This is a genomic window from Mesorhizobium sp. YM1C-6-2 (genome assembly GCF_003666685.1).
GTDB lineage: Bacteria > Pseudomonadota > Alphaproteobacteria > Rhizobiales > Rhizobiaceae > Mesorhizobium_K.
Genome location: NZ_RCIZ01000007.1, coordinates 109,239 through 165,599, shown reverse-complemented (window position 1 = coordinate 165,599; position 56,361 = coordinate 109,239). Strand labels below are relative to the sequence as shown.

The following is a 56,361-nucleotide window of genomic DNA, read 5'->3' as shown; positions in this document are numbered from 1 at the left end:
ATGGGGATGACCGACTGTTGAGAAGAATGGAGCCACTGCTGCGTTCCGGGTCCGTCACTAGCACAGCCTCGAATTCGCGAAGCGGCCTTTCCCTGATCTCATCGATGCCGAGGCGAAGAGCGATCTGATCGACAGGGACCGGCGCCGCAATGTTACCGAGCTGCCGGTGCATTTCCGATGCAATTCGGTCAACCGAAAGGGCTACGTCATCGACCGCCATGCGGTCGAGATCAGGAAGCGGCACGACCCTTCTTCCGGTTTATGAAGGACTGGATCATGTCCTCAATGTGCCCGAGGTCGTCTGCATCAATCTCTTTCGCCAACCTGAACATGCTGGCGATACGCTGGTCGGCATCCAGCGCATCGATATCCTCTTCGACAAGCGAAGTGACCGAAACCGCGAAGTGATCCGCCAAGCCCTTGATGACAAGAAGCGATGGGTTGGCAGTGCGGCCTTTCTCAAGTTCCCAAATATGGGTCTTCGTCACGCCGACTGCATCGGCGACATGCTGTAGCGACTGCTTGGCGTCGCGCCTGAGTGCTGCGATGCGAGCTCCAAAGCCCATTGCCTTCCTCCTGGGTGGTAGCGCGAACAACATAGAAGGGCTCATCGATTTCGTCAACGTGATCTGACGATCGTGTACGCAGGTATTGCCGCCCGGTCGTTATTATGATCTTACTAAGACGACAGGTGCCCTGATTCTGCCGAAAGGGATTCGCATGGCCGACCTTCACATCGAAATGCTCTCCGGCGCGCAACTGCGCCCTTGGGCGAAGAATGCTCGCACCCACTCCAAAAAGCAGGTGAAGCAGATTGCGGACTCGATCCGCAGCTTTGGGTTTACCAACCCAATTCTCATCGACAACGCCAATACGATCCTCGCCGGGCACGGCCGGGTGGAAGCTGCAAAGCTTCTGGGCATGACCGAGGTGCCCTGCGTCCGGCTCGAGCACATGACGCCGGAACAGAAGCGAGCTTATGTGATTGCCGACAACAAGCTGGCGCTGAACGCCGGCTGGGACGACGAGATCCTGGCCGAGGAGTTGAGAGGCCTGCTGGAGATCGACTTCAACGTCGAACTGACCGGCTTTTCGATCTCCGAGATCGACAGCCTGGTCGAGGGATTGATTCCGGAAGAACCCAGCGATCCCGATGACGACATCGTTCCCGACATCGAGGACGGAACTCGACGCTGCCGACCGGGCGACATCTGGCAGCTTGGACCGCACAAGCTGGTGTGTGGCTCAGCACTCGACAGGGAGGTTGTCGCCTCCCTGATGAACGGCGAGCTGGCGCAAATGGTCTTTGCGGACCCGCCCTACAACGTCCGGATCGACGGCCATGTCGGCAACTCCGGTGCAGTAAAGCACCGCGAGTTCGCAATGGCGTCGGGCGAGATGTCGGTGGTCGAGTTCACCGCCTTTCTGCGCACCAGCTTCGAAAACCTCGTCCGATTTAGCGTCGACGGCTCCATCCACTTCATCTGCATGGACTGGCGGCACATGTCCGAGATGCTCGCTGCGGCCGATGGCGTCTATGCCGAGCTGAAGAATCTCATTGTCTGGGCGAAGGACAATGGCGGTATGGGAAGCTTCTACCGTTCCCGCCATGAACTGATCTTCGCTTTCAAGAACGGCACCGCCCCGCACATAAACACATTCGAGCTCGGCCAGCACGGACGCTATCGCACCAATGTCTGGCAGTACCGCGGCGTGAATACGCTGAAGGCCGGCAGGATGGATGAACTGTCTCTGCATCCGACAGTGAAGCCAGTGCAGATGATCGCCGACGCCATCAAGGACGTGTCGGCCCGCGGCGGAATTGTGCTCGATCTCTTCGGCGGTTCCGGCTCCACATTGATTGCCGCGCACAAGACCGGCCGCCGCGGATATCTCTGCGAACTCGATCCGATCTACTGCGATAGGATTATCAGGCGCTGGGAAGCCTATGCCAAGGATGAGGCAGAACTTGTGGCCTGCGGCATCGATGCCAATCGGCCGCCCGAAATCAGGGTGGCAGCCTGATGGCCTCCGACGACGAGAAGCGGCGCAAGGCGCTCACAGTTGGCCCGGCCGGCCCGAGTTACGAAGTCGGATATCGCAAGCCGCCGGCAACGACCCGCTTTAAACCTGGTCAGTCGGGCAATCCTCGGGGACGGCCAAAAGGCCGCACCAACAAGCCCAAGCCGCCGGCGCTCAACGAAGAGCGCATGAAGTCTATCCTGCTGCAAGAGGCCTATCGCACCATCAAAGTCAACGAGGGTGCCGGGCAGATCAGCGTGCCGATGGCGCAAGCGGTTATTCGCTCACTCGCCGTCAATGCAGTCAAGGGCAATCAGCGAGCTCAACGCCTGTTCACCGAGCTTCTCTTCACCACGGAGCGCGAGAACAAGCGTCTGCATGACGAGTTCCTTGATGTCGCCATCAACTACAAGATCGAATGGGAACGCGAGCTTGCGCGGCGGGAACGGCTTGGCATTACAGGCGGCGAAGAGCCTTTGCCCCATCCCGACCATGTCGTCATCAATGTCCGGACAGGTGAGATATCGATCAAAGGCCCGGCAACCAAGGAAGAGAAGGCACGCTACGATCTTTTTGCCAAAGGCAAGGTCGAATTCACGGCTGAACTGGAGGAACTCGAACAGCTCCTCATCGACGAGCCCCAATACCGAGAGCAGATTCTCGCCGACATCGAGCACACGAAAAAGATGCTTGATCTGGTGAAGCGGGTGATACCCGATTGAAGTTCATTGGGCTTGGCGCAAGGAGAATGTTTGACCGGAAGGGGGCCGACAGCTGACTGTCCGGTTGTGGCCGATAAAGCGAGAGAGCCGACCTTTGGCCAATGTCCTCGTACCGTCGCTTGAGGCGCTGGCGTCGCCACCCGAACCCGCCCAGTTGCCTAACGCGGCGGCAACCGGGCCGCGTGCCGGCCTCCAGGCTCACGTGATCCATCGGAACATGGCGAAGTGTAGAGAGGCACCAGTCGCTTCCGGGCTGGAGACTCTGGTTGACGTGGGCGAGCAACGTTGTGGCTTCCTCGCAAGTTGCAATCAGGCCTTGCCCAGACCAACCTCCGATATTTCGTCCGTGCTCAGGGTGGCTCACTGATAGTCCGGCGGCCCTTCGGCCGGTAGCTCTGCATCGTCAGGCCTGCGGGGCTCGTCCGGGAGCCGAGCAGGTCCAGCGCGAGGTCCGCTCCGTCCTGCGGGAATAGGCGCTGTCCCTGTCCGACGATAACCGGATAGATCACCAGGTCGATCTGTCGACCAGATCCAGCGACAGAAGCGCGCGAACCAGCTTGCCGCTGCCGGGAACCCCCAGCGTTCCGTCAAGGGTTGTGACCACCGAGGAGGCAAGGAGAAGATCGGTCAGGGGAGTGTCATTCTGTGGTCCTGTCAGTTTCATTCCAGGGCCGCTTCACCTGCCAGCGCAGGTGGGTCGCATTGGGGTTGAACGTCGCTGCCGATGGCGTCAGGGCCAGAACTTGCAATATCCGTCGAAGAACCGTTCGCCTCGGCCGAGGACGATCGGGATCAGATGCACCCGCAGTTCATCGACGAGGTGGCTGCCAAATACTGCAGGGCAAGGGTTGCACCGCCCATGATGCAGACGTCCTGTTCGCCGGCCAGCTTGCGAGCTCTCGCTATGGCAGGGAGAATCCCGCCGGTCACGAACTCGAAGCTGGTCTTCGTCCGGTGAACCGGCGCGGCCTCCCGATGAGTCACGACCACGCAAGGGAGCCCGAAGGCGCCATCTTCGCCCCAGACGTCGATTGCCACATCAAACGTGCGAGGGCCGATCAGGACCGCACCGGTCCCTTCGAACATGGCGGCGGCTTGGCGCCTGATCGGCCTTACGCCAGCATGCCATTCGTAAGCTTGTGGCCATGGTCGCCCATCGGAACCTGAGCAGAGACGTTCGGACCCGCAATGATCCCGTCCAGTGAGAGGCTGACCTCAATGAAGACCTTGCTCATATTGCATTCCCCGCTTTGGCGTCGGCAACGATCCGGGCGACTGCCTTGACAAGTGGGGTCGTTCCTCGACGGTCTTCCCGGCCGCCCTCGCGCGCTATGCGGCCCGTGGCCAGACCATCGTACATGCCGAGAAGCGCGTCCGCGACCTCTGGAGGCACACCAGCCTGCGCATAGACCGACGGGCGATCGGCCTCGGGCACGAAGACGGGCTGGATCGGGCGGCCGAGGACGGTCGCAAAGGCATCCGCCACGTCGCGCGCGCTCCAGTCCGCCGGTCCGCCAAGCTCCACGATGCGCTGTCCGCTCCATGTCTCGGACAGAAGGGAGGCAGCGGTTCGACCGACGTCGATCGTGCTGACCATCGGCATCTTGAGGTCGGGTTCGGTGAAGGTCGGCAGAACGGCGTCGGCCAGGACAGCCCCCACAACCTCGCTCCAAGTCTCTACATAATAGCCGGGGCGCAGGAAGGCGGTGGCCTGAGACACATCGGACAGTAGGGCTTCCATCCGGTGAAGGGTCGCGATCACCCCGGTCCCGGTGGCATGCTGCGCCCCGACCGAGGACAGGACGACCGCTGGCTTAAGCCGGAAGGAAATTTGGTTGCTTATCGAAAACTTTGGTAGGGATCGCGAGAAAGTTATGCGCATTGTGAAGGCCATATCAGAAAGCCGCAAGGGGTGAGGCCAGCGCGTGAATCGATGCATCGAGCAGTCTGCACCCATTCCGAAATCAATGTAACATAACTTGGCGGCGTGCTTGCTTCCCCACAGGATCACCGGACGTTATCGTCGATGGCCGGCACTGTCGTCCAAATACTGCGATGCTGAGGCCGCCAGCAAGCATGGCGGTCCTCTACGGATCCTTCTTACTCAGCCATTTGTTAAATAACCGAGTTATCTGTCCAACGTGCGCCGTCCCCGTTCCCGCACCTCTAACCAATGCCGACACAATCTTGGAGGGTTTTTTAATGCGACGGAGTTGGCGCCGCTGCGCTAAATGCAGCCAAGTGATTACGGCCGCCAGAATTAGTACCGCGCTTGCATGCATCACGATTGCATTTGTAAAGCGCGAGCTAATGCTGGTCCCTTGGCCGCTGTGCTTCGATCGATCTTAGGATTTCGCATTCTTGTCGGGCATGGCCCAAGCTTTTGGGCAGCGATAAGTAACGCCGCCACTCGGCCATTTTTGGAACACCGCGGCGTAGCGCTTAGGCAGCCACGGTCACCGTTTGCCCGTCCCTCGAAGCCAAGATAACGCGGAACAAGATGATTTGCTGGAGGTTCGGTCGCCAAAGGAGAGTTTGGTATGCAATCCAGAATTATGCCGGTCTGCCTGCTTCTCCTGGCGTTGATAGCAATCGTAACCATTACGCTGTTCGCTTAACGCGACTAGCTCTCGGAAAGTAGTTCAGTGGTTAAACTGGAAAATGCGATCACCATCGCTGCAACAATTTTCGTTATCGCGATTTTCGTTGTCGCCCTGCTTCCCGCAATTGTCACGGGCTAATAAGCAAACTGGTTCGAGATGACATGAACGCGCTTGCCACTGGGTGCTGCCCAAGTTAGCGGAATGGAGGTGGAATTGTGCGCAAGTCTGGCCGGCCAATTGCGTTTTGATGGTGGCAAGATCCGTCTCCGTGAGACGGAGATGTGCGCGGATCATCTGCTCTGACAGACCCGCCCGCACCATACGCCAGACTGCTAACGTAAGGGTCTTGCTGTCGAGGTTGTTGTTAGCTGCGAGCATCTAGGCAATCCGTGAAGGCGGATCCCCAACCTGCATCAAGAGCGTTTGTTCCTTCGGATCGGCTCTGGCCGCGTCAGTTTTTCCTGCATCTCGCCGAGGCTGCATTTGGCTATGCCAAATCGCCAGCGATGGTTCGTGGTGCGAACACGGCTTTGATATACGAGCATCAATTCCTGGTTATCTATCAGAACCGTGGAGTGACCATTCTCACCTGGCTCGCCAGGGGTCAGCACCGGCCCCAGTGTTTTATATGGCCCTTCGACTTTGTCAGCGATCGCAAAGAAGACGCGCTGACGATTTCCACGTTCGCCCTCGGGGAGGAAACAGGTCGCGTTGAGCAGAACCCGACCGTCAGGAAGCTCAACCAACTGCGCGCCCTCGATGCCGCATTCGTAGTCTGGATGTTCCCGAGAATTGTGGTGGGGAAGGTCCTGGTGGTCCATAATTTTACCGACTCGGACCCAAGGCCCAAACCAAGTGTTGGTGCTGCTTTGGGCGAGATAGATATCTGGTTGCGGGACGCGGGAGAATGTCGGCATGCCCGAATACACGATATAGCGTGCGCCGTTGACCACCGCAGGATGTGGATCGTACAGCCCGTCTTCGTCCGTATCCGGAATCGACAAGATCGCTGGGTTAAGCACCACCCAAGTGAAACCGTCGTTCGAGACTGCGTGCTCACAGCGCCCGCCGGAGAACCTGAACTCCGTCTGGATAAACATATGAAACACGCCGGCATCGTATGTCACGCCCGGCGCCGCCACCCCCGACCCGCTGATGCCAAGCGAAATGATATCGTGTTCGGTCCAAGGCCCGTTCAAGCTGGGTGCCGTGGCATGGAAAATGCCCCACGTTTCCGTGGTTACCGTGCCCCCTGACCCGAATATGTGCCAAAGTTTCCCGTCGAAAACCGGGCACGGGTCCTTCAGATCGTCCAGCGCAGCCGGCTGGAACAGAGGAAGACGTTGCTCTCGAACGAAATTTTCATCGCAATTTGACCTGCGGTCACCCGGGCATTCGATCACATTGCATGTGATTCAAAAAGCAGGCAATCTAACGGTGGCGCCGATCAACACTAAATTCTAAGACGCCGCAGCATCGCCCCTTCATGCGGCGGTTGACACGTCGAACGGACGCTCCAGTCGCGTGTAGAGTTCCACTTCGGCATCGACGGGCGGTGAGGTAGCAACACGTTCAAACGCCAGTTGTTGGCTCTGTCCTGCCCTCGCAACCCTGAACCAGCCGCAGGTTCCGTCGATAACCAGATCCAGGAAGGCGTGGATAGCTTCAGCGGCGGCGATGCTGTGGTCGAATTGGACCACGAGCGAATCCTGTGCAAGCGCCTTATAGTGGCATGTCAGCGTCAACTGCCGCGGCTCGCCTTCGTATTCCCTATGGAGCGCGGAGCCACCGTGAGCTTGGATCGTCGCGTATGGCTCCCCTGCGGGTGATGTAGCTTCCGCCATGTCGAGCCGCCGAAGGGCGCAGCACTCCTTGAGAACATCTTCCAGCCCTCCTGAGCTGGACACTTCGATCGGCTGGGGACGACCGTACCTGTTATCAGGCCTCCACCAGCCGCTGCGGGCAAGCGCCGGGTGATCAAAACTGCCCGACCGCGCCAACGCTAGAGCCGCGGATGCGATAACCGTCGGTCTCGGCGGATCGAATCGTATGTCAAATGCTCCAGGTTCATAAAAGCCGTCGCGGCGAGTCAAAAGCGAATTCCAATCCGTCGACCCAAATAACGACCAGACCGCTACGGCGCGCACGTCAACGCTCAGGTTTCGTGCTGCATTAGCCGCATTCCAGCCGTCCATCAGCCACCGCAGCTGCTCTTCCCGGGTACATCCGTTGTGCACCTCGGTAAGGGCAAGCGGTAATCCGTATCTCTCCCAGGCTTCGCAAATTCGAGGCAAGAAGCCACTCTCACATTCTGGCACGCCGGCGCGTGCGGCAGCTATGTCCACGTAACTATCTCGGCCATTCCCGCCCGGTACATCGCCCGGATGGCGCTCTATGCGTTCGTCCAGGAAACGGTCGCTCGTCAGGTAGTGATCGATGCCGATGATGTCTGGAATACAGGGATGATCGGCAAGTTCTTCCAGATGACCTTCGTCGACCCCGTGGTCCAGCAATCGGCGATGAAATGGGTGGCCGTTGCTCACACGCCCGGCGAGCAGATCGAGGGCAAGCCAACGGCGTTCATTCTCGTAATCAGCCTGATACTGAAGCGATTCCGTCGCAAACACTCGGCCGATGTCCTCGGTTTGGATGAGCTTCGCTGTCGGGGAAACTCGCCGCAACTCCTTCATGCACGCCGAAATCGCGCGACACTCCGACACCACTATTCGGAAGCAGGTGGCTTCGTCGCGGCCATGCGGGTACCAGTGCCCGTAGAGTCCGCACAGTCTCGCGGTGGTCATTGGCTCATTAATGGGCGTAAAGCGTTCCAACCAAGGATATCGCAGGGCTACGTCCCGGGCGTGTCTTGCGAGCGATGCCGGGAAGGCCGGATCGAGTATATCGCAATGACCCGGCCCCGAACCATGATGCACCAGCCCGACAATTGGAGAAATCCCCGCTGCGCGCAAACGCCCGAGTTGGTAATCGTGCCAACTAAAGTCTTGCCCGCCCGGTGCACTGGACACTGTCTCCCACAGAACCGGGTAGCGGAGCGTCTTAATCCCCAGCGAAGCTATCAGCTGAAGGTCTTGGGGGCGGTTTCTGTGTCCGGTGTCGACAATCTGATCACGAATGTCATCGCCGATCCGGACTCTGGAACACTCGAGACCGCCCCAGATTTCAAGGCGGTTGATTTTGCTCACTGCGCCGCCTCGACAAAGGCGGCGGCCGGTTGGGTGTCTCGCGTCTGGATTCGTGCGAATGTAGCCAAAGCCTGACCTACCACCTGGTCCATGTTGTAATAGCGATATGTCGCCAGGCGACCGACGAACCAGGTGTCTGACTGGGCGTCCGCCAACGCCAGATATCTCTTGTACAGCGCTTCATTCTCCGGTCGAGGAACGGGGTAGTAAGGATCGCCCGTATCAGTCGGGTATTCGTAGGTCAGGCTTGTCTGGCTGTGACGCTGACCGGTCAAATGCTTATATTCGGTGATACGCGTGTACTGTTCGGTCTGCGGGTAGTTGACGACGGCGACCGGTTGGAACTGCTCTCTATCGAGCGTGACGTGCTTGAAGTCGAGCGATCGGTAGGGCAACCGCCCGAGTTTCCAGTCGAAGAATTCGTCTATTGGCCCTGTGAAGATCAGTTGCCGATGCGGGATGAGATGACGAATTTCACGGTAGTCCGTCTGAAGGAGTACCTTTATCCTCGGATGGGTTAGCATGCGCTCGAACATTCTGGTGTAGCCGTGCGCAGGCATGCACTGAAAGCTATCACTGAAATAACGGTCGTCCCGGTTGGTGCGGGTTGGTACTCTCGCGGTTACGGACTTACTGAGTTCGGACGGCTCGACGCCCCACTGCTTCCTCGTATAGCCGCGGAAAAATTTTTCGTAGAGTTCTCGGCCGATTGTACTGACGACGACGTCCTCGGATGTGCGCACCTCATCCACGATTTCTCGTTTAGACGCGAAGAACTCTTCCAGTTGCTCTGAAGTCAGGTCGAGATCGTAAAGCTTGTTGATCGTATCGAGGTTGATCGGGATCGGCAGAAGTTTGTCGTCCACTGCTGAGAGGACTCTGTGCTCGTAGGGGCGCCAAGCTGTAAACTGCGACAGGTAGTCGACGATCGATTGCGCGTTGGTGTGGAATATGTGCGGACCATATCGGTGGACCAAAATACCGGCGTCGTCATAGCAGTCGTAAGCGTTCCCTCCGATGTGGCTACGCCGGTCGATGATCAGAACGGATTCTCCCCGCTGCGTTGCAATTCGCTCGGCCAGAACACTGCCAGCGAAGCCAGCGCCTACGATCAGCCAATCAAACATGACTTAGGCTCCTTTTGCATGAGGACGATGTCATTGCCGGCCTTGATCGACGAGATGTGCGCCAACATCGAGCTCCATGTTTTGTCCCAGGATTTTCCGGCCAAAAACGCATCCACTTTGCCGAGCCAGGTTGCATCGCCTTTCCTGGCGAGCGCCTTCCGCAGCTCCTGGACGATGTTGTCCGAACTCGCGATCCCAACGAGCCCCATGACGCCATAGGGTCGGACCACATCGGCGATTGCCGTCGAAACTACCGGCAGCCCGGCGGCGAGAAATTCTGGCGTTTTGGTGGGACTTATGAATCGGGTCGATTCGTTCAGTGCAAACGGCATCCATCCAGCCGACCAGTGCCTCAGGTAGGAGGGAAGTTCGTCATAGGACTTGCTGCCCAGCCAGTGCAGGTTGGCCGCACGCGGAAGAGTAGCAGGATCGATCTTCACCACCGGGCCAAGCATCACAAACTGGCAGTCCGGCATGCTCGTCGCCGTACTTGCGACCAACCCCAGGTCCATCCGTTCATCGATGACGCCGAAAAAGCCAATGCGCGGGTGTGGAATCAGGTGTTGACCGGCAGGGTCTTCGAGGTGCCGGCGCGCCTTGCCGAAATGTTCGGCATCGATGCTGCTCGGGAAGGCATAAACGTACGGATGCTGGGTTCGCTTCGCCTGATAGAGGCTGTCGCCTCCGGTAAACACAAGATCGGCGGTCGCGAAGAGTTGCTTTTCGTACTCTATGAGACGGGCCGGCGGATCCTTAAAGCCCGACAATTCATCCATGCAGTCATAGATGCAAATGTCTGGGCGCAGGTGGGCGCTGAAGGGCAGCGCCATCGGCGTGTAGTACCACGTGACTAGCTTCGAATGCTGATCATGTAGCAGCAACTGGTCGAGAAGGCTGCGTTGCATCGCGACGTTGGTCGTGTCGTCGATTCCGGGCGGCAAGACAGGTGTAACCACGCTCAGACCCGGTGCCGGCACATTTATCCGTACGTGCGGATCATCAACCGCTTCGAAGGCGGGTTCTTCTAAGTAGATCACTCTATACTCCGCAGATGCTTTTGTGAGTAAGTGTTGAGGGCGCTGAAAGACGAAATTCCACCGCAAGTGGGAGAAACAAATCAGTAGATTTCTATTCCCAGCAGAGAGAAATTCAATAGACGAGGGACGCTGGTTCATCATTGTACTCGCGAGTTAGATCTCCCCATCATGGAACGTGAATGGGCTGGATGGGCCTCAATGGCCGGGCTGCTAACAAGCGGAATCCAACATTGTTCCCGGCTAGCAGCGACGGCGCCTGAACGTAAATGTGCAGAAGGAATTCAGGCAGAAAGGCATGGTCGAAGCGCTTTCTCAACCGCATTTAGAACGGCGCTCACGGAAATAAATTGCGCCGCTAACATATGTCATTGCAGGCCTAGTTTGCGGAGCTAAAGTGAAAAACTCAGGCGGCCCGGAAAAATCTGCGGCATAGACCGATCAGAAGAAATTCTTCGCGCTGAAATTCAGGGAGAACAACTATGGGGAGACACCTCGCCCAAGCTCCATCAACTGTGTCTATTTTTAGCGTAGCAGATGAATGGCAGGTCTCGGTTGGTGAGAGCGGCCGGGAAGCCGTTTTTTACTTCATGCAGGAGAATTGCGCCAAATCGTTTGCAACGAGCCAACGCTCTAGGTTGGAGCTGTCGAACTCAGTCCCACCTGTCCCAGCCAATACCAACGCCATGATTGTGGACTTGATCCCGGCGCTGCGCGCTTTTGCACGAACCTTCTACAGGGATTCGTACGACGCCGACGATCTCGTCCAAGAGACTTTGACCAAGGCGATCGACAACATATCACTGTTTGCGCCCGGTACCCGACTTAAGTCCTGGCTCTTCACTATTATGCGCAACACCTTCCTCACCAAGGTAAAAAAATATAATCGAGAGCGCCCTGGGGACGCCGACTGCGTCTCACTTGAAGGAAAGAGCAATCCTGCCCAGGAGTGGAGCCAAGCCGTGTACGAGGTGGAGGCTGCAATGCTCCGCCTGCCTCAAGATCAGCGCGAGGTTCTCGTCCTCGTCGCAATTCTTGGAACAGGTTACGAGGAGGCAGCTACAATATGCGAATGCGCAGTGGGAACAATTAAAAGCCGTCTTAATCGTGCCCGGGCCGCCCTGCTCTTCGAATTAGGGGGGGGTACTGTCGCAGAACTGCTCGCCTAGTCGTCGTGCGCACTCGAACTTGAGTTCGAGAAAATTTGTCGCCGCGCTGCGAGTTAGAATTGTTTGTCGCGCTGGCGGCTCCTGGTCATTCAGTAGCAGGCGATGAAATCCTCAAGAACAGCCTGGCAAACTTCGCATTCGAAAATTACGAAATTGCCGCCTACAACTCCCTCATCGTCCTCGCCGAGGCGGGTGGGTTCTCACAGGCCGTCGACATCCTGAAGCAGAATCTCGCTGAGGAAGAAGCAATGGCTAAGTGGCTACAGGACAACCTGCCGGACGTAACGCTGCAGTTTGCCCAACTGCGTGACGCCCGGGTGTCGGCAAAAATCTAGATGCCGACACGATCCCGGCGGAGGCTCACGGCTTTTGCTTACATCCCATATTGACCTAGAAGCGCGGCCCGACATTTTGGCCAGCCATGTCGGGTGGCTGTTGCGAGGCAATGAGCGGTCCGACGGAACCGAGTAACGGTCATACTTGTTATCGTGCGGGCCCAGCGATAGCGCATCGAGGATCTGGACACTGGGAGGCCTGTACCTCTTTCCACCTCACGCGAGGAGTGGAGAATGATCGCCTCAGAGCGCATGCTTTCCAAGCTCGATCTGCTAGTTGAGTTGACTGATAAGGAGCGGACTGCTGTGCAGGCACTGCCCTTTCGCATCAGCCGCCAGCCAGCCAAGGCCGACATCGTTCGGGAAGGCGACTGGCCTTCAAGCAGTTTCATCATCCTGGAGGGCTTTGTCGCGACCTCCAAAAACACTGGGGAAGGCGCCCGGGCGATCACCGCTCTACATGTCCCTGGCGACATGCCCGACCTGATGAGCCTGCACCTTCCGGAAATGGATTGCGACGTGCGTGCCATAACCAATTGTGTACTTGCCTTTGTCGAACACGATCAACTCCGAACGCTGTGCCGGGAATATCCCCGGCTCCTGCACGGCCTGTGGAAAGGCACACTGATAGAGGCAGCCGTATACCGCGAAAGCGTGGTGAACATCGGGCATAGGTCGGCACTGGCTCGGCTGGCCCATTTCTTCTGTGAGATGATGATCCGAACCAACGCCAACCAGCGGAAGGCAAGGGCCCATTTTCCGCTTCCGCTTACCCAAACAGATCTGGCCGACATTACCGGCATGTCCACCGTTCACGTTAATCGAAGCTTGCAGTCCTTACGGGCTACCAACGCAATCTCCTATGATCAGGGACAGGTCATTATTCACCGTTGGGAAGAGCTGTTGTCGATGGCCGACTTTAACCCGGCCTATTTGCACTTGCCAGAAGAGGCCTTGACGATAGGAACAGATGGACACCTAAAAAGTTTGGCGCCCAAAGGTGGTGCCTGACACATGCCCCGATTTTTCTTTGACTTTCACGATTCCCACTTACCGCCTTCTCGGGACGACATTGGGCTTAGCCTGGAGTCCCTTGCACATGCAAAACATGAAGCTGCCCTCGCATTGGTCGGTTACGGCGCAGAGGTGGTGGGTGAATTTGAAGACCGGCAGTTGCGGATCACCATCAGAACGCATAGCTGGCCGGTAGCGGAGATCACTTGCGATATTATGGTGAATGAGCTTGCCATACCACCGTGACAGCTCTCGAGGCGTCCGTCTGCACGGTTGGGCTTAGATCGGTTTCCGGCCTTGCGAGTACCCGCCCGTAGAGATGTCTGTGCTCGGAAGACCCTTCAGCCAACCCGATTTGAGCTCCAGCGAAGCTTGAAATATGTATGACCCTGTGTCATCCCGAACCTTAACACAAAACACATGTTGAGGTCCGTCCGCAGCTCTTCTTGCGCGATCGATGGAAGGGCTCGAATGGCTTCATCTCGAACCGCTTGTTCGGTAAGCAATTCCAGTCCCACCTCATCAACGGTCAATTTGCCATTATCTTCGATATCGAAAAAGTAGCGAGGCATCCACGAAATTCTCTGCGAGGCATCTGCAACTTCGGCCTCGCTATTGGTTCCAAACTGATCGCTCGAGGGACAACGCCCCTATCCGCGCGGCCACCGTTTGCCGCTGCCGCCCGGCTACGGTCGCAGGTCAGTTCTTGCCAGTCTTTGGACGCTCATCAGACATCCCTGCGCCTTTCCTCAGCTCTCGGGCTTCGCGGAGGAGCGAATTCAATTCAAACGCGAGATCACGGATCAGCGCATGCGCTTGCTGCTCGGTGACGCCGGTTTCTCTGCAGATATTGGGATGAAAAGCTGCATAGCTGATCTGATCTGGACGCGATCACTGGCGGTATACAATCATCGGCCGCAACAGAGTGACCAGGGTGCTTGGAGAAGAGAACGCGCGCGGTACCATGCCGGGGTGATACCGTCGATTGTTGCCCCGCCCCACGAATTCCGGCTGCCTCTCAGCCATCTGTTTCGACCACAAAGCTCGGAATCACCCGGTTAAGCGGCCGGGATCTTGAGTTGTCCGCTGCTGGGCAGCGCGCGGGATTTTTGTTTAGCTCGGAACAACGCCTCCTTCTGCCGGTTGGGAGCTCCCAACCAAGGAGCAAAATCATGAAGGTTTTTTTTGCAGCTTCAATTGCTGCCGCCGCGTTTTCCGCCTCCGCACTTGCCCAGGACGCCAATGCGGTCACTACGCCGCAGGAATTCGTGAACATGGCGACGGTTACGAACATGTTTGAAATCGCTTCCAGCAAGGTCGCTTTGGACAAGGCGAGCGGGCAGCCGACGAAGGATTTCGCTCAGCACATGATCAATGACCACTCGAAGGCCGCGGACGAATTGAAAGTGGCGGCCGACGCCGAAGGCGTGAAGGTACCGACTGCTTTGGATGACAAGCACAAGGCAGATCTCGACAACCTGGCCGGTTCCACAGGCAGCGCTTTCGATCAGTCCTATCTTGCCGAACAGTATGCCGCGCACGAGGAGGCGGTAGCTCTGTTTACTACCTATTCGACGAATGGCGCCCCAGGAGCGCTGAAGGAATTCGCGGCGAAGACGCTCCCTACGTTACAGTCTCATCTGAAAGACGTTCAGCAGCTCGCTACGGCTAAGTAACGCAGGTAGCAGGGGCGGTGATGACGCTCTACTCGAGCCGCTTCAGCGAACAAATGGAAGCCGTCACTCTCGCTGAAGTGCTCGACGGCTGGCGGCGCTGAGCAGACTTCTGAGAGATAACGGTTTCACGGTCGTTCTCACGCTGATCTTTCTCATCAGCATCGGCGGCATGGTCATTTCGGGACACGCGTCCCACAACAACGAGCTATGGGGAGGCCACAATTCTCTCAACGGCCGTACTTGTCGTTCTTTCTATCTTTCTCTGGCCCAAGGGCTCGCCCGAATCTAAGCCAGTTGCGGCACCTAATGAGAAGACAGGGAGCGAATAGAGGTAAGCATGGCCCGTGGGACGTTGTAGATGCGAGGACTCGAAGCTTGATCCCGCCGCACGAGCAGCTGCCGGTAAGTTTTTTCATGCATCCCTCGCGGAGAGCGCGTGTTCGATGGGGGCTCAGCGCTTCGCCGAGCCAGGTTGCCATTTTGCGGTGTTGTTCGGCGAGCATGCCGGCGGGAGTGATGTTTGCCACGGCCGACTGAATCTTGTTTTCAGGCCGCTGACAATGTCGCCATCCCCCCCCCCGCATCATGGCGTCCCATCCGGACTTCGCCACATCCGATGGATCATCTTTCTCTTGCTGGCCGACCTTGGTGTCCAACATCTCGGCGCGCTCGAAAAAGCGGGTTTCGGTGGCGGCCGGCATCAAACAGGTCACCGTGACTTCTGTGTCTTTGAGTTCATTGCGGAGCGCAAATTCGAAGCTGTTCACGAAGGCTTTGGTGCCATTGTAGACCGCTTGAAACGTCCCCGGCATGAAACCAGCGATTGAGCCCGTCAGTAGTATTTTCCTCTTCTCGGCAGCACGCATGTCACGCCCGACCTTTTGCACAAGGTAGACGGTACCAACGATGTTTGTATCGATGACATGCCTGGCCTTATCGAAGTCTTCATCGAGAAACCCGTGCCGTAGGCCACGCCCGGCATTCGCTATCAAAAGTTCGATCGCTCGACCGGGTGTTGCGTCGTACAGCTTGTCGACGCTTCAAGCGTCGCGAGATCGGCTTCCACCGCCACCACGCTCGCCCCCATGGCTTCGAGCGTGTGGGCCGACGCCTGTATTTCGGGCTCGTCAGCCGCGATGACAAGGTCGTAGCCGTTCCGTGCGGCAAGCTTAGCGAGCCGAGCCCGATACCACTGGAGGCACCGGTCACGATCGCAAGAGGGCGTGGCGTGTCTGACATTGGAATCTCCACCGCTAGGGCTTGAGGACGACCTTGATGCAGCCATCCTTCTTATCGTTAAACGTCTTGTAGAGATCCGGCCCTTCTTCGAGCGAGGCCTGGTGAGTAATGACAAACGACGGATCGATGTCGCCGTCTTCGACCAGCTCTAGCAGCTTGGGCAAATAACGTTGTACGGGCGTCTGACCCATTCGGAAGGTTAGGCCGCGATTGATCGCGGACCCGAAAGGGATCTTGTCTAAAAAGCCTCCGTAGACGCCCACGACTGAGACCGTGCCGAAGTTGCGTGTGCAGTGAATCGCCTGCCGCAGCACATGGGGACGATCGGTGCCCATGAATGTCGCGACCTTTACGCGGTCCACCATCGCATAGAAACTGGAGTTGGCCAGCGGTTCCGTGCCGACTGCGTCTATGCAGGCGTCGGCGCCGCGGCCCTTGGTAAGTTCCTGGATTCGGTCGTAGACATCCTCGTCGAGAAAATCGATCGTGATCGCGCCGGCATTACGTGCGAGTGCAAGCCGCTCAGGAACTGTATCGATCGCAATGACCCGCTCCGCCCCTAGCAGGAATGCACTGCGGATGGCCATCTGGCCGACAGGCCCGCATCCCCATATCGCAATGGTGTCGCCTTGCTGGATGTTGCAGAATTCAGCGGCCATGTAACCCGTCGGGAAAATGTCGGAGAGGAAAAGGACCTGCTCGTCGGTCAAACCCGAGTCAACTTTGATAGGCCCGACATCCGCGAAAGGGACCCGGAGATATTCGGCCTGACCGCCTGGAAAGCCGCCGAGCAGATGCGAATAGCCAAACAGACCGGCGGGCGAATGCCCCCACATCGTCTCGGCTTTCTTCTTGCTCTTTGCGGGATTGGATCGCTCGCAGCCTGAGTAGAAGCCGCGCTTGCAGAAGAAGCATTCGCCACAGGCAATGGTGAACGGCACGACCACGCGGTCGCCGATCTTCAAATTTGTGACTTCGGAGCCGACCTCGACGACCTCGCCCATATTCTCATGGCCAAGGACGTCTCCGCTCTCCATATCCGGAATGACCCCGTTATAGATATGCAGATCCGACCCACAAATCGCACAGGATGTTATCTTGATGATTGCGTCGGTGGGGGCTTCCAGCTTTGGATCGGGAACGCTTTCGCAGCGGATGTCGTGTTTGCCATGCCATGTAAGTGCGCGCATCTGAGCCTCGGTGATTTGAGGCGCCAACCACCCTGCGAGGCGTTTGTTCCAGAGTTTGTTTGTCGGCGTCGTTGCAACCAATGACCGGCAGCTACCGGCAAGGCGCGAAATTACATTGTTAGAAATGTTCGATCGCGCTCGGGAACAATCAAATCTCCCTGGTGTTCGGCGCACGTCTTGTGGAGGAATCAGCTATGTTTTTACGCGTCGACAAGTTGCAAATTGAACTACCACCGCCTGCAACGCAGGACCCAAACGCAGCCGCTGCCGTGCAGGAGCTACTGGGTGGCAAATATGGCGAAATGTCCACCTTGGGTAACTACCTTTTCCAGAGCTTCAACTTCCGCTCGAAGAGCAAGCTCCGGCCCTTCTACAGCCTAGTCGCCGCAATTACCGCGGAAGAACTCGGCCATGTCGAACTGGTTAGCAATGCGGTCGCTATGTTGAATAACGGTCCAGATATTCCAGGCCGGGATCAGGAAGATCCAGCCGACATCAGTGGGGCACCATACGAAACTATGAAAGACGCTCGGCTTGCGTCAGCATTTTTGTCGCATGCCGGAGGCGCTGTTCCGGTTGACGGGAATGGGTTGAGTTGGAACAAGGATTTCATCACGACGACCGGCAACGTCATCTTCGACCTCCTCCACAACTTCCACCTGGAGTGCGGCGCCCGACTGCACAAACTCCGCGTGTACGAAACCGTCTCTGACCCGACCGGCCGCGAAGTGTGTGGATACCTCTTGGTGCGCGGCTCTGTCCATGCCCACGCTTACGCGCTCGCCCTGAAGAAAATCACTGGCGTGGAAATCGAGAAGATGCTGCCTACGCCAAACATTCCCTTGCGCAACATACCCGAATGCCAGAAATATCTGGAAGAAGGTTCGCACCGTCGCCTCTACACATTCAGTCCGCAAGACTATGCAGAGATTGCTTCGGTCTGGGGGAATGGAGAAGTGGCCCTTCCAGATGATCCCCCCGGCGAGCTCGAGGTTGTCGAAGGCATGCCAGACGGTGGCAAGATACAGGAGCTGGTTGGTGAGCCGTCCGCGTTCACGCCTGATTATGCTCCTGAGGAGATGTTTGAGATCGCGAGCAAACTTTATAAGGCGTCTCGCTAGCTATCTCTTTGACGCTTTGTACGATGGCGACCGCCGCCTTGCAGGCGCCGTCGCATCATATGCGCGTTATGTTGAAGTAGCGGATGAAAACCCGTTCTTGAGGGAACTGTCTCTCATACGACGGCCTTCCCGTTATTCCCGATCGAGCCTGTCGGTCATCACCTCGAAAACGAGGATGTCTTCGGAGCTTGACGCATCTCCCTGCCGCCACAGACCCTCTACTGCACGTAGGTAGTGACGCCATTGAAACGCCGCGCGAGCTCCCCTTCTCATACCCAGTCGAGAGTGGGCATCACGTCCCTCAGGAAGCCCTTACACCGCTAGCATTGGCGCTCAACTCATTCTTCTCGCAAGACTAGCGGATGAACATCCTGGAACTTTTACCGTTGACAGCGAGTTCGGACGGATGAGGTGCTGGCGATGAAATGGTGTCGCAGTCTGGCAGCCGAGTTATGCCCGACGTGGCATGGTCGTCGGCTGCTCAAGTCAAAGCTCGATCCACTGAGCAGGCTGCAGCAACCCATATCATCTGTAAAACTGGTCAGAAACTCTAACAGGCCTGAGGCCAAGCCCCGCCTAAACGGTTCATGCTGATGCGTCTCAAGTCATATACTGACTGGGTGCTTTGGCTGTCTGAGAAAAGTCGGAGGGCCAAGCGCGGCGCAAAGTCGAGCGCGCCTAATGCCAACTTCGCACCGCGGGATTCCAGGGACTCTCCGTCGCGAAATCCCAACGACACCGACCATCGATACCCGACGAGAACTCGAGGAGGCAATACAGATGGCGAAGATTGAGAGGCAAGTTTTTCATTCCATCCTGACCAAGAAAGATGGTTGGGTGGTTCTGCTCGACAAACAAGTGGTATCAAAGCACGATACGCAAAAGGAAGCCGAGCGAGCAGCCATTGACGAAGCTCGCGCGGCCTACGATGACGGTGGCCTCGGCCAAGCGGTTTTTCATAAACTCGATGGCACCATCCGCGAAGAGCGGACTTACGGAAACGATCCTGAGAAGACGCCCGGCTGATGGCTTCTTACGCTCGGATCGGCCTCGAGCCGTTCGTCAATAAGGCCATCTGCCAACGCTGCATGTCGGGTGGGAGGCGCAGTGCAGATGGTCAACGCGGACTGTCCCGCTGACCATATCAGCCGGTTCATCCCTGCTTTGGTTCGCCGAGCCTCTCCCGGACCGTCTCTTCTGCCTTCGTGGCGGCGCCACGGACAATATCGCTCACTTTCTCAGCTATAGTCCCTTCGTCCCGTAGACCATTGTCTGCTTCCTCCTTTAGGCTTTCGTAGGTTTTTCCGGCGACCGTCTTCGCTTCTTCCAACCCTTCCTGCATGACTGCTTTGGCCTGCCCGCGAAGATCTTCGCCAACGGGACCGAGTTGTTCGGTCTCGAGTTCGGTTTTAGGCAAGAGAGCTCCTGCTACTGTGCCCATCACAAGCCCGACGGCAGCCAGAATGAGAGGCTCGCCTCTCACTGCTTCGAAAGCACTCGCGTTTACGTTTGAGGCAATCCCCTGGGCGCTATTCGTTGCCGATACCGCTGCATCGCCAATCCGGCCGGCAACGTCTTGCAACACGTTTCCTCCCTCTTCGCCGGGGGCCGATGAAGTATCTTTGGGATCCTGGTAATGCTCCCCCTCGCTCATACGCATGCCTACGTCGTCGGACGCGCGACTCGCCCGCGCTACCTTAAAGCTAGTTGTCACTGGCGGCCCGAGCGTCAGCCAAGCCAATCCGGTGGCGATCAAGGCCAATGGCAGAGGATTATCGCGAACTTGGCTCTTGAGATTGTTTATCGCAGCTGAGGTGTCGCCGCCTGAGAACATCCCAGCAAATTCATCAATAAGCTGTCCAGGAGTCATCTTCTGCCGGATAGCATCCGCGGTTTCTGTAACGTGTGCGCGCACAGCTTCGGCCTCGCGCTCAAGTTCTGCTGCCGACTGAATGGTCATTTAAATTGCTCCTTTACGGCAGCAGCATCTCTCTTAAGCTGCTGTTGAGTGCGGTCGGGATTGAGTTCAGCGGGATGCATAGCTGCCGTTCCAGTGCGTAGAAGGACAACTCCGAGGATGGCGACGAGAACACCTACCAAAAGAGATGACCAACCCGCACCGAGACCTGCCTGCGCCAGTGCAATCACCAAAGCCTGCAGAAGTACTATCAGCGCCGCCAGAAGACAGATGGCGCCGCCCAAGACTTCGATTGCGCCGGCCCCTGCTTGACTGGCTTTCTCACCTAATTCAGCTCTTAGAAGTCGGCTCTCCGTTTGCACGAGGCGTGTAACCTGTTGGGCAAGATCACCGACAAGTGTAGCGAGGTTTCTGTCATCAGAATTTGCGGGCATCACACACCTCCCGCTTTCTCTGTTTCCGTGGAAGGGCCCCCTGTCGGCTGAGGGGAGGAACTTTTCGCAATCCGACCGATGGCCAAGCCAGCGATCATCGAGCCGACGAATAGCGCGCCAGGATTGTCGCGGCCCATGGATCGAACTTCCTGCAGCACCTCCTCGAAACTCTTGTCCTTCAGTTTGCTTGAGAGGCGCTCAAGCCCACCAGCTGCGTCTAGAACTAATTTTGAGACTGATTTTTGGTCGCCATTGGCGAGGTGTTCGCTCGCGGCTCTTAGTGCGCCCCCAAACGCTGATATGTGGGCACTTAGGTTCTGTTGCTGCTGCGTTGCCTGTTCAAACAGGGCACTTTTTGCCTCCGACGCGTATTCCGCCGCTTTCTGTTTGATATCGTCGCCAGCATCGTGGAGCGCTTCGGTAGCACTCTGCTTCTCGCGCGAAATTCTCCCGGCAATTTCTGATTTTGCTGTGTCGAAGCTCGGCGTGGTTTTCTCAGGTGCTCGCTGCATATCGACCTCCTAGTGGAGTCCCAAAAATGAAAGGATTGCCAGCACGACGACAACAAGGCCGATCAGATAGATGACTGCGTTCATGATGCGAGTTCTCCTCTGCGTCTCAACAGTGCGAAGGCGCAGATGTTCCAGCCGAAGTGAACGATTTTTTAGCTGGCGCTAAAATCGGCATTTGCCGGATGCGATGGACGAAAGTCCCAAGTTCCTCCCGGGGGAACTTCTAATGCCTGACTGGATTTCCTGGCAAAGGGAGATCCTCATGGCAAACCTAGGCAAACTAGCAATCGCTGCGCTCGGTATCTTGGCCTACCAGAACCGTGACAAGCTTGGTGAAGTGATCCGCAGCGGTTTACGGAGCGATCCGAATGATCCGCAGGGAGGCTTTCTTGATCGTTTCGCCGAGGGAACGTCGGGGACTCCTCTCGGCGAATTGCTGGAGCGGTTCAGAAGCACCGGAGCCGGGCAGAAGGTCGACTCCTGGATACGGCAGGGGCCTAATGAGCCGCTGGACGAGGGAGAGGTTGAAGCAGCGATAGACGACGAAACGTTATCTTCGCTTTCGATTCAAACCGGACTATCGAAACAAGAACTCGTGGCGAGGATCACCGGCGCTCTTCCCGCAGCTGTTGACAGGCTCTCGCCGGAAGGCGAGTTGCCCCGGCCAAAGGCTGTAACGCAACCTTCGCTTTTGGATGAAATACCACCACGCGACTGATGTTGCGGGAGTTACTCGCTTTTGTTCGCCCTGGCTTAATTTCTGATTTGGCGTTGTGCAGGGCGATACCGGACACTGCGTGGTGGCGTACGGCTATTATGCGGCAGCTGTGCTGCCTCAAGCCAGCCGTAGGGAGCCACCTCGCGTACGGCCGCAAGCGGACATACGGGGAGCGCCGCTAAAGAAGGACGGCCGCACTTTTGTATACGAGGTGTAGGGCGGCGGCCTTGACGCGGAACAATCCTCTATAGGACGGTGTTCGGCTGGTCTCTCAAACCTAAGGAGACCACTATGCCTACCGACAACGGCCTTCAAACCCTCTTCCTTGATGGACTTAAAGACATCTATTACGCCGAAAATCAGATTCTGAAAGCGCTGCCGAAAATGGCAGAGGCAGTCGCGACGCAGGAGGTCACGGACGCATTCGAAAAACATCTCTCGGAAACGGAAGCTCAGGTTGAACGCCTGAAGCAAGTCTTCGAAATCTTGGGCCAAGAACCGAAAGGCAAGGAGTGCCCAGCAATCGATGGCATTATTGCTGAAGGCGAAGAAATTATCGAACAGCACGAGGGTACAGCAGCAATCGACGCGGGGCTCGTTGCGGCGGCCCAGGCCGTAGAGCACTACGAGATCGCCCGTTACGGCGCCCTCGTCGCATGGGCCGGTGTGCTCGAACTTTCGGATGCTGCTGAGATCCTCCAGGTGACGCTCGAGGAAGAGGAAGCGACAGACGAAGCCTTGACCGAATTAGCGGATGGTGGCGTCAATCAAGCCGCCCTCGGTGAAAGCGAAGTGGAAGAAGAAGACGCGGAGGACGAGAGCGAGGTGGAGTCGGAACAGGACGACGCTGCACGATAGCTCTGCGCTTCACCACAGACGTCGCCATGCACCCAGCACGGCGACGCCTTGTTTTCGTCAGGTATAGGAAGTCGCGTTACGGACGCCCGATCGACCACCTATCCAAGCAGCGCCTGCGCCAAGCACGAGCCCAATAAACGCGAAAATAGCGCCCATCGAAGTGGCTGAGGCGGTTGCGCTCGCTGCGTCAGTAGCGGTCTGCTTAGCCGCCTCGACCTTATCGCGATATTGCTTTTCTATGTTTGCGACTTGCTGTGTTGCCTGATCTAGCGGTATTCCGCGAGCCGTTGAAAGAGCTTGGGCGGCCTGCTGACGCGCTGTCGCAGCGTCTGCTTCCTCACCCATCATCACGGCTCTGATCGAGTTTACCGCTGCATTGTTAAGCGCCTCGGGATCCGTGCCGGTTGCCCGAACTTGCGACTCCAACGCGTCAAGCGGATTAGACTGTGCTATCGCTGGCGCGGCGGCTGTGGCGACGGTCTGACCGATACCGCCCACGGTAGTTGCGACGCCGGATAGGGTCCCACCAACGATAGTACCAATCGTCGTGGTAAGGAAATACAACACCAGAAGCGTGGTCATCGCCCAAGTGGTTAGACCGTGATAGCCACCGGCAGTTTCGTGGGTCTTTCCCGACATCCTGCCGGCAACGAAGCCGCCGATGTAGGCTGCAACAATGCCTGAAACGACGTACCAGACGCCGGCGATTATTGAAAAAGTCGACGCGTCGGGATTGTCGGATGTGCCCGGGTCGAGGGTTGCAATGCCGATGCCCGCACCAAGCATGGTGAGTAGCACCTGCACGACTAACGCCACGACAACGCCGGCAAAAATGGCGCCCCAACTAACCTTATTGATGAGGATTGCATGGGCTTCTCCCGATAGTGAGTTGGCGCCGAGGTCAGGTGTATATGCTGTTGGCCGATCGAGGTTGGTCATGGTCAGTCTCCAGTTGCCTTGCCGTCTTGACAAAGCTGGCGGCCTAACCACCGAAGCGGGATCAGGTTCCTTGAGACAAGCAGGTCTACAGGAACATGTTGCGGCTGCCGAGGTTGGGTGGTGCTAGCGATCGGCGCTTGGTACTAGTTGGTAAGCAGGGCGAATTGCTATGGTCGAGACCAATTTCTCCTCCCCCGTACACGTTCTGGTCGAAATGGGTTTCCGGTTCAGGTCCGCAGCGTGATTGATGCGATCCAGTTCCTGGACGCCCAACCAACACACGCTCGGGATGAGGCTTACTACGCAACATGCAGCGCGTGCCACGAGGCGCTATGCGGGGCTATCTCGACAGGTGAGGCGCGTGACGTATTTTGTGCGCTTATGCGGCGCCGTGGCTTGCTGCAAACTTGAGTAGTCATCAGCGAGGTATTCAAGAGTAATCTTTCGATGAAAGGGCTCTACACTTTCCGCGCCTTAATCAAAATGATCATCTGATAAGCTGGGTCATGCGCGTCGAGTTCGCCGACGGTCAACTCTGAGTCGGCAAGGCCTTCCAGGAAGGCGATTGCAGATAATACGTTGCCGCAGCTGGCCACGGAAACGTGGTTCTTCAAGAACACTTCCGAAGCCACCCTGGCAGCGGAATTCACGGTGAATGCCCAATACCAACTTTCATTCCATCCGTCATAAGCGATCTGGGAGATGCCCGGCGCCGTACACAGCAGGACGCCGTCGGGCTTGAGTATCCTATGCAGAGTCCTCATCGCTGACGGGAGGTCATAAATAAGGTTGAGGGTTTGCGTGGCTATTATGCAGTCAAATGAGTTGCTCTCTAATTCGCTCCCGTTGGCCAAGTCTGCAACGAGCGTAGTTCCCTCAATACCCGAGTGTAGATTCAAGACGTCACTTCGAATTACGTTGACGCCAAATCTTTGAGTATATGTATTATCACCGATTTCCAGAACCCGACCCGTAATTAAACTGGCCTCGAAAGCGAGAAATTTTTCGATATAGTACCTATCGATTGGTCGTCCCCTATCTAACCCATATGCCCTACTAATAGGGGACACGTTGCGGAGATCACCGAAGCGGACACTACCTACGTCGGGGACGCCGCTCCGCTGTGGGATTCTCGTATGTCCGACTCGTGCGGCCTGCAATAGATCCTTCGTCGTCTCGGAATCGTCGGCGCCCGTTTCAGGAAATTGCTGTTTGTGAACCATGTCCGTTTTGTATGCGGCACCCCTGGCGGTATCGCCCGGCGAAGGTTCCAGAGCCTCGGCGCCGGGCTCCGAGCGTTGAAGGCGATTTGATCGATCAGGCCTCTGGTGATTGCTCATCAATTTTGTCCATGTATTCCCAAAAGACGCCTCAGGTTGTTCCTCGTCCTTCCAGTCAAGAATTTCTGCCCCAATGACCGGCAGTGTTCTATTCGCTTCATCGTCTCGCGGTTGGCCCTCTTGATACTCAGGCGGTCGGGTGAGGGAGCACCTTGATGTTACCGTGGGCGTCCGGACGCTTTGCCAATTGGCGAAATACATCGGCGGTTAGCTTGGCGGACTGCCTGATATCAAACAATGCCGCGGCTCTATCTGCGGTTGCTTGAGACATGCGGTTCAAAAGATGAGGGTGCCCTATCAAATGGGCCGCAGCCTTCGCGACACCCTCCCAATCGGCAGGGAATTCACTTACGATCCCTGGCCATTCGTAAGTACCGATTACGAACCCGGTTTCGCCAGTTTCCAGAAGTTCCGGTATGCCTCCCACGCCGATGGCAACAGTCGGCACTCCGCATGCCATCGCCTCTAGTATCACTAGAGGCATCGCGTCCGATCGGGAAGTATGAAGCAGAAGGTTTAGCGAACTGTAGACTTGCTGGGGCGCAGCCCAAACCCCTGCTATGTGCACATGACCTGCTATTCCAGCGTGGTCGATGGCGTGTTTCAACTCAGCAAGCATCGGTCCATCTCCGACGAGCGCAAAGTGCACTGACGGATGCTCCCTTAAGATGGATTGGGCTGCTCTGACAAATTTATCAGGGCCTTTTTCCCAAGCCAACCGTCCGACGAAGCCGATCAGAAATTCCTCTGCTCCCACTCCAATGGCATTCCTGAATATCGACCGCTCGGAGGCTCCTGGATGAAAAGTGGTAAGGTCCACGCCGTTAGGAACAAGAGCGAGACTTTCCAGCGGAAGGCCAACCGCCACTGCCTGCGACCAGGCTTCACGGCAAACGAGGATGAGATGTGAGTTGGTAAGGCGCGCGACGCTGATTTCTTGCGGGTGCAGACTCATCCCATGCATTGTCGCCACGGTCGCGGTGTTCATCAGCGCCCCCGCCAAGGCCCCTACCGTGTGAGCATTCATTAGGTGGGCATGAACAATATCGACGCGATGCTTGCGAACGAGGCTGCATATCATTTCAATTGAACGCCACGGCGGATCGTCACGTAACGCCGCGATGTAAACTGTTAATCCCTGCTCGCGGAGAAGGCGTGTATAGGCACTTTCAAAAGGACAGAGAACGGTAACTTCGAACTCCGCCACTGGGAGGTTGGCGATAAGGTTGCGGACGTAACTCTCCATACCTCCCACTATCGCATTACCCAGAACCTCAAGGATGTGAATTCTGTCAGGCTTGTCTCGCAGAACTGGAATGGTTGTAAATCCCGATGCGTCCACGAAAGTCAGTCCCCAATCCCGAGCCAGCTTGCAGCGGTACCCGACATGATCCTTTGCCGCGCGCCGGCGTCTACCGACAGCTCGTCAAAAAGGGCCGATACATCATCGATCGCCGAGCGAATGTGCTCGCCAGGGCAAGGCAGGAATCGGTCGCTGCCAAATTGGATTAAATCCGCCCCGAGCACCTCAAGTGCCTTGCGCAATGTCTCCGCCCGGTAGGCAGGTGGAGAACCGAACGAGATGTCAAAACGAAACTGACTGGCGTCAGCTTCTACGCCGTTTATGCGATCAATCAAGCCAACCGCATTGGCCTCGTCACACCACGGCCAACCAAGGTGGGCAAGGGTAACGCGAAGTCCAGGATGATCGCGAACCGCTTCATAGAAGGTAGGCCTGCAGAAGCGTCCGGACTTGCCGTCGATAAAGATGCCGCTGTGGAAGAGGATCGGAAGATTAAATCGCGCTGCGACTTCGTAAACCCTGTGTGCGCAATCGTCATAGGGATACCAGCCAGTGGGCACCATCTTCAGTCCGCGTATGCCCGGCAGCGAGGCGGCTTCTTCCAAATCGAATGGCGCTTCAGCGTGGAGCGGATTTACGACCGCGAAGCCGCAAAGGCGATCGGCGTGACCGGCTATCAACTTAGAGAGATAGCGGTTTCCGTCACGAAGCGAGTTGCGGTTGAGGAGCGAATACGGCGCTGTAAGAAAAGGAGCTAGTATCACGCCGAAGTCGATGTCCGCGCGATCCAGGGACTCCAAGACATCCTTCGTTGTTTCGTGACCCGATGAGTGGAGGTGAGCGTCTATAATCACATAAGTTTTCCCGTTCGTAGCTCCTAACCTCCGATAAGCGCCTGTGTTCCATACGTTTGAGCGACGCATCTACGCTTACTCATTCGCTTGGATATCGCTACGACAGATGCTAGCGCACTTACTCCTGAACACGTCCTTCTCAGCAGGGTCGAACACCCGTCCTTGTTAAGGCGTTTCTACCCGCGCGGAGGGCCTTCCCCAGGCTCGGGCAGGAACTGGCTGATGTGCACCAACACTTCTCACGAGACTAGTTCCACCGTGGCAATGATCAGAATGACCAAGACCACCCCCAAGATCAAAGGCAAGAACGGGGTGGAGGACGACCTTTCCTTCTGATCATCAATGGGTCGCATAGCATTTCCATGCGACGCTGCGTTGACGCGGGGCAAAGGCCCCGGAGCGTCTCTAGCGACAGACATCTCCGAATGGTCAGTGGCGGACCCGGCTTCAGCATCCGTCTCCATTGGCGCAGCGGCCGGGTCGAACCCTGGGGTTTTGTCTTCCGCCAGGCCTCGATCGACTGCTCCTCGGTGTTGTGTTGCCGTAACTACCCTGCGACCGTCCGACATTGACGGCTCCATTCACTAACCGGCCCCAACCTAAGAACCGCAGACATGTCCTTCTGGGCTGTAACGGGCTGGCAGTGGACGGTGAGAGCCATCTAATTTTGCTATGCGTCGTGTGGCCCGCAGCGGGGTTTTTCTCTAGTCGCTCATTGAGAACGCATCCGTCGCGTTATACGACCGCCATAGGGTCGACGCGAAACTGCCAGCTCATGGCAAAATCAGAGCAAACCGGACGGGCCGGTATCGGCCCCCATGCAGATATCCGCCTGTTCCGCATCGGATGTTATGCGACTTCGGCGAGATGGCCGCTTAGCGCCATACTTCGGCGTTCACATCGTTACGGTCATTTCCTGAAGCAGCACACTTGCCAACTAGCTCGATCTTCGCAAGATCGACATTCAGGTCGAAATCACACGACATTTGCAGCGTCTAGAATGATCTGAGCATGCAGCGGAGCGGGCCGAATTGACGCCATTGGCAGCTAAAATATTCAGGATGGGCGATGAATCGACCCAGCGCGCATTGACGGCGTCACAGTTCTTGGAGTGCTCGGCACTGACGTCGATGGCTCTTGAAATGCGCGGCGCTGACCCTTCAGACAGCGGGTTCAGTGCGAATGCGCAGCTGCCTGCGCCCCGCACCTTCATAGAAGCGATCATCAGAGGAAAACGCATCGCTTTTGCCTGCCAGGAGCGGGAAGTGGACGGAAGAGTGTCCGTAAACTGCATAGCCGAGCAGGATGAGGGGAGGATTGCAATTGCGTGGCAGGCGGCGTTTGTGCCTGGCTCAGACGAGATAGTTCTCGGTGATGAAACAATTCCGTCAGAGAGCAAGACCGGTAGTGCTTTCGCTGGTCTGGTTCTGGTTGAAAAATTTCTATGTATTATCAATCAATCGGGCCTAGCAGACTTGCGACCACACGATACCGATAAAAGGGTAATGCGTCTTGCAGCGGAGCGCGGCCTCGAACCGCCGCAGCTCAAATGGTATCAATGTCACATCAGGCCCGGTGTCCATGGGACTGGGGTCAGTAATGCTAAAGTCGAGCATCGCGAACACCAACTGCACTATGTTCGAAAGCACCTAAAGCCCTCTCTCGGGCCCGACCGGTGGATTGATGGATATTGGCGTGGCAACGCAGACCTTGGTATCCACCTCAAGAGCTACATTGGCCACCCCTCCAAGCACGTCGCTACCGGACATGCCGATGGCGAACCAAGCGAAGTCCGGGCCGCGAGCCAGAGAAAACTTGATTGAGCGCGAGGCCGCACGCATTTTTGATAGTCGTCCCCTCCAAATGTCTGAGATATTGCCTTGGGCTCATCTAGGTATCTCGGCCAGGTACGGAGCACAGTAGGCGAACCTTCGCTCTCTAACTTGTTTTCATTGAAATTCCCCGATCCTGCGAACTATCATTCACGCGGGAGGGGCGAAAGCATGCGTGTTCGCAGAATTACCATTCGAAATTTCAGAGGCGTTTCCGAAGGCGTTGTCGATCTTCCAGGACACACGCTGATTGTCGGCGACAATAATGTCGGCAAGTCGACTTTGTGCGAAGCGCTCGACCTCGCACTCGGAACCGAGCGGCTTTTCAAACGCCCGATTGTCGATGAGCATGATTTTCACAACGGCGACTACCTCCGAGCCGACAAGAAGCCGGTCGTCATTCAAATCGAAGTCGTTCTGCTGGGACTCTCGGAAGAACATCAGCGCACGTTGCTTTCAAAGACGCGCCCCTGGAGTGAGTCGAAAGGCGGCTTTGTTGATGTGGAAGGCGCAACGCCCGCAGACCTTGATGGCGCGGACGTCGTGCGCGCTCTGCCCATCGTTTTCATGGGTTGGTACGATCGCAAGCTCGATGATTTTGAGGGCAAGACATATTTCTCGCACCCCGCCTCCGCCAAACACGAGGAGGACGTTCAGCACCCTGGTGATGGTCTGGAGCCATTCGGACGCGAATGGAAACAGAAATGCGGATTCATCTATCTGCGAACCCTAAGGACGGGCCGCCGCGCACTCAGCCTCGAACGCGGATCCCTCCTCGACACGATATTGCGGCTTGGCGACACCGGCCGCGAATCCATGTGGGAAGACACAATCCTGCGGCTCAGGGAGTTCTCAAAGCCAATCGGATCGATTGCGCAGCTGAAGAAGATCCGCGAGCAGGTGCAAGAGCGGATGCAGCGATTCATCGGGATCGCCGAGACCGATGACGCCACCGCGTTTTTCGCCTCGGACCTGACGCGCGAAAACCTGCGCGAAGTCGTGCAGTTCTTCATTCGATCGAAGGGAAGCGATTACGCCGTCCCATTCCATCGGCTCGGCACAGGCTCCATCAACACGCTTGTGTTCGCACTGCTCACGCACATCGCAGATCTTCGCGGCAACGGTTCCGTCATCTTCGCGATGGAAGAGCCAGAGATCGCATTGCCTCCGCACACGCAGCGCCGCGTGACGCGCTATCTGCGCTCGAGGATGGGACAGGCTATTGTCACCTCCCACTCGCCCAACGTTATCAATGAATTCGATGTTGGTGAGATCCTCGCCATCGGCCGCTCTGAAACACATGTGCTCAGTGCGACGCCGCTACCCAAAGAAGGTGTTCGCTACAAAACAATCCGCCGGCACAAACTGCAGCTCTCCGATGTCGTGCTCTCCCGAGGGGTTATTGCGGCAGAAGGCGAGACGGAGGTTGCCGCATTAATGGTTACGTCAGAGGCCTTGGAGACATTGGCCGGTCCAGGCAGCTACGATCCGCTCGATCTTACAGGTATCACGCTCTTCGACGCCGGCGGCCAAGGCGATGTCCCGAAATGGGGCCCGGTTTTCTCAAGCCTGAACAAACGCGCTTTCGCATTCCAGGACAAGCCAAAGACGAAGTGGACCGAAGAGCAGAAGGAAAAGCTGGGGCTGTTTGAGGTGAATGTCGAGACGTCGTATACCGGCATCGAAGCGCTCCTTGCTGAAGAGGTGGCCGTGCCAGCGCAGCGCCGCTTCCTGAGGGAAGTATCGACCTGGCCGGAGTATCGATCTGCGCCCGGCACCATCGCTGCAACGACGCCCGATGCGGATGTCCGGGCCAAGACCAAAGCTGTTCTAATCGACCACAAGGGCGGCGTCTTCGCGCGCCACCTTATCGAGAAGTGCCAAGCGAAAGACGAGCTTCCAAAGACAATCGTCGATTTTCTTATCGATGTGTATCAGAGGACGAAGCTTCCGCCGCTCGGCGATGACGCCCCAGAAGACCGTGGAAGCAAGGACGCTGATAAAGAGGAGACAGATGATCCGCAGCCTCTAACTGGCACGGGCTGATGCTTTTTGAGCTCGACCAGAAGCGCAAGGATCTCATCGATGAAAAAGGCCATGTCCTTGTGCTCGGAGGACCGGGCTCGGGCAAAACCACACTTGCGATTCTCAAAGCGCAGACTCTCATTCTAACCTTCAAGCCTGGCCAGAATGCGTTGTTCCTGAGTTTCTCGCGCGCTGCCGTCCAGCAAATCCTCTTGCGGTGCAAGGAGATCCTATCCAGCGAGCAGATGAAGCGCATCGAGGTTCGCACATACCATTCCTTCTGCTGGGAACTGCTTCGAGCCCATGGGCAAGCGCTGCGTGGGTTTCCCCTCGTGATGATGACTCCTGGGGCGGAAGGAGTGCTGCGCACCCAGTTCACCGGCGATTGGGGAGCAGAACGCCGAAGGCTTCTTGATGAGGAAAGCCGCGTATCCTTCGAAGCCTTTGCACACGCAGCCGCTCGTCTGCTGGAGGAGAGCAAGGCGCTCCGCCATGGTATCGCCGATCAATACCCATTCGTTATTCTCGATGAGTTTCAGGACACGGACAACGATCAGTGGAAGCTCGTGCGGGCGCTAGCAGGAGCGACCCAATGCGCCTTTCTCGCAGATCCCGAGCAACGGATTTACAATTTCAGACCGGGCGTTGATCCGGAGCGGCTGAACATCCTGCGCACGGAGTTCACGCTCAAGGAAGGCGATCTCCAGGACGACAATCACCGGAGCAAAGACTCAGATGTATTGCGCTTTGGAAATGCGGTGGTTCGCGCGGTAGCGCCCACACCGGCTTGCCGCGATGTTGCGCAGAGTGCGTATGCACCCATCGACAACATCTTCAAAGCGGCAGTCCTGTTTTACGTCCGGCAGATGTTCATCGATCTGCGTAAGCGCGGCATTGCCGAGCCTACGGTCGCGGTCCTCGCACCAAGCAACGATCTAGTTATCCAGGTTTCCGATGCGCTCTCGGCACGCCGGAGCTACGCGAAGATGGCATGTGGGCCGCTCTCTCACGAAATCGCATGGGATGCAGAACTCTCCGCCTCAGCCGCACTGTGCATCGCTCGCCTGCTGGAACAGCGATCCGATTTTTGCGCGTCAACTCGGAAAGCATCGCTCGCGCAGGCGGCAGAGTTCTGGTTGCAAAGCAAAGATTGGTGCGAGCAGCACAACCGCACGGGTGCGGCCACGAATGGGACGCGGGCGAGCGCGCTTCAGGCTGGGGCGAGTGCAATTGATGCGGGCAAGACTATTCGTTCGGGCGCTGCGCAGCTTGTCGCTGATTGCGCTCTGCCGTTGAGCGGTGATCCTGTCACCGACTGGAACGCATCGCGCGCCGTGCTTGGGGGGCACAAGGACCTAAAGGAGATCGCCCAACAATCACGCATGGTCGGCATGACGACCGCGGGCGACCCGATCGCTCGCGCTCTGAGCGATATCTGGGCGGCATCCGGCAACTATTCCGGCGCTTATCGCGCCGTTGCGGCAATCCTTGAGCAGCAGCGACTGATAGGAGCGGAACGGCCGCCGCGCGGCTGCATGGTCATGACGCTTCATAAGTCCAAGGGGAAAGAGTTCGATGGCGTTGTCATTGTCGAGGGACACAGGGGTGGAGAGATTTTGCGGCCAAGCGAGGCTCCGCATTTTGCGGACAGCAGAAGGGTTCTTCGCGTGGGCGTGACAAGGGCGCGTCACCGCGTCCGCATCCTGCGCCCGCAAGGTGCGACCTCGCTTTTCGAGAACTAGTGCGATGTCCTGGGATCAAAAGAACGTTCCGCACAAAGGCTGGATCTGCGATTTCGTCACCGATCTCGGCACGCCCGATGGTCGCTGCGCAATGTGCGGACGCGAGGAGATCCGCTTCGTTCATCACATGTCGCATGAGGACTATCCAGAAGGGCTCGACGTTGGGTGCGTGTGCGCAGAGAAGATGGAAGATGACTATGTCACCCCGCGCCGCCGCGAGCAGGATCTACGAAATGTTGCAGCTCGCCGAAAGCGTTGGCTCTTGCGCAAGTGGAAAATCTCGCAGGCCGGAAACCCGTATCTCAAGACCGATGGCTTTCACATCGTTATCTTCAAGCAGGGCGATGATTCGTGGGGTGGGAAGCTGACGGAGGTCGAGACCGGCTTTTCGGTTACGAACAAACGGCGATACCGAAATGCTGACGAGGCAAAACTCGGCGCATTCGATGGAATGATCTTTCTAAAAAACAAGAGGAGCGCTTCGACGGCCGGCTCTACACGATAATCAGATACGTTCGTTCGAGTATGGAATCGGTGCTGAACGGCAGCTTGTCGCGACACCTGGCCGGTACCGGACGGTCTCTAGTTCGGTCCCATTCCGCCGGAATGAATCCTTTCGTCCACAGGTGGGCGGTAGAACTCGTTTGGGGTGGGGAGCTGTCGTTCTTGTATCTAGGTCTTAACTTCGTCTTACGCCACAAGCCGACATCCGCCTGCTATCGAGCGCAACTGAGACGCCCGATAGCCCACGATTAGTTGTTTGGTCTTGTCGGTAGAATATAGCCGGGCTAGCGTTCGACGATGAACAATACGATCCTCTCTCCTAGCCACTGAAGCTGGCGCGCCGCGATGAGCTTCCTGTCGTCCAGCGATGCGGGGAAGACTTGGCTTCTCAATTTCGACGAGACTGATCGGCCGCTCGCCAGCAAGCTTCTCGACAGCCTGTTGTTGGTGGGCGCCAGTGAATTCAGCGCTACGATGATTCGCATGCTCACCGCCCTGGCTAATAACGCGCGTGAGGCCAAAGAGTGCATCGCGTTGTACGCCGAACGCGAGGTTGCGGCGGTCGGGAGGGAAATTCAGCCCTACTTTCTTGGCAGCGGGTCAGGGCGGGCCACGGGGCCTGGTGTGGCCCCGGTCGCCGTGTCGTCTAAGAAACAAGACGTGGGGAGCGAGGGCATCGTCGCTGCTCTAATCTCCAAGTTCCGCTACGCTAATCCGGACGTAGTTCTGTCTCATCCAGGCCCCGACGACCTGCGACAAAGGCGTGTCCGAAAAATTGTCATCGTCACAGACTTCATAGGATCCGGAGGGCGCATCTACGAGATGCTTGAGGCATTCGCCAAAGTCGCCAGCATCCAGAGCTGGCGATCCTATGGACTGCTTTCGTTTGAAGTTGTGAGCTATTCGGCGGCCGAGCACGGAGTGCGAGCCGTCAAACAACATCGGCTGCAGCCCAAGGTCACTATCCACGCTGCCTGCCCAGTGGTCGACGAAGCCTTCGTCGGCGCTGAACTCGCGGCCATCCGCACGATTTGCGGGAAATATCCGCGCAAAGCCAAGTGGCCAATGGGCTTCGGCGCGACCGGCTCGATGATCGCATTCTCACATGGCATCCCCAACAATGCCCCCGCTATTTTTCACAGCTCACTCAATGGATGGCGACCGCTTTTCCGTGGACGGAGCACTCACATGACCGAGCTCGACCAGATTGCGGACACCTCCGATCACGTGGTCCAGCAATCTGCTGAACTCCTGGGCGTGAGAAACGCCCGGCGAATCCTGAGCTCCGCATCCGGAGAGCTTTGGACCCACTGCATGCTGGTCCTCCTTGCGGTGAAAAGCGGACTCCGTTCAGCCGAAAAACTATCGGCGCGAACAAAGCTGCCGATCGCGAGCGTGGCGGAAGTTCTGGCGATTGCGGCGACCGCCGGTTGGCTCTCTCCAACTGGCGGGCTCACTATTCTCGGACGGAGAGAGCTGCGGTGGCAAACGCGTTGGCATGGCGCCGCCGATATTGCTCTTCCCAATCCCGATATATACTTTCCGACGCAGTTGAGGGCTCCGTAGTGACGTCTAGCAATGCACCGCGAGAGTGGTGCCGGGCTTTCGGGCCTGGAATGCGGGATTTCCGGCATTCGTTAAGCGGAGCTGATCCTTCGCGCTGCGCGAGGCAACAAGAAACACCGGTCGGTGTCTTCGGCCTTCCTCGCTGCCTCCCCCACCTATGTGGGCCAAAGTAGATGCGCATTACGAGCCCTCAACACTACGTTGCTGCCGGACACGAACTGGCTGTTGACCCGCTCGTCCTGGAGAACGCCAGTAAGGTCATCAGCCGAATCTGGTCGGTCAATCCGAACCTCTTTCCACTGCTGACACTTAATCACCTTAGCGTTGCCAGCGGCGTTGACTATGGCTTCTTGCGCAATGTCGTCGCTCGCAAGACCGGCAACTACCGCCAATTCCTGATGCGCAAGCGCGTGCCTGGCCGACGACGTGTCCGCGTGATCAGCATGCCCGTACCCAAGCTGATGCACTGTCAGCATTGGATTGTGGAAAACATCCTAAAGCATGCCAAGCCAAGCCCCGACAGCTACGCTTACCATCCAAATTCTAACCCTGTGTTCGCAGCCCGGCGTCATACAAACTCAGTCTGGTTGATCAAGGTGGATATCGAGGACTTTTTCGACAGTGTCCACGAACACGATGTCTACCGTGTGTTTCGGTCGCTGGGCTACGCGGGTATCCTGTCGTTAGAGTTGGCTCGAATTTGCACCATGGCCGCGAAATGGCGGCCAGACACGGACGAACGGTGGGCGCGCTACAAAGGCCACGGCGTCGCTTATTACCGCAATCAATGGATTGGCGTCCTTCCGCAGGGTGCGCCCACCAGCCCCATGCTATCCAACCTCGTTATGCGCGACGTGGACCAAAAACTAGCTCGGCTTGCTAGTTCTTCGTGCATGCGGTTTACGCGTTATGCCGATGACATTGTGTTCTCATGCAGCGACCGGCGGACAGCCGAGACAGTGCGATCAGTCCGCAGCCAGATCCTGACAATCCTCAACGAGGCCGGTTTCCGTCCCAACCGCCGGAAAACGGTGATCCGGGGGCCCGGCGATAGGAAACTGGTGCTCGGCCTTTTGGTTGATGGAAAGAAGCCGCGCCTGGCTAAGGAGTTCAATGACGAAATCCGCATGCACCTGCACTATCTCGGTCACCCCGATTTTGGACCTGCGCGCCACGCGACGGCGCGTAAGACGTCGATCGCCGCGATATACCACCATGTGCTCGGTCTCATTTTCTGGGCTCGCGCAGTCGACAAAACCTTTGGGTCGGAACTCTTAAGGCAGTTCAATAGCATCGCATGGCCGCCTGTGTCGGAGCGCCACTACTTTGCAACAATGGAACAGCAGGAAAACCACAGGTAGAATTCAATACTTTGAGTCGCCCAGCCTCCGTAGAGATTCCTATTCGTCGAAATTCTTCGCTAGCCGTTCAGGCCTACACGCATCGAACGGCAGCTATCCGGCTGCGCCACCCGATACCGGATCGTCCGGATACAGGCCCAACTTTCCCGAATAAATCCGTCCATCTGGAGGTTCTTGGGGCGCGCGCGCGTAGGACTGGACTGGGGTGGAAAGCAGAATGGTAGCTCCCGGGAGATCGCTGCAAAGCTGTCATTCGCCGAACCAGCGACATTGCAATGCGCCTTCATCGCTGCCGTTGATGGTCGTCCAGCAATGTCGTTAGAGGAGATATTGCTGACGTCCTAATGGTCGAAGACGTGGTCTAACTATCCGCTCTGGCCCCACCTACATTGGCGAACCGGGAGGGCGGCAAAACCGATAAAAAAGACGCTGCGAGGGGACGATGCAAGAGATACTGATAGATAGGAAGCAGGTGGTGCGGATACACCTCGATCAGCTAGAGCGCTGCACTAAACCCGACGCGCCACGCGCCGCCGAGGCGATCTACGCCAGCATGGCAATGCGCTTCTTAATTGACGACAATGCGCTGGGCTCCGTCGCTCATGAGCTTGGAATTGCCATCAACGTCGAGGTGCCTGCTTTCGAAGGTGTCCCATTGGACCAGACTATCCTTTTCGCCGCTGGCGGCTATCCGTATGCTGGCCGCTTGACTGACACCTATTATGCCTATCGTGACCCCGGCCTTCGGAGCCCTCATCGTCTGCAATATGAGGAAAACGTGAAGGCTTCCCCTAAGAATCCACCAATGATTAGTGTGAAACTGACGAGGTTCCTTGCCACGCCTTGCCTTGCGCTTGCTGGCGAGATCATCGATCGTGCTGAACTCATCCGCTACGTTGCGAACAAATGCGGTGGGGCCCATCACCATCGCTCACGGAGCAAATTCAACCACATCCAAACTCGGCTAACCGATGTGGGTCACGCTCTTTTGCTCCGGGGAGACGGATTATCCGTCGTCTTCATGGAGACTATAGGAACGGCCTGGTTCCTTTTACAGAGCCCTGGGGTCGTTGAACTGAGGCACGCTTTGGCCAATGGTCGCGGCTCAGGGGCATGAAGCCGCTTGCGCCTGCCAGAACAGAGGCGCGGTCGAGTGCCGAAAGGGCAGCTATGCCTGGGGCATGACCCGAAACCGGACAGTCAGCCATCGGCCCGTTCCGGTCCTTCGTGCACGTGATTCTGACGCCCGTTCCTCCCGTATTTGCGACTGGACTTCGCTCCAAAAGCAAGCATTGGTTCGTACGCGGCTGAGCGGGAATTGCCAGCAGCGGATTGTCGGCCCGCCTTGAGCGCGGGCTCGTCCTAGTACAGGGGCCGGATTGCCGGACCTGAACTGGAGACGAACAATGGCAAGCAAACTCAGCAAAACCGCAGTGCCGGGCATCGAAGTGACGGTGCAGGACAACGGCCACAAAAACGCCGGTTCTGCAAAGACCCTTGGCGCTAGTTCTTCGGCAAGATCAAAGCTGGAAGGGACCAGGCGGAATAAGTCCGCGAATGCCGCCCAGCACTCGAAGCCGGCAACAAAGTCCGACACTTCAAAGAACACCAAGGCAGAGCTGATCCTCAAGAAGCTGCGCACGGCGAAGGGCGTCAGCATCGACATGTTGATCGCCGAGACCGGCTGGCAGGCACATTCGGTTCGCGGCTTTCTGTCGGCGGTGGTGAAGAAGAAACTGGCGCTCGATCTGGTCAGCGAGAGCGGCAAGGACGGTGTACGCCGCTACCGTATCGTCAGCGATGCGAAGGCGTGACGGCATGGCGAACAGGATGCCGGTTGATCAGGAGGTCGCCGTGCTCGGCGACCTCTCTCGCGAAGAACTCGCCGAGAGGTGGACAAAGACTTATGGCCATGCGCCGCCGAAGGGCGCGCGGCGCGACTTTCTCCTGCGTGCTGCCGCCTGGCATCTTCAGGCAAACAGGCTCTGCGGCCTATCACCTGACACGCGCAGGATGCTTCGCGCAGCAACGGCTCAGGTAAAGAAGCAGTTCGCTGCGACGCGACCCGGCACAAGCGCTGCAGAGCCGGATGTCATTACATCCCCAGTGGCCACATCTCGCAGGCAGCTATCGCCCGGCACACGACTGGTCCGGGAGTGGAATGGCCGCAGTCATACCGTTGACGTGCTGGAGGAGGGATTTGCATTCGAAGGCAGGTTGCACAAGTCGCTGACGGCGATTGCGCGACAGATTACAGGCGCCCATTGGTCCGGCCCGAGGTTCTTCGGGCTATGAGCGCACATCAGAAGAAGCTGCGCTGCGCGGTCTACACCCGCAAGTCGACCGAAGAGGGTCTCGACCAGGAGTTCAACTCTCTGGATGCCCAGCGCGAGGCCTGTGTTGCGTTCATATCGTCACAGGGCGGGATGGGATGGCGTCCTGTTACCGACCACTATGACGACGGCGGCATCTCGGGCGGTACAATGGAGCGGCCGGCCCTAAAGCGCCTGCTGCAGGATATCCGCGACCGGAAGGTCGATGTGGTCGTCGTCTACAAGATCGACCGCCTGACCCGCTCGCTGATGGATTTTTCAAAAATCGTCGAGGTGTTCGACGCCAACGACGTGTCCTTCGTCTCGGTGACGCAGCAGTTCAATACGACGACCTCGATGGGGCGGCTGACGCTAAACGTGCTCCTGTCCTTCGCCCAGTTTGAGCGCGAGGTCACGGCGGAGCGGATACGCGACAAGATTGCTGCCTCTCGCAAGAAGGGCATCTGGATGGGCGGTACGGTGCCGCTCGGCTACCGGGCAGTCGACAAGAAGCTGGTGATCGACACTGAAGCTGCCAACAGGGTACGCGGGATCTTCAGTCGCTACCTGGAAGTGAAGTCGGCCCCCGTCCTGGTCGACGAACTGAATGGCGAGAGTGGCATAAACAGAGATTCGTTATCATCCCGGCGAGGCCGGCTGTCGTTCACGCGCGGCAAGCTCTATCACTTGCTCTCCAACGTCGTCTATATCGGCAAGGCCAGGCACAAGGACCGCATCTACAACGGCGAGCACGAGCCCATCATCGACGAAGAAAGGTTCGCCGCAGTGCAGGCTCTCCTGAAGGGCCAGGCCCCAAACCGCAGGAATGGCTCCAACGTCTGGAACCGGCATCTGCTCACTGGCCTCCTGTTTGACGAGACCGACGACCGGCTGAGCCCGGTGTTCACCGTCAAGGATGGCAAGCGCTACCGCTACTACATCTCCAACCGGCTAGAGACTACGACCCGAAACGATCCTTCCGGTTGGCGCTTGCCGGCCGACGAACTGGAGCGGACTGTCCTGCATCGACTGGACGCGATGCTTCGGGATGACGTCAGGCTGTCCGAATGGGCCGGCATGATGGTGCCCGCAATACCGGTGCATACCGCCATCGCTATGGCAGGGGCGTTCCGCGATGTACTCCAGACCTCATCCCCAGAGCAGGTATATTCGCTGAGGCGTCTCGTCCGCGCCATCCACGTGAAGCCCGGCGAAATCGTCTTCAATATCGATCCGCATGCGGTGATCGGCGAGGTATACAGCGCGGGCTCCGATCATGTCGAGCAACCCGAACGGGACCCAGTCACTATCTCAGTGCCGATGACGCTGAGACGCAGGGGTGCCGAGGCAAAGCTTGTTCTGGAAGGCCAATCGCCCAGCAGGAAACCCGATGATGGTCTCGTTGAAGCACTGGCCAAGGCTCATGTCATGCTTGGTATGCTGACCGACGACTCAGCCAGAACCATCGCCGAAGTGGCGAACGAAACGGGCATCCATGTTGCCGACGTCAGCCGCATTCTCCCGCTCGCCTTCCTGGCGCCTAAGATCACCGACGCAATTCTGCGGGGTCGCCAGCCGGTCGAACTCACAGCCCGCGCCTTGATGCGCGACGACCTGCCCCACCTCTGGAGCGATCAGCTTCAGCAGTTCGGCATTTAAAGCGCGCTTGACCAGTCCTAAAATGGCACGTCACAACCATCGCTGCCGAAATCTATTGGACACGCTCCCCCGCCCGTAGAGACGATCCGGCGAATAGGCCGATATCCCGGCGTCTCACCGCGTCTCTCTCTCAACAGTTCGCCGATATACGGTGCTAAGTCGCGGAAATGACGTCGTATTTCCCGTGCTAGGCGGGAGACTGAAAAATTGCCGGACTGAGTGGTGATCCCGACAGGAATCGAACCTGTGACCTACAGATTAGGAATCTGCCGCTCTATCCTACTGAGCTACGGGACCAGCCGCGGAGACACATAGCCGTTTCCGGCCGCTTCGCCAACCGGTCCCGTCGAACTTTCGGCGCCTGCCGCGGGGTCAGGCCGCCAGCGCCGTCTCGGCGAGCTTGACCCAGTAGCTGACGCCGTGCGGGATCGCCTCGTCGTTGAAGTCGTAGCCGGGGTGGTGCAGGTTCGCCGTGTCGCCGTTGCCGATGAAGATGAAGGCGCCCGGCCGCGCGTCCAGCATGTAGGAGAAGTCCTCGCCGCCCATCAGCGGGGCTATGGCGCGATGGATCGAAGCCTCGCCCGCCACCGTCGCGGCGACGTCTCCGGCGAACACGGCCTCGTCGGCGGCGTTGACGGTCACCGGATAGTTCGGATGGTACTGGAAGGCGACGGCCGTGCCGCTCGCCTTGGCGATGCCCTCGCAGATCGTCTGCATGCGCTCGCGCGTCAGCGCCGCCACCTCCTTCTTCAGCGTGCGCACCGTGCCGGCGAGCTCCACCTGTTCGGGAATGACGTTGTAGGCGTCGCCGCCGTGGAACTTGGTCACCGAGACGACGACCGCTTCGAGCGGGTCGATCGTCCTTGCCGCGATGGTCTGCAGCGCCAACACGATCTGGCTCGCCGCGACGATCGGATCGATCGACTGGTGCGGCATGGCCGCGTGGCCGCCGCGGCCGGTGACACGGATAGTGAACTCGGCGGTCGCCGCCATGATCGGGCCGGGCCGGATGGCGAACTGGCCGACGGGCAGGCCCGGCATGTTGTGCATGCCGAACACGCGGGAAATGGCGAAGCGCTCCATCAGGCCTTCCTTGACCATCTCGTGGCCGCCGCCGCCGCCTTCCTCGGCCGGCTGGAAGATGACCGCCACCGACCCTGCGAAATTGCGCGTCTCGGCGAGATATTTCGCCGCGCCGAGCAGCATCGCGGTATGGCCGTCATGGCCGCAGGCATGCATCTTGCCGGCAACGGTGGAGGCGTAGGGCTTGCCCGTCGTCTCCTTGATCGGCAAGGCGTCCATGTCGGCGCGCAGGCCGACCGTCGCTCCCGGGCCGAGCCGGCCCTTGATGATGCCGACGACGCCCGTCCGGGCGATGCCGGTGACGACCTCGTCGCAGCCGAACTCCTTCAGCCTCGCGGCGACGAAATCGGCGGTCTGGTGCAGATCGAAGCCAAGCTCCGGCGTGCGGTGGATGTGCTGCCGCCAGCCGGTGATCTCGTCCTGCATTTCGGCGGCTCGGTTCAGAATCGGCATTAATCTTCCCATTGTTTTGAAGGGGTGGACGGTTGCCCGCGTCAGGGCTTTTTGCCATCTTGGCGTCACATAGGCTAGATAGCACGAACGATGCGGGTTCCGATGCCGAGGGGCGGGCTCGCGCGTTTCATTCATTTTCCATGCCGCGCCCGCTGCCGGGCAGCGGGCAAGAGGCGGACTGATCGATGCGGCGCATGCTTTCTCTCGGTATGGCAACGTTGGGGCTCATGGCGTTGGCCACGGCCTCTTCCGTCGCCGGACCGTCACTTCTCTTCGATGCCAAGACGGGGCAGGTGATCGAAAGCCAGGACGCCTTCGCGCGCTGGTATCCGGCCTCGCTCACCAAGCTGATGACCACCTATGTCGCCTTCCGCGCCGTCGACGCCGGCGAGGTGACGCTGCAGTCGCCGGTCAGGGTTTCGCGCAACGCGACCAACGAGCCGCCGAGCAAGATGGGCTATCCCGTCGGCACCGTCCTCACGCTCGACGACGCGATCAAGATCATCATGGTGAAGTCGGCGAACGACATCGCCACCTCGATCGGCGAGAGCCTGGCGGGCTCCGAGGAAGCCTTCGCGACGCGCATGAACGCCGAATCGAAGCGCCTCGGCATGACCGGCTCGCACTGGGTCAACGCGCACGGCCTGCACAATGACGAGCAGTACACCACCGCGCACGATCTCGCGATTCTCGCCTCGGCGCTGCGCCGCGAATATCCGCAATATGCGAGCTATTTCTCGATCGAAGGCCTTTCCTTCGGCAAGCAGGTCATCCCCAGCCACAACAAGCTGATCGGCCAGTTCGACGGCGCCGACGGCATGAAGACCGGCTACACCTGCCCGGCGGGCTACAACCTCGTCGCCTCGGCGACGCGCGACGGCCGCACGCTGATGGCCGTCGTCATCGGCGCCACCTCGGTCAAGTCGCGCAACGAGGCGGCGGCAGGGCTGCTGGCGAAGGGCTTTTCGGAACCCACCGCGTCCGGCGTGACGCTCGCGGCGATGAAACCGTCGGGCGCCGGCATCAACCAGGCCACCAACATGCGCGAGGCGCTCTGCACCAAGGCCGGCAGCGAGGCGCTCCGCAAGAAGGAGCGCGAGGCCGCTGCCCAACGCAAGAAGGAGGGCAAGCCCGAGCCGGCCTCCTATCTCACCAAGCGCGACGAGCCGCGTGACCTTGTGCCGGTCAGCATCGGCACGGCGACCGGACCGGCGCCCGCGGCGATCGCGGCACTGCTTGCCCAGGATGCCGCCGAAAAGGCGGCCCAGGCCGCTGAAGCTGCGAAGAAAGCGGCGGCGATCGAGGCCGGCTTCGACCCAGAAATCCCGCTGCCGTCCTGGCGTCCGGACATGCCGACCCCGGACGGTGCTGCGCCGGCGGTGCTGGGCGATTCCGCCGCGCTGGACACGGAAACCGCGTCGCCGGACCCCGACATCGTCACGCTGGACCAATGAACCCGCACCCGATACCGGTCTCGGTGCTGACCGGTTTCCTGGGCGCCGGCAAGACGACGCTGCTCAACCGGCTGCTCAAGGATCCGGCGCTCGCCGACACGGCCGTCATCATCAACGAATTCGGCGATGTGGCGATCGATCATCTTCTGGTCGAGAGTTCGTCCGACGGGGTGATCCAGCTTGCCGACGGCTGCCTCTGCTGCACCGTGCGCGGCGATCTCGTCGACACGCTGGCCGATCTCGTCGACCGGCTGCAGACGGGCCGTATCGGCGCGCTGAAGCGGGTGATCATCGAAACCACGGGCCTTGCCGATCCGGCTCCCGTCCTGCAGTCGATCATGGCTCATCCCGTGCTGGTGCAGGCCTACCGGCTGGATGGCGTGATCGCGCTGGTCGACGCGGTGAACGGCGCGGCGGCGCTCGACAATCATGTCGAGGCGGTGAAACAGGTCGCGGTTGCCGACCGCATCGTGCTCGCCAAGACCGATATCGTGGCCGACCCGCAGGCGCTCGCCGCCCTGAAAGACCGTCTGAAGAGCCTGAATCCTTCGGCTCCGATCGTCGACGTCCAGGCGCCGGAGGCCGGCTATGCATCGCTTTTCGAATGCGGCCTCTACAATCCCCAGACAAAGACCGCCGACGTCCGCCGCTGGCTCGGCGAAGAAGCCGAACATGCACGGCACCATCACCACCACGATCATGCCCATGATCAGGAAGGCCATGACCATCACCGCCACGACCAGCGCATAAGGACGTTCACGCTGCTGCATGACCGGCCGGTCCCCTTCTCGACCATCGAGATGTTCCTCGACCTCCTGGGTTCGGCGCATGGCGACAAGCTGCTGCGCATGAAGGGCATCATCGAGCTTGCGGACGATCCGTCGCGGCCGTTGGTCATTCACGGCGTTCAGTCGCTGCTGCATCCCCCGGCGCGGCTGCCGTCCTGGCCGGACGATGTCAGGGGCACGCGGCTGGTGCTGATAACGCTCGACATGCCCGAAGACTATGTGCGCCGGATGTTCGCGGCCTTCACCAACACGCCTGATATCGATACCCCCGACCGCGCGGCACTCGAGCGCAATCCGCTCGCCATATCCGGAATGCGCTGAACACTGGTCTTGGCAAAAGAAAAGCCGGCCTTGCGGCCGGCTGGAGTCAGAAGACGACGAGCCAATGGGGGGGTCGGGGACAGCCCGTCGTCCACCAACAACTCGCCCACCGGATAAAGGTTCCGCCGGCCTCATAATTTTTTTTGTGGCGGACCGGGTTTTTTTAGTCGAACGGCGCCTGGTGGGGTCTTTTGCCTACCGGAGGTTGAGCGCATAAAAAGACTTCCCGCCGCAATTGCGGCGGGGACGTGGATCAACTGCCGAAGATATTGGCGATCCGCTTGCGTGCATTGCCGAAAAGCCCGGACTTCTCGGCAGGAGGCGCTGCCGCCACGGGCGCCGCTTCCGAAGCGATCGTGCCGGTGGCGACGACAGGCTGCGCGGCAGCCGCTTCGGCCGCCTCGGCCTGGCGCTTCTTTTCCTCGGCCTGGGCCAGGGCCAATGCCTGCTTGTCGGCCTCGGCCTTCGCCTTCTTGGCGGCGGCCTCGTCCAGCGCAGCCTGACGCTTGCCTTCCGGCGAGTCGATGCGGCCCATGCGGGCGGTCTGCGTCACACTGCCGTCGGCATTGAGCGACGGCGGCTCGATCGGGATACGCTCGCCGCGGGCCCGCTTCTTCGTCCATTCAGAGACGAGATTGGCTTCGTTCAGTCCGGCGATCGATGGCTTGGGCGGCAGCTTGCCGCCCTTCTTGGCAGCGACCGCGAAGGCCGCGTCGTAGCTCTTCTGGTAGGACTGGTAGGCGGTCACCAGCGTGTCGGGCTGCGCCGAAGGCGGGCAGGCGCCGGTCGGGCTGAAGGCCGCGGTTCCCTCGGGAATGCGGTTGAAGACGTAGCGCTTCTCGCAGACATCGACCTTCGGCGGCACCTTGGTGAGCTCGAACTGGTCGTAGCCTTCCTTCAGCATCGTCCAGAACTGGAAGTTCGGGTCGTTGCGGTACCGGGCCATGTTGGCCGCCGTCATGCGGAAGGGGAAGGCCTGTATCTGGAATTCGGTCTGGCCGCCGCGGAAGGCGTCGCGGCCGAAGGCGTAGATTTCCTCGATCTGCTCGTCGGTCACCGCATAGCAGCCGGAGGACGAGCAGGCGCCGTGCACCATCAGGTGCTGGCCGGTGCGGCCGTTCGCGCGGTCATAGGCGTTGGGATAGCCCATGTTGAAGGCAAGATGGTAGCTCGACCTCGGGTTCATCTGGGCCGGGCGGACGGTGTAGAAGCCCTCCGGCGCCTGGCGGTCGCCCTCGATGAATTTCGGCCCAAGCTTGCCCGACCATTTGCAGATGTCGTAGCTCGCGATGATGTCGTAGCGGCCGTTGGTCTTCTGCTTCCAGATCTCGAGCTTGCCCTCTTCCTTGAAGATGCGCGCCATGACCGGCGAACTGCGGGACATGCCCTTCGTCTTCATCGCTGCGAGGACTTTGGGAGAAAGCTGCTTCTCCGCCTTGGCGCCGCCGCCGGCGGTCAGCGCATCGACGTCGGAGCCCGTGCAGCCTGCGATCGCGAGGGCGGCTGTCAACAATCCGGCGCGGAGCAAGTTGGCGATCATTCTGTCTGCGTCGTCCCCGGCTGCCGGCGCTTTCCATCCTCGCGCCGGCCAAATTGGCAAATCGGCGGGCAGCTTAGGCCGGTTAACCTTGAAAATTGATTACCACAAGCGTTAACGGCTGTCCCGATCCCCGACGTAATCCACAGTCAGGCTTCGGCATTTTTGTGGCGAAATGCAGTCCAAACGTCACAATTTGGGCAGTCGAGACGGTTTCTCGCTAGAGCGAGCGGCCCATGGCGAGGTACTTCTCGCGCCGGTGTTCGCGAAAATCGGCGTTCGACTGGGCGAATTCGCCGAGCGTGCGGGCAATCAGGTCGCCGGTCGCCTTGACCACCGTATCGGGCGCGCGCTGGGCGCCGCCGATCGGTTCGGGGATGATGCCGTCGATGATCTTGAGATCGAGCAGGTCCTGGGCCGTGATCTTCATGTTGGTCGCGGCTTCCTTGGAACGCGTGGTGTCGCGCCACAGGATCGACGCCGCGCCCTCGGGCGAGATCACCGAATAGACCGAGTGCTCCAGCATGTAGACGCGGTTCGCCGTCGCGATGGCGATCGCGCCGCCTGAGCCGCCTTCGCCGATGACCACCGACATGGTCGGTACGCTGAGCGCCAGGCAGGCCGAGGTCGAGCGGGCGATGGCCTCGGCCTGGCCGCGTTCTTCCGCGCCGATGCCGGGATAGGCGCCGGCGGTGTCGACCAGCGAGATCATGGGCACCTTGAAACGGTCCGCCAGTTCCATGATGCGCACCGCCTTGCGGTAGCCTTCCGGCCGCACGGAGCCGAAATTGTGTTTTAGCCGGCTCTTGGTGTCGGAACCCTTTTCCTGGCCGATCACCGCCACCGGTTCGCCGCGGAAGCGCGCGAAGCCGCCGACGATCGCCGCGTCCTCGCCGAACTTGCGGTCGCCGGCGAGCGGCGTGAAGTCGGTGAACAGCGATTTGACGTAATCCAGGCAATGCGGCCGGTCGGCATGGCGCGCCACCTGGACCTTCTGCCACGGCGTCAGCGCCCGGTAGATTTCGCGCAGGGCTTCCTGCACGCGCTTTTCCAGCCTGGCGATCTCGTCGCCGACATCGACGGCTTCTCCGCTCTCGGAAAGCTTCTTCAGCTCGAGGATTTTTCCTTCGAGGTCCTGAACCGGCTTTTCGAAATCGAGATAATTGTACATGCGTGATTGAACCGATGCGCCGGAAGAGGATGTGCAGAAACCGCCGAAATCGGGTTTCCGGGCCGTGAAATCAAGCTTCACATAACGTCACGGCGTCTAGTCGGCAAGCGGGTGATGCTCGTTGACCAGCCGCACCAGCCGCTCTTCCAGCACATGCGTGTAGATCTGGGTCGTCGAAATGTCGGCATGACCGAGCAGTTGCTGGACCGCCCTGAGATCGGCGCCGTTCTGCAGCAGATGGCTGGCGAAGGCGTGGCGCAGCACGTGCGGCGAGACTTTCGCCGCCGCTATGCCGGCGCGGGCGGCAAGCGCCTTGAGGTCGCGGGCGAAGACCTGCCTCGGCAAATGGCCGCTCTCGGAGGGTGACGGGAAAAGGTAGGGGCTCTCCTTCAGGCGCGGGTCGGCATTGCGCTCGGTAAGCCAGCCGCGCATCGCTTCCCGCGCCTTGGACGACAGCGGCACCATGCGCTCCTTGTTTCCCTTGCCGCGCACGACGAAGAAGCGTTCGTCGCGCAGCGCCACCGTCACCGGCAGGCTGACCAGTTCGGAAACGCGCAAGCCGGTGGCGTAGAGGACCTCGACCAGCGCGTGCATGCGCTTCGCCCCCACCGCATCGCCGGCTTCGGACGCTTCCAGCGCGGCGCGGTCGAGCAGGCGGCCGGTCTCGGCCTCCGCCATGCTTTTCGGCAGCGAGCGGTCCCTGCGCGGGCTGTCCAGCGTGCCGGTCGGGTCGTCGGGCCGCAGGTTCTCGGCGTAGAGGAACTTGAAGAACTGCCTCAGCGTCGACAGCTTCCGGGCCTGCGAGGAGGCCGCGAAGCCTTGCGCCGCGATGCCGCCGATATAGGCGCGGATGTCGGCGCTCGTTGCGTCGGCGAGGCCGCCCTTGATGGTGGCGGAGGCGTCATCGAGGTCGCGGCGATAGCTCGCCAGCGTGTTGTCGGCGGCGCCGCGCTCGACGCTCATCATTTCGAGGAAGGCCTCGATGCGCGCCGCGCTGTTCATCTGTTCTGCGGATTGATTCTCTCGGACGGTATGCGTTCGCTCATCTCGCCCTTGTTGGGCTCGACGAGGATGACCAGCGCCAGCATTGCGCCGTAGCCGAGTGCTGCCAGAATGCAGAGAGTGATTACAAACCTGAATAGCGTCGGCATCGAATCCGATTCGCCCGCACCTGATTTTCGTCCCGCGCCCTTATGGGACGCGAATTCGACCAAGACAAGGGCGCTGGCCCAATCGTTTGCTTGACGCAAACTGCCTTTTCATGTCGAAACGCAGCCATGACGGCGACCTCTACCCTGGCTGCGGAGAACACGGCTGACCTGCTTGCCAGGCTGGGCCCGCGCTCCGTCGTCTTCGTCGGCCTGATGGGCGCCGGTAAGACCGCCATCGGGCGCAAGGTCGCGGCGACGCTCGGCCTGCCGTTCACCGACAGCGACCACGAGATCGAAAGCGTTTCGCGCATGACCATCCCCGACCTCTTCGACCGTTACGGCGAGGCGGAGTTCCGTTCGCTGGAGCAGCGCGTCATCGCCAGGGTGCTGGAGAGCGGCCCGCAGGTGCTTTCCACCGGCGGCGGCGCCTTCATGAACGAGCAGACCAGGGAGGCCATCGCGGCCGGCGGTCTGTCGGTCTGGCTGAAGGCCGACGTCGACACGCTGCTCGACCGGGTCTCCAAGAAGCAGAACCGGCCGCTGCTCAGGAACGCCGATCCGCGCGCCGTGCTCGAAAGGCTGATGGCCGAGCGCTATCCGGTCTATGCGCTCGCCGATGTGACCGTGGCGACGCGCGACGAGCGCAAGGAAGTTATCGCCGGCGAGGTGATCGAGGCGCTCGGCCGGCATCTGGCGGGCCATGCGCCGGCCGAGAGGAGCTTCGGCGGGGCGACATCATGAGCATTGAGACAGTCGCGGTCCGGCTCGGCAACCGGACCTACGACATATTGATCGGCGCCGGCCTCGTCGCGCGTGCCGGCGAGGAGATAGCCAGGCGCCTGCCCGGCATCAGGGTGGCGATCGTCACCGACACCAACGTCGCCGCGCCGCATCTCGCCCCCCTCGTCGCCAGTCTTGACGGGGAGGGTGTCGCTTCCACGGTGATAACGCTGCCGCCTGGCGAGAAGACGAAGAGCTTCGACGCCCTGCAGCAGGTGGTGGACGGCATCCTCGCCGCCCGCCTCGAGCGCGGCGACGCCGTCATCGCGCTCGGCGGCGGCGTCATCGGCGATCTCGCCGGCTTCGCCTCGGGCATCGTCAGGCGCGGCATGCGTTTCGTGCAGATGCCGACCTCGCTGCTCGCCCAGGTCGATTCCTCGGTCGGCGGCAAGACCGGCATCAACAGCAGCCACGGCAAGAACCTCGTCGGCGTCTTCCACCAGCCGCAGCTCGTGCTCGCCGACACTGCGGTGCTCGACACCTTGCCCGAGCGGGAATTCCGCGCCGGCTACGCCGAGGTGGCCAAATACGGGCTGATCGACCGTCCCGACTTCTTCGCCTGGCTGGAGACGAACTGGCGGGAGATCTTCGCCGGCGGTCCGGCCCGGACACGGGCGATCGCCGAATCCTGCCGCGCCAAGGCCGACGTCGTCGCCCGCGACGAATACGAGACCGGCGACCGCGCGCTGCTCAATCTCGGCCACACCTTCGGCCATGCGCTGGAGGCGGCGACCGGCTACGACAGCGGGCGTCTCGTCCATGGCGAGGGCGTCGCCGTCGGCATGGCGTTGGCGCACCGCTTCTCGTCGCGCCTCAATCTCTGCAGCATGGACGACGCGCTGCGCGTCGAGGCGCATCTGAAGGCCGTCGGCCTGCCCTGGCGGATGTCCGACATCCCGGGCGGCCTGCCGGATGCCGAGCGGCTGCTTGCCTATATCGCGCAGGACAAGAAGGTCACGCGCGGCGCGCTCACCTTCATCCTCACCCACGGCGTCGGCCAGGCCTTCATCGCCAGGGACGTGCCGTCCTCGGAGGTGCTGGCCTTCCTGAAAGAGAACCTGCCGGAATGAACGCGGCCGGCTGGATCGTCGCCGGCATGCTCGCCGGCATCCTGCTCCTGGCCGGGCTCGCCTTTCTCCTCCGCGCCCGGCTGCTCGCCGCTTTCGGCTACGTCATCGTGCGCAGGCGTCCCCAGCGCGGCCAGCGCGAGGAAAAGCTGCGCGCGTCAGCGGCCGAACCCGGCGGCAACGTCGCGGCCGGGCAGGGCGGCAGCCGTCTTGCCACCATCGCCGACCTTCAGGAACTCGAAGTGTCGGATGTCATGGTCCACCGCACCAACATGCGCTCCTTCAACGCGGACAGCCGTCCGGAGGCGCTGGTGCGCGAGATCCTGCAAAGCCCGCACACCCGCATGCCGCTGTGGAAAGGAACGACCGAGAACATCGTCGGCGTGCTGCACGCCAAGGATCTGCTTCGCGCGCTCAACGAGGCCGAGAACGACTTCTCACGGATCGACGTGATGAAGATCGCCACCAAGCCGTGGTTCGTGCCCGACACCACGACCTTGCACGATCAGCTCAACGCCTTTCTCAGGCGCAAGGCGCATTTCGCGCTGGTCGTCGACGAATATGGCGAGGTCGAGGGGCTGGTCACGCTTGAGGACATCATCGAGGAGATCGTCGGCGACATCGCCGACGAGCACGACATCGACGTTCAGGGCGTGAAGCAGGAAGCCGACGGCTCGGTGGTGGTGGACGGCACCGTTCCCATCCGCGACCTCAACCGGGCGCTCGACTGGGCGCTGCCGGACGACGAGGCGACGACGATCGCCGGGCTGGTCATCCACGAGACGCAGTCGATCCCCGAGGAGCGCCAGGCCTTTACCTTCCATGGCAAGCGTTTCCTCGTCATGAAGCGCGACAAGAACCGCATTGCCAGGCTCAGGATCAGGCCGGTGACCTGAAGGCCGGTGGCCTGATTTCTACCACCTGGTCTTTTCCCCCGGCGCGGACGGCTCGATCGCCAGCGCGTGGAGGCCGGCTTTCAGCTCGTCGGCGAGGGCGGTGTTTACCGCGCGGTGGCGCTCGACGCGGCTCATGCCGCTGAATGCAGGCGACACCAGCCGCACGCGGAAATGCGTTTCGCCCTTGCCGTCGAACTCGACGTGATGGCCCGATTCGACATGATGGTGGCCGGCGTGAAGGTGGCTCTCGTTGATCACCGCCAGCCGTTCGGGCGAGAAGGCCCTTTTCAGCTTGTTTTCGATGCTTGACTGTATCGACATAAGCGTCTCCTCTGCCCATATATGGCTGGTGCATCGGACCGGAAAGTGGAATCCGGTTTTTCGGATTGTCCGATGCTCGATCGAAGTGCCGGATCGCCATAAAAGTGCCACGGGCGCTTCCGACTTGGTGATTTGCCTCCGGTAGGGGCCGTTTCCCGCAAATGTCAATTCTTGTATCGCACTATCGATGCGCCCATAACGCTTGCAGATGAAGCCGTATCCGAAATATTTCGAGAAAATCCGCATCCGCCCCGACAAGGATGCGGAGCTGAAGTCGCGCGCGCCGATCTGCCAGTGGGACGGCTGCAAGGAGGCCGGCACGCATCGCGCGCCGGTCGGCCGCATGAAGGAAGGCGAATATTTTAAGTTCTGCCTCGACCACGTGCGTGAGTACAACAAGGGCTTCAACTATTTTTCGGGTGTGCCGGATTCGGAGATCGCGCGCTTCCAGAAGGAGGCGCTGACCGGCCATCGCCCCACCTGGACGATGGGCGCGAACGGCAGCTCGCGCTCGTCGCCTGACATGGCCCAGATGCGATCGGGCCGCGCCGGCTACTACAATCGCATGCGCGACCCCTACAACCTGTTCAACGGTCCGAAGGACCCGCGCCAGCCGCGTGAGCGCAAGGCCAAGCCGCTTGAGGCCAAGGCGCTGGAAACGCTTGGCCTTGATGCAAGGGCGACTGGCGAGGACATCAAGGCGCGCTATAAGGAACTGGTGAAGCGCCACCATCCCGATGCGAATGGCGGCGACAGGGGTTCTGAAGATCGTTTCCGCGATGTGCTGCAGGCCTATCGTGTGCTCAAACAAGCTGGTTTGTGCTGAGCGCAGGGTCTGCTAAAGACGCCCCGGAACAAAATAGGATTTGCCGGCGCAATGACGCGCCGCGCGTGAGGACGTCATGAACAAGGTCGACCGCGATATCGCCAACCTCCCCGACACGACGGTGTCGGTAAAGGAAAAATTCGGCTTCGAGTCCAAGATGGTGGTGCCGGCATATTCCGCCGCCACCGAGCATGTGCCGGACTTCGATCCGGACTACCTGTTCGACCAGCAGACGACGCTCGCCATCCTCGCCGGCTTCGCCTTCAACCGCCGCGTCATGGTTTCCGGCTATCACGGCACCGGCAAGTCGACCCATATCGAGCAGGTCGCCGCGCGTCTCAACTGGCCCTGCGTGCGCGTCAACCTCGACAGCCATGTCAGCCGTATCGATCTCGTCGGCAAGGACGCCATCGTGGTGAAGGACGGCATGCAGGTCACGGAATTCCGCGACGGTATCCTGCCCTGGGCCTACCAGCACAATGTCGCGCTCTGCTTCGACGAGTACGACGCCGGCCGCCCGGACGTGATGTTCGTCATCCAGCGCGTCCTGGAATCGTCCGGCCGCCTGACGCTTCTCGACCAGAGCCGCGTCATTCGGCCGCATCCGGCCTTCCGTCTCTTCGCCACCGCCAACACGGTGGGCCTCGGCGACACGACCGGCCTCTATCACGGCACGCAGCAGATCAACCAGGCGCAGATGGATCGCTGGTCGATCGTCACCACGCTGAACTACCTGCCGCACGACAACGAGGTGGGCATCGTTCTCGCCAAGGCCAAGCACTACCGCGACGCCAAGGGCAAGGAGATCGTCGGCAAGATGGTGCGGGTCGCCGACATGACGCGTCAGGCCTTCATCAACGGCGATCTTTCGACGGTGATGAGCCCGCGCACGGTCATCACCTGGGCCGAAAATGCCGAAATCTTCGGCGACATCGGGCTCGCCTTCCGGCTGACCTTCCTCAACAAGTGCGACGAACTCGAACGCCCGATCGTGGCCGAGTTCTACCAGCGCGCCTTCGGCCAGGAACTGCCTGAATCAGCCGCGAACGTCGTCCTGGGATAGGCTTGCGCGCCGATGGCCGGTCCTGGCGACAATACCCGTAACAGGCCGAAAAACGGCTCCGACACCGACGCCTTCAAGCGTGCGGTGACGGTCTGCATGCGCGCCATTTCCGGCGACAACGAACTGGAGGTAGGCTTCGCCAAGGACAAGCCGGCGCTCGCCGGCAACCGGGCCCGGCTTCCGGAACTCCCCAAGAAGCCGTCGCCCGTCGACATAGCCGTCACCCGCGGCCTCGGCGATTCGATGGCGCTGAAGCGCGCTTGTCACGACCTTCGCATCCACACGAAATTTGCGCCCGAGGGCAAACAGGCGCGCGCCGTCTTCGACGCGGTCGAGCAGGCGCGCGTCGAGGCGATCGGCGCGCTCAGGATGACCGGCGTCGGCGACAACATCGGCCACATGCTCGAAGACAAATACGCTAAGGCCAACCTTGCCGACGTGCGCGACCGCGCCGACGCGCCGGTCGAGGAGGCGCTGGCGCTGATGGTGCGCGAGAAGCTCACCGGCCGTCCGGCGCCGAAGAGCGGCGAGCGCGTCGTCAACCTCTGGCGTGAATGGGTCGAGGAGAAGGCCGGCGCCGACCTCGACCATCTCGTCGGCAATGTGGACGACCAGCAGGCCTTCGCCCGCGTCGTGCGCGAGATGCTCGCCTCCATGGAGATGGCAGAGGATCTCGGCGACGAGGAGCAGTCGGACGACGTCGAGGACAGCGAGGATCCGCAGCCGCAGGGCGAGGAGCAGAGCGAGGAGGGCGGCGAGGACGATTCCGGCGCCGACCAGTCGCAGTCCGACGACCAGGACTCCTCGTCCGAGGACGAGCAGGCGGGCGAGATGGAGGCTGCCGACGCCGCTTCCGACGAGTTCTCCGACGAGGACGATCCCGACGCCGAGACCCCCGGCGAGGCCAAGCGCAAGGACAATCCCTTCGCCGACCTGCCGAAGCAGGTCGACTACAAGGTATTCACCACCCAGTTCGACGAGACGGTGGGTGCGGAAGAGCTCTGCGAGGAAGAGGAGCTCGACCGTCTGCGCGCCTTCCTCGACAAGCAGCTCGCCAATCTGCAGGGCGTCGTCGGCCGGCTCGCCAACCGCCTGCAGCGCCGCCTGATGGCGCAGCAGAACCGCTCCTGGGACTTCGACCTAGAAGAGGGCTATCTCGATCCGGCCAGGCTGGTGCGCGTCGTCATCGATCCGATGCAGCCGCTGTCCTTCAAGCAGGAACGCGATACGAAATTCCGCGACACGGTGGTCAGCCTGGTGCTGGACAATTCGGGATCGATGCGCGGCCGCCCGATCACGGTCGCCGCCACCTGCGCCGACATACTGGCGCGCACGCTCGAACGCTGCGGCGTCTCGGTCGAAATCCTCGGCTTCACCACCCGTGCGTGGAAGGGCGGGCAGGCGCGCGAGAAATGGCTGAAGGACGGCAAGCCGGCCAACCCCGGCCGGCTCAACGATCTCCGGCACATCATCTACAAGTCGGCTGACCAGCCTTGGCGGCGTGCCCGGCGCAATCTCGGCCTGATGATGCGCGAGGGGCTGCTCAAGGAGAACATCGACGGTGAAGCGCTGCTGTGGGCGCATCAGCGCCTGATCGGCCGGCCCGAGCAGCGCAAGATCCTGATGATGATCTCGGACGGCGCGCCGGTCGACGATTCGACGCTTTCGGTGAACCCCGGCAACTATCTCGAACGGCATCTGCGCGCCGTCATCGAGCTGATCGAGACAAGGTCGCCGGTCGAACTGCTTGCCATCGGCATCGGCCATGACGTCACGCGCTATTATCGCCGCGCCGTCACCATCGTCGATGCCGAGGAGCTTGCCGGCGCCATGACCGAGCAGCTCGCTTCGCTCTTCGGCGAGGAAACGCCGCGCGACACGCGACGCGGCGGCCTGCGTCGCGCCGGATGACGCGGCTTCGCGCGAGGTCGCTCTCCCTTGCGCTCGCCGTCGCGGCGGCCGCGCTCGGTGCCTTCGCCGTCGAGCAGCCGGCCAGGGCGGCAACCGCCGCCATCGAGCGGCTGGAGATTTCCGCGCGCCCGATCCGCTATTTCCGCATCGGCAGCGACGAGACCCGTTTCGGGCCGCTCGAATTCGTCGGCGGGCTTGAGCTCACCTCCACCTCGCGCCATCTCGGCGCGCTGTCGTCCTTCCGCTTCCTGACGCCGGGCGAGGACTTCATCGGCGTCGCCGATACCGGCTTCTGGTTCTTCGGCGCCATCACGCGCGATGCGGACGGCAAACCGGCCGGCATCGGGAACTTCCGCATGCAGGAGATGTTCGACCGGTCGGGAAACGTCTCCAACCGCAAATGGGAAGTCGACGCCGAGGGCCTCGCCATCAAGGACGGCATCGCCACGGTAGGCTTCGAGCGCGATCACCGCGTCGCCCAGTTCCGGATCGAGCCGGACGACATGAAGGCTGCGGTCGTCGATCTCGACTTCCTCATTCCGCAGCGCGAGTTGAGGATGAACCGCGGCTTCGAGACCGTCGCCCATGCCCATCCCCAGGGCCAGCACGAGGGCGCGCTCGTCATCGTCTCGGAAAAGAGCCTCGACAAGCAAGGCAATATCTTCGCCGCCATCATCGAAGGCCCGAACAAGGGCATCTTCACGGTCCGGCGCAACGGCGAGTTCGACATCACCGACGGCGCCTTCCTGCCGGACGGCGACCTGCTCATCCTCGAGCGCAGCTTCTCGATGGCCACCGGCGTCAAGATGCGGTTGCGGCGGCTCTACGGCGAGAGCATCGCCAAGGGCGCGGTGGCCGACGGGCCTGTGCTCTTCGAGGCGAACATGAGCTACCAGATCGACAATATGGAGGGGCTCGACGTCTGGACCCGCTCCGACGGCGCCCAGATGGTGTCGCTCATCTCCGACGACAACCATTCGATCCTGCAGCGCAATCTCTATCTGGAATTCGTGCTGCACGACGAGGCCGAACCGCTGCCGGCCAAGGCTCCCTGAGCGCCGTGTGAACAAATTCCGGGCCGCGTCGAGTGCCCGTCCTGTCAAGCCTTTGATCGGCCTCTGTTTTATTCGGGTGCATTAAGCCGCGGGCGGCATGTCTTTCCACGCCCGCCGGAAGTCATGCGAGGATGGGCTGTGACCATTTCGCG

The 56,361-nt window shown here is 59.8% G+C and carries 55 protein-coding genes, 1 tRNA gene and 2 pseudogenes (2 of these 58 running past the window's edge); 30 read left to right on the top strand and 28 right to left on the bottom strand.

Going from position 1 to position 56,361, the window contains the following annotated elements:
* Window positions 1-244, bottom strand: the start of a protein-coding gene (locus D8676_RS18500) for an ImmA/IrrE family metallo-endopeptidase (protein WP_121582572.1). The gene continues 578 nt to the left of window position 1, outside the view; 244 of the gene's 822 nt are visible here — the first part of the coding sequence; its start codon is at window positions 242-244; its stop codon lies off the left edge, out of view.
* The gene (locus D8676_RS18495) at window positions 231-566 is read right to left on the bottom strand and encodes a helix-turn-helix domain-containing protein (RefSeq protein ID WP_121582571.1); all 336 of its coding nucleotides are present in this window, start codon (window positions 564-566) and stop codon (window positions 231-233) included. The genes D8676_RS18500 and D8676_RS18495 overlap by 14 nt, the downstream gene beginning before the upstream one ends.
* 154 nt (window positions 567-720) lie before the next feature.
* Between D8676_RS18495 and D8676_RS18490 the strand changes: the two genes are divergently transcribed.
* Entirely contained in the window at window positions 721-2,025 is a 1,305-nt protein-coding gene (locus tag D8676_RS18490) for a DNA methyltransferase (protein ID WP_121582570.1), read from the top strand.
* Window positions 2,025-2,744 carry a DUF5681 domain-containing protein gene (locus tag D8676_RS18485; RefSeq protein ID WP_121582569.1) on the top strand — a complete coding sequence of 240 codons (720 nt, stop codon included), beginning with the start codon at window positions 2,025-2,027 and terminating at the stop codon, window positions 2,742-2,744. The genes D8676_RS18490 and D8676_RS18485 overlap by 1 nt, the downstream gene beginning before the upstream one ends.
* Window positions 2,745-3,249: 505 nt before the next feature.
* On the opposite strand, the gene D8676_RS27385 is transcribed toward D8676_RS18485, so the two are convergent.
* From D8676_RS27385 to D8676_RS18455, 9 genes are all read right to left on the bottom strand, one after another.
* Window positions 3,250-3,408: a hypothetical protein gene (locus D8676_RS27385; RefSeq protein ID WP_183097151.1), complete on the bottom strand. Its 159-nt coding sequence runs from the start codon at window positions 3,406-3,408 to the stop codon at window positions 3,250-3,252.
* A 128-nt stretch (window positions 3,409-3,536) separates the two neighbouring features.
* Window positions 3,537-3,830 carry a hypothetical protein gene (locus D8676_RS18480; protein WP_121582568.1) on the bottom strand — a complete coding sequence of 98 codons (294 nt, stop codon included), beginning with the start codon at window positions 3,828-3,830 and terminating at the stop codon, window positions 3,537-3,539.
* 26 nt (window positions 3,831-3,856) lie between these two features.
* Entirely contained in the window at window positions 3,857-3,979 is a 123-nt protein-coding gene (locus tag D8676_RS27855; protein ID WP_281034288.1) for a hypothetical protein, read from the bottom strand.
* A complete protein-coding gene (locus D8676_RS18475; RefSeq protein WP_147448220.1) occupies window positions 3,976-4,755 on the bottom strand; it encodes a hypothetical protein in 780 nt (259 codons plus the stop codon). Before D8676_RS18475 ends, D8676_RS27855 begins: the two co-directional genes overlap by 4 nt.
* A gap of 631 nt (window positions 4,756-5,386) precedes the next feature.
* Window positions 5,387-5,725 (bottom strand): hypothetical protein, encoded by a 339-nt coding sequence (locus D8676_RS27065; protein ID WP_147448219.1) that lies wholly within the window; start codon window positions 5,723-5,725, stop codon window positions 5,387-5,389.
* A 35-nt stretch (window positions 5,726-5,760) separates the two neighbouring features.
* Entirely contained in the window at window positions 5,761-6,474 is a 714-nt protein-coding gene (locus tag D8676_RS18470) for a hypothetical protein (RefSeq protein WP_183097150.1), read from the bottom strand.
* A gap of 357 nt (window positions 6,475-6,831) precedes the next feature.
* The gene (locus D8676_RS18465; protein ID WP_183097149.1) at window positions 6,832-8,550 is read right to left on the bottom strand and encodes a glycoside hydrolase; all 1,719 of its coding nucleotides are present in this window, start codon (window positions 8,548-8,550) and stop codon (window positions 6,832-6,834) included.
* Window positions 8,547-9,677 (bottom strand): UDP-galactopyranose mutase, encoded by a 1,131-nt coding sequence (gene glf / locus D8676_RS18460; RefSeq protein ID WP_121582566.1) that lies wholly within the window; start codon window positions 9,675-9,677, stop codon window positions 8,547-8,549. The genes D8676_RS18465 and glf overlap by 4 nt, the downstream gene beginning before the upstream one ends.
* Window positions 9,662-10,714 carry a glycosyltransferase family 1 protein gene (locus tag D8676_RS18455; protein ID WP_245426890.1) on the bottom strand — a complete coding sequence of 351 codons (1,053 nt, stop codon included), beginning with the start codon at window positions 10,712-10,714 and terminating at the stop codon, window positions 9,662-9,664. Before D8676_RS18455 ends, glf begins: the two co-directional genes overlap by 16 nt.
* 479 nt (window positions 10,715-11,193) lie before the next feature.
* Here D8676_RS18455 and D8676_RS18450 point away from each other — a divergent pair, with 479 nt between their 5' ends.
* The 5 genes and pseudogenes from D8676_RS18450 to D8676_RS27935 all read left to right on the top strand — a co-directional run.
* The gene (locus D8676_RS18450) at window positions 11,194-11,880 is read left to right on the top strand and encodes a sigma-70 family RNA polymerase sigma factor (protein WP_348629022.1); all 687 of its coding nucleotides are present in this window, start codon (window positions 11,194-11,196) and stop codon (window positions 11,878-11,880) included.
* A 59-nt stretch (window positions 11,881-11,939) separates the two neighbouring features.
* Window positions 11,940-12,215: a DUF892 family protein gene (locus D8676_RS18445; RefSeq protein WP_245426888.1), complete on the top strand. Its 276-nt coding sequence runs from the start codon at window positions 11,940-11,942 to the stop codon at window positions 12,213-12,215.
* A 234-nt stretch (window positions 12,216-12,449) separates the two neighbouring features.
* On the top strand, window positions 12,450-13,226 hold the full coding sequence (locus tag D8676_RS18440; protein ID WP_121582564.1) for a Crp/Fnr family transcriptional regulator: 777 nt from the start codon (window positions 12,450-12,452) through the stop codon (window positions 13,224-13,226).
* 1,175 nt (window positions 13,227-14,401) lie between these two features.
* On the top strand, window positions 14,402-14,905 hold the full coding sequence (locus tag D8676_RS18430; RefSeq protein ID WP_121582562.1) for a DUF4142 domain-containing protein: 504 nt from the start codon (window positions 14,402-14,404) through the stop codon (window positions 14,903-14,905).
* Window positions 14,906-15,117: 212 nt separating this feature from the next.
* Window positions 15,118-15,234, top strand: a pseudogene (locus tag D8676_RS27935) (DUF6766 family protein); the annotation flags it as partial.
* 122 nt (window positions 15,235-15,356) lie between these two features.
* On the opposite strand, the pseudogene D8676_RS18425 reads toward D8676_RS27935, so the two are convergent.
* Window positions 15,357-16,144 (bottom strand): annotated as a pseudogene (locus tag D8676_RS18425) (SDR family NAD(P)-dependent oxidoreductase).
* A gap of 14 nt (window positions 16,145-16,158) precedes the next feature.
* The gene (locus tag D8676_RS18420; protein ID WP_121582561.1) at window positions 16,159-17,334 is read right to left on the bottom strand and encodes a zinc-dependent alcohol dehydrogenase; all 1,176 of its coding nucleotides are present in this window, start codon (window positions 17,332-17,334) and stop codon (window positions 16,159-16,161) included.
* A 194-nt stretch (window positions 17,335-17,528) separates the two neighbouring features.
* On the opposite strand from D8676_RS18420, the gene D8676_RS18415 reads away from it, so the two are divergent.
* Both D8676_RS18415 and D8676_RS18410 read left to right on the top strand, forming a co-directional pair.
* A complete protein-coding gene (locus D8676_RS18415; protein WP_121582560.1) occupies window positions 17,529-18,455 on the top strand; it encodes a manganese catalase family protein in 927 nt (308 codons plus the stop codon).
* Between the two features lie 780 nt (window positions 18,456-19,235).
* The gene (locus D8676_RS18410; protein WP_121582559.1) at window positions 19,236-19,481 is read left to right on the top strand and encodes a DUF2188 domain-containing protein; all 246 of its coding nucleotides are present in this window, start codon (window positions 19,236-19,238) and stop codon (window positions 19,479-19,481) included.
* A 127-nt stretch (window positions 19,482-19,608) separates the two neighbouring features.
* On the opposite strand, the gene D8676_RS18405 is transcribed toward D8676_RS18410, so the two are convergent.
* Genes D8676_RS18405 through D8676_RS18395 form a run of 3 tightly spaced genes read right to left on the bottom strand, consistent with a single transcriptional unit; the run spans window position 19,609 to window position 21,319 of the window.
* Complete coding sequence (locus D8676_RS18405; protein ID WP_121582558.1) at window positions 19,609-20,415, bottom strand: DUF3618 domain-containing protein; 807 nt, start codon at window positions 20,413-20,415, stop codon at window positions 19,609-19,611.
* Window positions 20,412-20,807: a phage holin family protein gene (locus D8676_RS18400; protein WP_121582557.1), complete on the bottom strand. Its 396-nt coding sequence runs from the start codon at window positions 20,805-20,807 to the stop codon at window positions 20,412-20,414. Before D8676_RS18400 ends, D8676_RS18405 begins: the two co-directional genes overlap by 4 nt.
* Window positions 20,807-21,319, bottom strand: coding sequence for a hypothetical protein (locus tag D8676_RS18395; protein WP_121582556.1), 513 nt, complete (start codon window positions 21,317-21,319; stop codon window positions 20,807-20,809). The genes D8676_RS18400 and D8676_RS18395 overlap by 1 nt, the downstream gene beginning before the upstream one ends.
* A 226-nt stretch (window positions 21,320-21,545) precedes the next feature.
* Here D8676_RS18395 and D8676_RS18390 point away from each other — a divergent pair, with 226 nt between their 5' ends.
* Both D8676_RS18390 and D8676_RS18385 read left to right on the top strand, forming a co-directional pair.
* Window positions 21,546-22,037 (top strand): YidB family protein, encoded by a 492-nt coding sequence (locus D8676_RS18390; protein ID WP_245426884.1) that lies wholly within the window; start codon window positions 21,546-21,548, stop codon window positions 22,035-22,037.
* A gap of 291 nt (window positions 22,038-22,328) precedes the next feature.
* On the top strand, window positions 22,329-22,895 hold the full coding sequence (locus D8676_RS18385) for a ferritin-like domain-containing protein (protein WP_121582555.1): 567 nt from the start codon (window positions 22,329-22,331) through the stop codon (window positions 22,893-22,895).
* 57 nt (window positions 22,896-22,952) lie between these two features.
* Here the strand turns inward: D8676_RS18385 and D8676_RS18380 are convergent, their stop codons facing one another.
* From D8676_RS18380 to D8676_RS18360, 4 genes are all read right to left on the bottom strand, one after another.
* Window positions 22,953-23,834, bottom strand: coding sequence for a PhnA-like protein (locus D8676_RS18380; RefSeq protein ID WP_121582554.1), 882 nt, complete (start codon window positions 23,832-23,834; stop codon window positions 22,953-22,955).
* A 458-nt stretch (window positions 23,835-24,292) separates the two neighbouring features.
* Window positions 24,293-25,174: a methyltransferase domain-containing protein gene (locus tag D8676_RS18370; RefSeq protein WP_183097147.1), complete on the bottom strand. Its 882-nt coding sequence runs from the start codon at window positions 25,172-25,174 to the stop codon at window positions 24,293-24,295.
* Window positions 25,175-25,301: 127 nt separating this feature from the next.
* Entirely contained in the window at window positions 25,302-26,516 is a 1,215-nt protein-coding gene (locus D8676_RS18365) for a glycosyltransferase family 4 protein (protein WP_147448218.1), read from the bottom strand.
* 5 nt (window positions 26,517-26,521) lie between these two features.
* Window positions 26,522-27,277: an amidohydrolase family protein gene (locus D8676_RS18360; RefSeq protein WP_183097146.1), complete on the bottom strand. Its 756-nt coding sequence runs from the start codon at window positions 27,275-27,277 to the stop codon at window positions 26,522-26,524.
* A gap of 1,085 nt (window positions 27,278-28,362) precedes the next feature.
* On the opposite strand from D8676_RS18360, the gene D8676_RS27060 reads away from it, so the two are divergent.
* The 10 genes from D8676_RS27060 (at window position 28,363) to D8676_RS18300 (ending at window position 40,332) form a co-directional block, all read left to right on the top strand.
* The gene (locus D8676_RS27060) at window positions 28,363-29,154 is read left to right on the top strand and encodes a hypothetical protein (RefSeq protein WP_147448217.1); all 792 of its coding nucleotides are present in this window, start codon (window positions 28,363-28,365) and stop codon (window positions 29,152-29,154) included.
* Between the two features lie 180 nt (window positions 29,155-29,334).
* Window positions 29,335-31,209 carry an AAA family ATPase gene (locus D8676_RS18340; protein ID WP_121582546.1) on the top strand — a complete coding sequence of 625 codons (1,875 nt, stop codon included), beginning with the start codon at window positions 29,335-29,337 and terminating at the stop codon, window positions 31,207-31,209.
* A complete protein-coding gene (locus D8676_RS18335; RefSeq protein WP_121582545.1) occupies window positions 31,209-32,930 on the top strand; it encodes an ATP-dependent helicase in 1,722 nt (573 codons plus the stop codon). Before D8676_RS18340 ends, D8676_RS18335 begins: the two co-directional genes overlap by 1 nt.
* Before the next feature lie 4 nt (window positions 32,931-32,934).
* Window positions 32,935-33,435: a hypothetical protein gene (locus tag D8676_RS18330; RefSeq protein WP_210210734.1), complete on the top strand. Its 501-nt coding sequence runs from the start codon at window positions 32,935-32,937 to the stop codon at window positions 33,433-33,435.
* A gap of 344 nt (window positions 33,436-33,779) precedes the next feature.
* Complete coding sequence (locus D8676_RS18325; RefSeq protein ID WP_121582544.1) at window positions 33,780-35,000, top strand: hypothetical protein; 1,221 nt, start codon at window positions 33,780-33,782, stop codon at window positions 34,998-35,000.
* Between the two features lie 173 nt (window positions 35,001-35,173).
* A complete protein-coding gene (locus D8676_RS18320) occupies window positions 35,174-36,361 on the top strand; it encodes a reverse transcriptase family protein (protein ID WP_121582543.1) in 1,188 nt (395 codons plus the stop codon).
* A 442-nt stretch (window positions 36,362-36,803) separates the two neighbouring features.
* Complete coding sequence (locus D8676_RS18315; RefSeq protein WP_121582542.1) at window positions 36,804-37,478, top strand: hypothetical protein; 675 nt, start codon at window positions 36,804-36,806, stop codon at window positions 37,476-37,478.
* Window positions 37,479-37,767: 289 nt separating this feature from the next.
* Window positions 37,768-38,175, top strand: a complete 408-nt coding sequence (locus D8676_RS18310; protein ID WP_121582541.1) for a DUF3489 domain-containing protein — start codon at window positions 37,768-37,770, stop codon at window positions 38,173-38,175.
* A 4-nt stretch (window positions 38,176-38,179) separates the two neighbouring features.
* Window positions 38,180-38,656: a DUF2924 domain-containing protein gene (locus D8676_RS18305; protein WP_183097145.1), complete on the top strand. Its 477-nt coding sequence runs from the start codon at window positions 38,180-38,182 to the stop codon at window positions 38,654-38,656.
* Window positions 38,653-40,332 carry a recombinase family protein gene (locus tag D8676_RS18300; RefSeq protein ID WP_121582539.1) on the top strand — a complete coding sequence of 560 codons (1,680 nt, stop codon included), beginning with the start codon at window positions 38,653-38,655 and terminating at the stop codon, window positions 40,330-40,332. The genes D8676_RS18305 and D8676_RS18300 overlap by 4 nt, the downstream gene beginning before the upstream one ends.
* Before the next feature lie 220 nt (window positions 40,333-40,552).
* On the opposite strand, the gene D8676_RS18295 is transcribed toward D8676_RS18300, so the two are convergent.
* A tRNA-Arg gene (locus D8676_RS18295) sits at window positions 40,553-40,629 on the bottom strand.
* Window positions 40,630-40,704: 75 nt separating this feature from the next.
* Window positions 40,705-41,868 carry a M20 aminoacylase family protein gene (locus tag D8676_RS18290; protein WP_121582538.1) on the bottom strand — a complete coding sequence of 388 codons (1,164 nt, stop codon included), beginning with the start codon at window positions 41,866-41,868 and terminating at the stop codon, window positions 40,705-40,707.
* 227 nt (window positions 41,869-42,095) lie between these two features.
* Here D8676_RS18290 and D8676_RS18285 point away from each other — a divergent pair, with 227 nt between their 5' ends.
* Window positions 42,096-43,322 carry a D-alanyl-D-alanine carboxypeptidase family protein gene (locus D8676_RS18285; RefSeq protein ID WP_245426882.1) on the top strand — a complete coding sequence of 409 codons (1,227 nt, stop codon included), beginning with the start codon at window positions 42,096-42,098 and terminating at the stop codon, window positions 43,320-43,322.
* Window positions 43,319-44,431 carry a GTP-binding protein gene (locus tag D8676_RS18280; RefSeq protein WP_121582536.1) on the top strand — a complete coding sequence of 371 codons (1,113 nt, stop codon included), beginning with the start codon at window positions 43,319-43,321 and terminating at the stop codon, window positions 44,429-44,431. Before D8676_RS18285 ends, D8676_RS18280 begins: the two co-directional genes overlap by 4 nt.
* Before the next feature lie 253 nt (window positions 44,432-44,684).
* Here D8676_RS18280 and D8676_RS18275 read toward each other — a convergent pair whose 3' ends face one another.
* The 4 genes from D8676_RS18275 to D8676_RS18260 form a co-directional block, all read right to left on the bottom strand.
* A complete protein-coding gene (locus tag D8676_RS18275) occupies window positions 44,685-45,971 on the bottom strand; it encodes a murein L,D-transpeptidase family protein (protein ID WP_121582535.1) in 1,287 nt (428 codons plus the stop codon).
* A 217-nt stretch (window positions 45,972-46,188) separates the two neighbouring features.
* Window positions 46,189-47,139 (bottom strand): acetyl-CoA carboxylase carboxyltransferase subunit alpha, encoded by a 951-nt coding sequence (locus tag D8676_RS18270; RefSeq protein ID WP_121582534.1) that lies wholly within the window; start codon window positions 47,137-47,139, stop codon window positions 46,189-46,191.
* Window positions 47,140-47,235: 96 nt separating this feature from the next.
* The gene (locus D8676_RS18265; RefSeq protein ID WP_121582533.1) at window positions 47,236-48,141 is read right to left on the bottom strand and encodes a site-specific tyrosine recombinase XerD; all 906 of its coding nucleotides are present in this window, start codon (window positions 48,139-48,141) and stop codon (window positions 47,236-47,238) included.
* Entirely contained in the window at window positions 48,138-48,290 is a 153-nt protein-coding gene (locus D8676_RS18260) for a histidine kinase (RefSeq protein WP_121582532.1), read from the bottom strand. Before D8676_RS18260 ends, D8676_RS18265 begins: the two co-directional genes overlap by 4 nt.
* Before the next feature lie 126 nt (window positions 48,291-48,416).
* On the opposite strand from D8676_RS18260, the gene D8676_RS18255 reads away from it, so the two are divergent.
* The 3 genes from D8676_RS18255 to D8676_RS18245 are packed head-to-tail and all read left to right on the top strand — an operon-like array spanning window position 48,417 to window position 51,033.
* Window positions 48,417-49,031, top strand: a complete 615-nt coding sequence (locus tag D8676_RS18255; protein WP_121582531.1) for a shikimate kinase — start codon at window positions 48,417-48,419, stop codon at window positions 49,029-49,031.
* On the top strand, window positions 49,028-50,140 hold the full coding sequence (gene aroB, locus D8676_RS18250) for a 3-dehydroquinate synthase (RefSeq protein WP_121582530.1): 1,113 nt from the start codon (window positions 49,028-49,030) through the stop codon (window positions 50,138-50,140). The genes D8676_RS18255 and aroB overlap by 4 nt, the downstream gene beginning before the upstream one ends.
* Entirely contained in the window at window positions 50,137-51,033 is an 897-nt protein-coding gene (locus D8676_RS18245) for a transporter associated domain-containing protein (RefSeq protein ID WP_121582529.1), read from the top strand. The genes aroB and D8676_RS18245 overlap by 4 nt, the downstream gene beginning before the upstream one ends.
* 18 nt (window positions 51,034-51,051) lie before the next feature.
* Here the strand turns inward: D8676_RS18245 and D8676_RS18240 are convergent, their stop codons facing one another.
* Entirely contained in the window at window positions 51,052-51,354 is a 303-nt protein-coding gene (locus tag D8676_RS18240; protein ID WP_121582528.1) for a BolA family protein, read from the bottom strand.
* Window positions 51,355-51,562: 208 nt separating this feature from the next.
* Here D8676_RS18240 and D8676_RS18235 point away from each other — a divergent pair, with 208 nt between their 5' ends.
* The 4 genes from D8676_RS18235 to D8676_RS18220 all read left to right on the top strand — a co-directional run bounded on the left by D8676_RS18235 (window position 51,563) and on the right by D8676_RS18220 (window position 56,209).
* A complete protein-coding gene (locus tag D8676_RS18235) occupies window positions 51,563-52,180 on the top strand; it encodes a DnaJ domain-containing protein (protein ID WP_121582527.1) in 618 nt (205 codons plus the stop codon).
* Window positions 52,181-52,256: 76 nt separating this feature from the next.
* On the top strand, window positions 52,257-53,243 hold the full coding sequence (cobS, locus tag D8676_RS18230; RefSeq protein WP_121582526.1) for a cobaltochelatase subunit CobS: 987 nt from the start codon (window positions 52,257-52,259) through the stop codon (window positions 53,241-53,243).
* A gap of 12 nt (window positions 53,244-53,255) precedes the next feature.
* Window positions 53,256-55,154 (top strand): cobaltochelatase subunit CobT, encoded by a 1,899-nt coding sequence (gene cobT, locus D8676_RS18225; protein ID WP_121582525.1) that lies wholly within the window; start codon window positions 53,256-53,258, stop codon window positions 55,152-55,154.
* Window positions 55,151-56,209 (top strand): esterase-like activity of phytase family protein, encoded by a 1,059-nt coding sequence (locus tag D8676_RS18220; protein WP_121582524.1) that lies wholly within the window; start codon window positions 55,151-55,153, stop codon window positions 56,207-56,209. The genes cobT and D8676_RS18220 overlap by 4 nt, the downstream gene beginning before the upstream one ends.
* Window positions 56,210-56,330: 121 nt before the next feature.
* On the opposite strand, the gene D8676_RS18215 is transcribed toward D8676_RS18220, so the two are convergent.
* Window positions 56,331-56,361 carry the 3' end of a queuosine precursor transporter gene (locus tag D8676_RS18215; RefSeq protein WP_121582523.1) on the bottom strand. 647 nt of this gene lie beyond the right edge of the window, so only the last 31 of its 678 coding nucleotides appear in the window; its start codon lies off the right edge, out of view; its stop codon occupies window positions 56,331-56,333.

Bases quoted from the DNA above. Each gene is read 5' to 3' on its own strand.
- D8676_RS18495 (WP_121582571.1), bottom strand. From the start codon at position 566: ATGGGCTTTGGAGCTCGCATCGCAGCACTCAGGCGCGACGCCAAGCAG.
- D8676_RS18490 (WP_121582570.1), top strand. From the start codon at position 721: ATGGCCGACCTTCACATCGAAATGCTCTCCGGCGCGCAACTGCGCCCT.
- D8676_RS18485 (WP_121582569.1), top strand. From the start codon at position 2,025: ATGGCCTCCGACGACGAGAAGCGGCGCAAGGCGCTCACAGTTGGCCCG.
- D8676_RS27385 (WP_183097151.1), bottom strand. From the start codon at position 3,408: ATGAAACTGACAGGACCACAGAATGACACTCCCCTGACCGATCTTCTC.
- D8676_RS18480 (WP_121582568.1), bottom strand. From the start codon at position 3,830: ATGTTCGAAGGGACCGGTGCGGTCCTGATCGGCCCTCGCACGTTTGAT.
- D8676_RS27855 (WP_281034288.1), bottom strand. From the start codon at position 3,979: ATGAGCAAGGTCTTCATTGAGGTCAGCCTCTCACTGGACGGGATCATT.
- D8676_RS27065 (WP_147448219.1), bottom strand. From the start codon at position 5,725: ATGCTCGCAGCTAACAACAACCTCGACAGCAAGACCCTTACGTTAGCA.
- glf (WP_121582566.1), bottom strand. From the start codon at position 9,677: ATGTTTGATTGGCTGATCGTAGGCGCTGGCTTCGCTGGCAGTGTTCTG.
- D8676_RS18450 (WP_348629022.1), top strand. From the start codon at position 11,194: ATGGGGAGACACCTCGCCCAAGCTCCATCAACTGTGTCTATTTTTAGC.
- D8676_RS18440 (WP_121582564.1), top strand. From the start codon at position 12,450: ATGATCGCCTCAGAGCGCATGCTTTCCAAGCTCGATCTGCTAGTTGAG.
- D8676_RS18430 (WP_121582562.1), top strand. From the start codon at position 14,402: ATGAAGGTTTTTTTTGCAGCTTCAATTGCTGCCGCCGCGTTTTCCGCC.
- D8676_RS18420 (WP_121582561.1), bottom strand. From the start codon at position 17,334: ATGCGCGCACTTACATGGCATGGCAAACACGACATCCGCTGCGAAAGC.
- D8676_RS18415 (WP_121582560.1), top strand. From the start codon at position 17,529: ATGTTTTTACGCGTCGACAAGTTGCAAATTGAACTACCACCGCCTGCA.
- D8676_RS18410 (WP_121582559.1), top strand. From the start codon at position 19,236: ATGGCGAAGATTGAGAGGCAAGTTTTTCATTCCATCCTGACCAAGAAA.
- D8676_RS18405 (WP_121582558.1), bottom strand. From the start codon at position 20,415: ATGACCATTCAGTCGGCAGCAGAACTTGAGCGCGAGGCCGAAGCTGTG.
- D8676_RS18400 (WP_121582557.1), bottom strand. From the start codon at position 20,807: ATGCCCGCAAATTCTGATGACAGAAACCTCGCTACACTTGTCGGTGAT.
- D8676_RS18395 (WP_121582556.1), bottom strand. From the start codon at position 21,319: ATGCAGCGAGCACCTGAGAAAACCACGCCGAGCTTCGACACAGCAAAA.
- D8676_RS18390 (WP_245426884.1), top strand. From the start codon at position 21,546: ATGCCTGACTGGATTTCCTGGCAAAGGGAGATCCTCATGGCAAACCTA.
- D8676_RS18385 (WP_121582555.1), top strand. From the start codon at position 22,329: ATGCCTACCGACAACGGCCTTCAAACCCTCTTCCTTGATGGACTTAAA.
- D8676_RS18380 (WP_121582554.1), bottom strand. From the start codon at position 23,834: ATGACCAACCTCGATCGGCCAACAGCATATACACCTGACCTCGGCGCC.
- D8676_RS18370 (WP_183097147.1), bottom strand. From the start codon at position 25,174: ATGAGCAATCACCAGAGGCCTGATCGATCAAATCGCCTTCAACGCTCG.
- D8676_RS18340 (WP_121582546.1), top strand. From the start codon at position 29,335: ATGCGTGTTCGCAGAATTACCATTCGAAATTTCAGAGGCGTTTCCGAA.
- D8676_RS18335 (WP_121582545.1), top strand. From the start codon at position 31,209: ATGCTTTTTGAGCTCGACCAGAAGCGCAAGGATCTCATCGATGAAAAA.
- D8676_RS18330 (WP_210210734.1), top strand. From the start codon at position 32,935: ATGTCCTGGGATCAAAAGAACGTTCCGCACAAAGGCTGGATCTGCGAT.
- D8676_RS18325 (WP_121582544.1), top strand. From the start codon at position 33,780: ATGAGCTTCCTGTCGTCCAGCGATGCGGGGAAGACTTGGCTTCTCAAT.
- D8676_RS18320 (WP_121582543.1), top strand. From the start codon at position 35,174: ATGCGCATTACGAGCCCTCAACACTACGTTGCTGCCGGACACGAACTG.
- D8676_RS18315 (WP_121582542.1), top strand. From the start codon at position 36,804: ATGCAAGAGATACTGATAGATAGGAAGCAGGTGGTGCGGATACACCTC.
- D8676_RS18310 (WP_121582541.1), top strand. From the start codon at position 37,768: ATGGCAAGCAAACTCAGCAAAACCGCAGTGCCGGGCATCGAAGTGACG.
- D8676_RS18305 (WP_183097145.1), top strand. From the start codon at position 38,180: ATGGCGAACAGGATGCCGGTTGATCAGGAGGTCGCCGTGCTCGGCGAC.
- D8676_RS18300 (WP_121582539.1), top strand. From the start codon at position 38,653: ATGAGCGCACATCAGAAGAAGCTGCGCTGCGCGGTCTACACCCGCAAG.
- D8676_RS18290 (WP_121582538.1), bottom strand. From the start codon at position 41,868: ATGCCGATTCTGAACCGAGCCGCCGAAATGCAGGACGAGATCACCGGC.
- D8676_RS18285 (WP_245426882.1), top strand. From the start codon at position 42,096: ATGGCGTTGGCCACGGCCTCTTCCGTCGCCGGACCGTCACTTCTCTTC.
- D8676_RS18280 (WP_121582536.1), top strand. From the start codon at position 43,319: ATGAACCCGCACCCGATACCGGTCTCGGTGCTGACCGGTTTCCTGGGC.
- D8676_RS18275 (WP_121582535.1), bottom strand. From the start codon at position 45,971: ATGATCGCCAACTTGCTCCGCGCCGGATTGTTGACAGCCGCCCTCGCG.
- D8676_RS18270 (WP_121582534.1), bottom strand. From the start codon at position 47,139: ATGTACAATTATCTCGATTTCGAAAAGCCGGTTCAGGACCTCGAAGGA.
- D8676_RS18265 (WP_121582533.1), bottom strand. From the start codon at position 48,141: ATGAACAGCGCGGCGCGCATCGAGGCCTTCCTCGAAATGATGAGCGTC.
- D8676_RS18260 (WP_121582532.1), bottom strand. From the start codon at position 48,290: ATGCCGACGCTATTCAGGTTTGTAATCACTCTCTGCATTCTGGCAGCA.
- D8676_RS18255 (WP_121582531.1), top strand. From the start codon at position 48,417: ATGACGGCGACCTCTACCCTGGCTGCGGAGAACACGGCTGACCTGCTT.
- aroB (WP_121582530.1), top strand. From the start codon at position 49,028: ATGAGCATTGAGACAGTCGCGGTCCGGCTCGGCAACCGGACCTACGAC.
- D8676_RS18245 (WP_121582529.1), top strand. From the start codon at position 50,137: ATGAACGCGGCCGGCTGGATCGTCGCCGGCATGCTCGCCGGCATCCTG.
- D8676_RS18240 (WP_121582528.1), bottom strand. From the start codon at position 51,354: ATGTCGATACAGTCAAGCATCGAAAACAAGCTGAAAAGGGCCTTCTCG.
- D8676_RS18235 (WP_121582527.1), top strand. From the start codon at position 51,563: ATGAAGCCGTATCCGAAATATTTCGAGAAAATCCGCATCCGCCCCGAC.
- cobS (WP_121582526.1), top strand. From the start codon at position 52,257: ATGAACAAGGTCGACCGCGATATCGCCAACCTCCCCGACACGACGGTG.
- cobT (WP_121582525.1), top strand. From the start codon at position 53,256: ATGGCCGGTCCTGGCGACAATACCCGTAACAGGCCGAAAAACGGCTCC.
- D8676_RS18220 (WP_121582524.1), top strand. From the start codon at position 55,151: ATGACGCGGCTTCGCGCGAGGTCGCTCTCCCTTGCGCTCGCCGTCGCG.